This window comes from Candidatus Nitrotoga sp. 1052 (genome assembly GCF_927312905.1).
In the GTDB taxonomy this organism is placed as follows: Bacteria; Pseudomonadota; Gammaproteobacteria; order Burkholderiales; family Gallionellaceae; genus Nitrotoga.
Window position 1 is genome coordinate 1 of sequence record NZ_CAKMHQ010000024.1, and the last position, 57,671, is coordinate 57,671.

The following is a 57,671-nucleotide window of genomic DNA, read 5'->3' on the forward strand; positions in this document are numbered from 1 at the left end:
AGCCAAGAAGCCTGCAGCTAAACCGGCAGTAGCAGCCAAGAAGCCCGCAGCTAAACCGGCAGTAGCAGCCAAGAAGCCCGCAGCTAAAACGGCTACTCCTGAAAAGGAACCTGTTGTCCAAATTAAGACAGTTCCGACTCCTTTGGCTCCGACATCCGTGCGCCCGGCTGCAACTTGGCCTTTCCCTACGCCAGGCATCAACAAGCCAAATTAATGTAGGCTGTGAATGCAGCCATTGAATTATTGAACAGGGCTGATCATTCGCAGCTTACGGGGTTGTTCCACTGGGCGCACGCAAGTCTGCATGCGCTTCTTTCTCTTTGCCGTCGGTGCAGCAAACAATTTTTGCTACTAACTTTAACAATCAAGAGTTGATAAGGCGGGAAAAAATGCAGTAAAACGACTGCTCTTTACAGTAAGTGAATGATAGCCGGCTATCAAAAGGCTGAATCAATACACAAGAATTTCTTAGGCCAATTATCAGTCGGCCCGCTCGCAGCACACCATTTATGCATACCTGCTTCAGAGTCTTAGAGGCAACTTACGGTGCAATGCAAATCAGGTCGAAAGAATTAAATAACATAGCAAATCTAGCGTGCGCGCTATAAATATGACCAGTTCACAGCTTTATTTGCGGTTGCTCGACTATGTCAAACCCTACTGGCGCATATTTGCACTTTCCATTCTCGGCATGGTGGTGGCCGCGGCCACCGAGCCGCTATTGCCGGTTTTGCTGAAAACCATGCTAGACGGCACTTTCGTGCATAAAGATGAAACCATCATTCGATTGATTCCTCTGTTCATCTTGGCGATTTTCCTTGTACGCGGATTGGCTACTTTTGTTGCCACCTACACAATTACTTGGGTGGGAAATAAGGTCGTGATGGACTTGCGTGACGAAATGTTCAGCAAGCTGCTTTCCCTGCCTGCGCGCTTTTATGATGACCATGCGACTGGCAACCTAATCTCAAAATTGACCTTTGATGTAACACAGGTAACAGCTGCCGCTACAACCGTAGTGACAATTGGTATCCGTGATTCCCTCATGATTACTGGGCTGCTGGGCTGGCTTTTTTACCTCAACTGGAAGCTCACTCTACTCAGCTTGATAATGGCGCCAGTCATTGTCTTTATCATAAAAACCATCAGCGGCCGCTTGCGTGTAGCCAGCCGCAATTCGCAGCGCGCTATGGGAGACATCACCCAAGTGATTGAAGAAAGTGTGACCGCGCACAAGGTGGTTAAACTTTTCGGCGGACAGCAGTATGAAAGCCAGCGTTTTAGCAGTCAGGCTAACTGGGTGCGCCGTCACACCATGAAACAGGCCACCGCCGCCGCCGCCAATATACCCATCGTGCAGATGGTGGCAGCAGTGGCGCTTGCAGTCATCGTTTATCTCGCTACCGAACAATCGCGCAGCGATGAAACAACGGTGGGCGGCTTCCTTTCCTTCATTACAGCCATGTTGATGTTGACGCCGCCGCTGAAACGGCTCGCCAGCGTCAGCGAACATTTGCAGCGCGGACTGGCGGCTTCGGAAAGCGTGTTTGAGTTGCTTGATACGCCAAGTGAAGTAGATGCCGGCAAGAAATTAATTACACATGCCTCTGGCCGACTGAAATTTGAGCATGTAAACTTTTCTTATCAGGAAGGCGAAAAGCTGGCACTACGTGACATTAACCTGGAAATTCCTGCAGGGCAAACAGTCGCGCTGGTTGGTGCCTCAGGCGGTGGCAAAAGCACTCTGGTCAACCTCGTACCGCGCTTCTATTCCCCGAATAGCGGACGCATCACACTGGACAGTTATGACCTTGCAGAGCTCACGCTGGCCAGCCTGCGCGCTAATATCGCACTGGTTAGCCAAGATGTGGTGCTATTCAATGATACCGTTGCAGCCAACATCGCCTATGGTCAGATGCGCAAAGTACCGGAGGCAGAAATAATCGCCGCCGCGCAGGCTGCCCATGCAATGGAATTTATTCGTGAAATGCCACAAGGTTTGCAGACACTGGTGGGTGAAAGGGGGGTGCGCATGTCTGGCGGACAGCGCCAACGCATTGCCATTGCTCGCGCTATTCTCAAGAACGCACCTATTCTGATTCTGGATGAAGCCACATCTGCATTGGATAGCGAATCTGAGCGTCACGTGCAAGCTGCGCTAGAAACCCTAATGCATGGGCGCACCACGTTGGTAATTGCTCATCGTTTATCCACTATTGAAAAAGCCGACAGAATTGTCGTATTGCAAAAAGGTGAGATTGTCGAAATCGGTACTCACCAGGAATTGCTTGCCAAGGGGGATGTGTACGCACAGTTGCACCGCATCCAGTTCATGTGGAATGATATTGCCCGCGACAATCCGTGATAACCGAATACATTCGGCTCATTAACAGCTGGGATTAAGCGTTTTATGATGTTGGCAACAAATTTATTTGTTGCCAACATCAACTCCCCTAAACAAGGTACAAATGAAAACAGGGATTTATGGCAAGCCCTTGAGAGCGCCTAAAATCAAGCTTTGACTGCAGGAGTAAACGCGTCTGAGAAGAATTCCTCGTTGGGCAATCCGCGCAAGGTTGTGAAGTCGCGGTGTGCTGCTTCCACTACTACTGGAGCACCGCAGGCATACACTTGGTAGCCGGACAAATCGGGGTAATCTTCCAGCACTGCCTCATGCACGAAGCCCGTCCTGCCTTGCCATTTATCCGATGGCAACGCTCCCGACAAGACCGGAGTAAATTTTATGCCATGAGTTTCCCATTCCTTGGCTTTATCGAGCATATAGAGGCCACTCAATTTATGCGCCCCCCAATAAAAATGCATGGAACGCTTCACACCAACGTACAGTGCGTGTTCGATGATGGACTTGATTGGTGCGAAGCCGGTGCCGCTGGCGACAAATACTACGGGTTTGCTGCTATCTTCGCGCAGGAAAAAAGAACCTAGCGGCCCCTTGAAACGCAGGATGTCGCGCTCTTTCATTTGCGTGAAAACATGCTTGGTGAACTCGCCACCCGAAATGTTTCGCACATGCAACTGCAGAAACTCGTCATCATGTGGGGCATTGGCCAGCGAAAAGCTACGCGCCTTACCGCCTTTCATAAGAATATCGATATATTGTCCCGCAAGGAACTGTAAACGCTCGTTGGCAGGCAGCTTGAGGTAAAGCACCATCACGTCATCAAGTCGTTCCAGCTTGTGTACGCGGCAAGGCAGGGTTTTCACCGGGATGTCTTTTGCGGCATTCACTTCGCGGCACTCGATGATTAGATCGGACGTAGGTTTGGCGCAGCAAAACAGGGCCATGCCCGCTGCTTTCTCTGTTTCACTCAGTATGCTGTCCTCATGCTTGCCGTAATCCACTGTGCCTTGCAGCAGCAAACCCTTGCATGTCCCGCATACACCGTCACGGCAACTGTAAGGCAAAATAAAGCCATGCCTCAGCCCCGCTTCAAGGATGGTTTCGTCGGCTTCCATGATGAAACTATGATCGCTGGGTTTAATGAGAACGTTGAATGCCATGAATATCTCGTTTGCCACATGCGCAAAAACGCTAATTTTAACGCATAATCATGCAATGAAACGAATCTTGATTGTTGGCTGCGGCGATATCGCCATGCGGGTTGCGCGCCTGTTAAGCGGCCATTACCGCTTGTTTGGGCTGCTACGCAATACTGAGCGTTTCGCTGAGTTACATAAGGCAGGCATCACCCCGTTGCCGGGCGATCTTGATAATGCACTCAGCCTGCGACGACTGACCGGGCTGGCGCACACCGTGCTGCATTTTGCGCCGCCGCCGAATACTGGCCAAAGCGATACACGCACCCGCAATCTGCTAGCCGTATTATCGCGCGGTACACTACCCGAGAGTATTGTATATATCAGCACCAGCGGGGTATATGGCGACTGCGCCGGGGAATCTGTCACGGAGACCCATACACTGAATGCGCAAACTGCGCGCGCTCAGCGCAGAGTGGACGCGGAAAATAAAATTCGCAGCTGGGCAAAACGCACCGGAGTGCGTGCCATTATCCTGCGTGTGCCGGGTATCTATGCGGCGGATCGGCTACCGCTGCAACGCTTGCAGCAAGGCACACCGGTAATCGTGGCAGCAGAAGATAGCCATACTAATCACATTCATGCAGACGATCTCGCGCGTCTCGTGACTGCGTCATTACGCCATGCAAAACCGAATCGGGTGTATCACACCAGTGATGACAGCGGACTTAAGATGGGTGACTATTTTGATAGCGTGGCAGATGCATTTGGTTTACCGCATGCGCCACGCATCAGCCGTGAGCAGGCGCAACAGACCTTGCCAAAGACCTTGCTTTCGTTCATTAATGAATCACGCCGCCTGACGAACACGCGCATGAAACGCGAGTTGAAAATAATGTTGCTCTACCCGACCGTGGCGGATGCGCTGAAGACTATCCAAAAACCTAATCCGGGTATCCAACAGCCTTGAATGAGGGTTCAACTTTTATCCTGCCGTTCCTTTTTTTCTTATTCTTACATTAAAAGATATTGATATTCTTTCAATGTCTTCCTGGTTGGGCTCGACTGAATGGGGCAACCAGGATGGAAACATAACTAAATGATTTTTTCTTGCCGGATATGAAAATTTTGGCGCATTAATTGCGTTAAGCTCTGAAATGGGCGCTAAAGATTCTATTGAATATTGTTCCTGAAAATTCCTGTAAAACTCTATTTGAGCATCAGAGTCGGTAACGTAATAAGCACCAGATACAAATGCTGAGCAATGAATATGAATTTTATTGTAATTATTTAACTTATTAATGTTTACCCATACGTTATCCATATAAGTTTCAAAATTTACGTCATCATATCCAAAATCAGATAAACATTTTTTTGATCTGAGTAAAATCTCATTTAATAAAGGCGTTAATTCCGGATGGTCGCCATAGTAAAACTCCTTTGATTGCCATCCCCCAGCATTACTAAGATTATTTCCACGTGGATTGGATTGCCTTAATCGATGACAAAAATCAAAAATGGCATCAGCATCAATATCAAGCTTATCCCACCAAACAGGTGTCGAAAAATAGGTATCAAGGTTCATTGCTTCACATCTCCTGAACTTCAAAAATCACGGGAAAAAACATAAATAATGTGGCAACCAAAATATGCAACGAACATTATTCATAGCATGGCACATTATACTTACTTGTTTCCATACGAAATACTATATTCACTATATTTTTTGTGGTATTTATTGGCCACGATTTGTTATCCCTGGATCAATTTGAAGGATTGCGAACCGATATTTTATGTATTTCCAATGCTACTGAAGTCAGCATTGGAAATATCAAGTCTGAAAAAAGACATCCCTGATCGGGTGAAAAACTTCCGTAAATACCTACATTGCTTTCCACATTACATCACAATTTTCTTTGGCAGCCGCTGAGAGTAATTCAATCAAAGGCAAAGCCCGATTTTTTAGGCTCACACCTTGTTCATGCGATTCTTTGTCCGGGACATCGCTGGACTTTTCCGGAGGCGGCACTCTGCTTTCGGACTGGATAGCATTTTTCAAGCGATCAAGTGCTGCAGGGACATCCTCCGCCATGATAGCGCTGGGCACTACTCCACTGTGTCCCATCAACTTGATCAAGTGTAGTGCTGCCTCACCGAACATGGTTATATCGGGATATGCTTTAGATGTAAATGTTACCAACATAATTATCTCCAGGAGTATTCACACTTGCCGAATATTGGCATGAGATGTGCACCAGCTTCAATAATGCGCCAGACAATGGTAGCTGCGCTGTGCAGTAACGCACGCAGCAAAAATCCGGTCAGAAAACTAGTCGACCATTCTAATGCACTGTTGGCAATCTTTGTAATGCATGCGATGGAAAAAGGGGCGCGAGACAAATATTTGAATTGGCACTTTCAAAATACCAACTGTAGTCAGCACAAAGGATTTTTGTGCTGACGATCGGCCGTCGATTGTTGGATAATGAACAGCAAATATCCAAAATACCAATGGGTTTAGAGCCTCGCTACGAGCGTAAATAATTTTAGCTGAAATTCAGAGTGACCATAGTGCGGAAACAGATTCAAAATCTGGCACCTCTATTTAATTAACAAAGACGAAAGTATATGAAGAAATCGAATTCCTTTGCACTGCTTTGGGTATTAACAATATTCATATTGGCAATCAGCGCAAATGCAGCACTCGCTAATAAATCTCAGGAATATGACGTTCAGCAATCTCAAGAGGCAGGCATACAGAAGCCTGCCCAAGAAACAGTGATCATGGCGGATGATGAATTAAAAAAACTGGCTGCAAACCATAGTGGTAATTGTAATGCCGCGCCTGACCCTGCAAAAGCGCAATACATTATTGGCTATGGCAGCTTGATGCAAGATGAATCGCGCAAACGAACGACGCCCAATGCCAACATTGCTTATCCCGTTAAGGTCAATGGGTATCAACGTGGCTGGTTTACTAAAGGAAGCGGGGTTGGTTTTAGCACCACTTTTTTGGGCGTCGTGCAGAGTAAAGAGAGCGCGCTGAATGCCGCAATTTATCTGATTGATTTAACAGAAATCACCACCATGGATAAGCGGGAATTTTCTTATTGTCGATTAGCAGTGGAGCCAGAAAATTATTCACTACTCAAGCAAGACATTCTGCTGTCGCCCGGGCAAGCCTGGATTTACGTCAATAAACCAGAGACCATTAGCACAGCGAACAGGCGTTATCCCATTGTTCAATCCTATGTGGATATTTTTTTATCCGGCTGCCTGGAGCTGGAGCAGCGTTTTGAACTTGAAGATTTTGCCAAGCAGTGTCTTGTTACTACGAGTAATTGGTCGATTCAGTGGATGAATGATCGAATTTATCCGCGGCGTCCTTTTATCTACCAGCCAAAAGCCGGGCGAATTGACCAGCTTCTGAAAGAACATCTACCACAGTATTTTCAGCATATCCGTATCGAGTAGCCGGAATAATCGTGCCAGATTTTTTCTGGCACGATACGTAAAAACCATAAAAGTTCGCCCTGACTGATGTCAACTTTAACCAGGAAAAACAATTTGCGTTAATTTTCCGTATCATTAAATTCTTCAGTGCTTTTGCTCACCCCTTCACTTTTCAGGCAGCTCACTCTTGTTGGCACTCCAGTAGGTGATGGGGCTCCAGAACGATGGCCCTTCGTTGCCGATCGGCCCGACGTCGCAGCTGCCGCAAACGGGCATCGCTATGCGGTTATCCGTCTGCTGTTGTTTGAATTTACGACGTGCTTCGCCGACTAAAATGTCGCTGAATTTCTGTGTCATGAGGTTGCCCAATACGCCCGCCTGCGGATGCATACAACAGGGCACCACCGTGCCATCGGCATCGACATACAGCTGATTGATCTCACCAAACCAGGGATGTGAGTCGAATTCTTTTGCTTCAGCCACAAATGTACAAGGACCGCGCGGTACGGTGAGAACGCGTCCAGTCTTATTCTCCTGCGCTTGCGGCAGTGCCATCCAGCGTCTGAACTCCGGAATCCAGCCGCGCGGCCGCAACACAGATTCCCATCGGCGCGCATCTTCCTCAGAATGGACGACGGTTCGCGTCAAGAGTTGCATCCCGGGTGCCCACCGGTCGCGTAAGCTGGCTGCTCGCTCCAGGAACTCAATTAACTTTCCCCACTTCGACGGTGGACGTAAGTGCTCGTAGCTTTCTGGCGTGCCGTTGCCATCGCAACTGACAAACAATTTGGTGACAACCTCTAACTTAAGCATCTCTTCGAAATCGTCCCAATATACCTTTTGCGCGTTGGTGCTGATTTCAACGACAGATACTTTCCAACTTTGCCTGGGAATTTGCGCAACGATAGAAGAGAGTTGCTTATGCAATAAGGGTTCGCCGTAATTAAACAGGCGCAGCGAGTGAATACGCTCGACATCCATGTTGCCGAGGCAGCGCGCAAAATCCTCCACCGAGATACGATAGATTTCTGGCTCCAGCGTCGAGTTAGGACAACCTACGCATTTTAATTGGCAGCCGTGTACGATATCGAAATGAACAGAGTAGAGGTGCTTCGGGTGCATATTAATCCTTGTAAAAACGCAAGCTAATTTTGTGGGGTGACCAACGGGGCCCATTTCCCCTTATCAGGTAATTTTCATCGCCATAAATGGGTCAATTCCAGCTTACAAACAGCGCTTACCATTAAATCTGCGCATCCGTACCCCGTCGTTGCGTTGCTAACCGGGATTTTACCGAGCGGAGAAATAAATTTCAAAAAACAGGAATAGCCAAGTAGAACAGATACGATATAACTCCAGCATGCCATTTCTAGAAATCTGGCAGTAGTAACCATCACTATTCCTACACTCCAGTTTAATTATTCTCCATGGTAATAAAATTTTCTCTTGCAGGTTTCCACTCATGCTCTAAACGGCATAAGCCATAATCGCGGGTTTGTCCGGTTACCCGCACTGTAGTATTCACCGTATCAAAAAGCCGCAAGCCTTCCGGATCCATGGCATGCGCGCGAATGGTATATTTTCCCGGTAATAACTGAAGATTGGAAAAACGAACACAAAAACCAAATTGCGAAGGAGCAATTTTATTTGGAAGATACGCAGTTTCGTTTGAATGAGTACCATAAATAGATGTTCCATCAACCCGGGCGACGCCAAACAGAATCACTGGCGGCCGATCATCCGGAGAATGCACTACCCCACAAAGGTGCAATATCCCCCCCATTTCAACCACTGTAGTTACCGCACCCAGATCATTTTCCAACCAAAGTTTGCGAATTTGGTATATCCCGCTCGGCTGCACCACACTTTCCATATGCGCAGCTTTGCTATTTTTTTCTTCATGGTAGGTCAAATATTCTCGCGTCACGTCGAAGCTGTTGCCATACATATGCAACTTCCCATCATGAATCCATACCGCTTTCTGGCACAGGGTCTGGATGTGGAACATGCTGTGCGAGCATAACAGCAATGTCCCGCCTTGACTCAAGTAGCCTTCGATCCAGCGAATGCATTTTTTCTGGAACGACTCATCGCCCACAGCCAGCACTTCGTCAGTAATCAGGATATCCGGTTGCATGGCGGTTGCCACGGCAAACCCCAGCCGCACCACCATGCCGGACGAGTAATGCTTGATTGGTTCCGCAATATGGGAACCGATATCGGCGAATTCAATTATGGAATCCAGCTTGCTGTCGATTTCTGCGTTGCTCATACCCATCAGTGCGGCCGCTAGGTGAATGTTTTCCAGACCGCTATATTCGGGGTGGAAGCCGCTGCCCAGCTCCAGCAACGCGCCAATACGGCCATTTACCACCACTCGGCCGGTGGAGGGCTTGACCACACCGGCGATGATTTTCAAAAGCGTCGATTTACCAGCACCATTTTCGCCGATCAGGCCAAGCGACTCACCTGCTTTCAGTTCCAGGTTAACCCCCTGCAACGCGCAGAAATGAGGCACCTCGCCACGCTTGAAGAGCAAGGCCGCAATCGTGCGCAACCGGTTACCGCCAGTGGCTACGCTGGGATAATTCTTGCCGATGTTGCTTAGGCTGATAAGTGGTATTTGCACAATATTCGTGTCTGTTACAAATTAGAAGGAATTGTAATTTGGAGAGGATGGTCATGTTACCTATTCATTCACGCACTAAATAAAATCCTCAAAATAGGGTGACAAGCGATTAAAGAACCAACGCCCGACCAAAAAAATCAACAAACTACCAGCCAGCATTAGCATATCCTGCCAGCCGATCTGACTATTGCCAGTCATCAATAGCTCGCGAATTCTGGTAATAAAAAATGATAGTGGATTCAATGCAATGACTTGCTGTATCTGCTGCGGCACCAGGCTGGCCGGATAAAGAACGGGGGTGGCGTAGAACCAGATCATGAACAGCGGGGTAAGAAAGTGCTCAACATCCTTGAGCAGCACTTGCAAGGCAGCAAGAATGAGCGCCAGGCCGCTGGTAAATAATAGCTGCATGCAAAATAGCAGCAATACCAGCGGCAGAGCTGAAAAGTGCAGCTCATTGCCTGTGAACGCAAGCACCGCGAGCACCAATAGAAAACCAACCACATGGACGGCATAAGTGGAAAGAACCGCACCGTACACCAGCAGCTCGTGCGGGAAGGCGACCTTCTTGATAAGGCCCCCGCCATTTTGCACTGCCAGCGCACCACGCTGCGTACCTTCTTGAAAGCATAACCACGGCCATAGCGCTACCGCAACAAACAGGATAAAGCTGTGGCCTTCCAGCTCAGGAAATTTCACCTTGAAAATAGCTGTGAATACCACCGCATACACTGCCAGCAGCGCCAGCGGGTGTAGCAGCGCCCAGAAAATTCCGCTGACGCTGCCCACATAACGGCTTTTAATCTCTCGTGATAGAAAATTAAGCAGCAGCCAGCGGAACGGCCACAGATTTCTTATCTGCATGGATTAATGCTTTGCGGCCTCGGGCTTGTTTTTTTCTGATGGTTTAACGTCACTTGATTTCGCATCAGGGTTTGTCCAGAAGCGATTGACGGCCTCTTCATTCAATTTCAGCGACGGATCGGTCAGTATCCCACCGACTAGCGTTTTACGGTATTCGTTCAAATATTTTTCGCGCTCACCCTGTACAATTCTTTCCTTTACCTCTTCAAACGAACGCACCAGCTTTGGTTTTTTTTCATGAAGCTGAATGATGTGATAGCCAAAAATTGTCTTCACCGGTTCGCTGATATCGCCTGGCGCGCTAATGGCAAAAGCCGCGTCGGAGAATGGCTTGACCATTTTCCCTTCTTCAAAAAAACCAAGATCGCCCTTGTTCCCTTTAGCGCTTGGATCATCAGAGTATTCCAGCGCTAGCTCTTCAAATTTTTTGCCACCAACTGCCTGCTCGCGAACTTGCTTGATGCGCTGCAGCGCTTCTTCCGGTGTACGATTTTTAGTATCTACCAGAATATGGGAAACACGCACTTTTGTTGGCACAGTATATTTTTCGATATCAACCTGGTACATCTCGCGGGCACGTGCGTCAAAGTTGGGTATCTTAACTTCCTTGGCGATACGATTGATTTGTTCCTGCGCCAGCAGTTTGTCAGCTGCCATTTCAATCTGTTTGCCCATCACAGGTTCGCGATCAATTCCGGCACTGCGCGCCTGGGCAGCCAGCGTCTTGTTGATTAGCAGGTTTTCCAGCAATTTGGCGATGCGGGCCTTGCTTGCTAGCACCTCCGCGCGATGTTCTGGCGGAATGCGCATCAGGTCCGCCTCAAAATCCAGGCTCGTAATTCTGATTTTTTCGGACTCGATTAATACTTGTTCCACACTTAACGCCGGAGCAGTGCAGCAAACCATCACGGCTAGCGCCGCGTACTGCTTTAACAACATACGACTCATTAGTTTCATCCTCAAGATAAATTCAAAAAAATAAAAACTCCCCCATCTTTAAGATGGGGGAGAGAGAACATAAACACGTTCAGGCTTGGTTGAAACTTACCAAGGATTAGGTAAATGGATTTGATTAGGCTTGCCAGCTTGTATCACTTTAAGATAAGCCATATAACCCACCGGTTCAACCTTCCCATTATGTGGAATATAATTTATTGTTTCGAAAGCATAATTCCACGTTCTAATGTCTGAAAGAGGGGATTTTGATGTCGGCGGGACTGTTCTGGTACCAGGTGTCGAGCTTGGTGTCGAGCTTGCTGCCGTGACTGTAATATCTGCTGAAGCTGTATTCCCTGTTCCAACACCATTTGTACCGGTAACCGAATAAGTAGTTGTGCTCGCCGGGTAAACATTGCCAGCACTACCTGTAAAGTTGGTGCCAACCCATACGTAGGAAGTGGCAGCAGGGCTGCAATTTGCAATCAACATGGAAGACGCGCCTGCACTAATTGTGGCGGGTGACGCAGTAAGTGTGCATGTCGGCGCTGTGGTAGGAGTTGGAGCTGGTCCTGTGTCTGCGCAGGTTACCGTCAGATTGCCGCTGGAATCGGCGCTATAACCAGTATAAGAAGAACATGTATTTCCCGTTACTCCGGACAGTACTACCGTACCAGCAAGAGCTGATCCCGAATCGGCTATCATAAATGCCAAAACTAAAATTGCGGTCTTTGTGTTCATCAATTTCAAATTCATAATAATCTCCAATTATAGAGTTTAACTACCAGTTCGCAATCGCGTTTACATGAAAACGAGGAGCGCTATTGCGTGGGTTGTGAAAATATAACAAACTTTTGATTCAAAAAAATTCATTTCAAATCGTACTCCCTAGCTACTTTGCACAATATAGGCCATAACTTACAGTAGCAAGTCTATTCCGCTGGATGGTAATAATACGGGAATGAATGGCGATTCCCTGCAAAAATTCTCTGGAATGCTTTTATATTTTATATACATAACATTTATTAATGAAAAACGGGAGCGGAATTTCTTCGCACCCCCGTTTAAACCAACACGCTAACATGCTACGCGTTGCTTCACCAGTAAAGACTTAGTTAACTGCTGATATTGCAGTCGTATACTTATGAACGAAATTGCCGCCGTATGTTGCCAAAATTCCAGGCGCCGCATTCTGATTGATGAAATCTTGCAACATGAAACCAACGGTAGGCAAACCGATATAGGTATCGCCATCAAAGCTTGTTAACAATTGGGAAGCTTCTGTTGGATTATTTAACCCATTGCCATCGGTTTGTCCATTAGCGACGACTATTCCAGTAGCGTTAAAGGCCATCCGCAGCCATCCATTTTGGAAGTTAACTGGAACATTGACTTCGTTGACCGAACCCAACAAGTGACTGTCGTTAAACGTCACAACGGTTGTTTCCCAGCACAGGGCCGTGCCGCCGCCTGGTGCCGGTGGAGAGAAGTCACGGACGGTGATGTTACCCTCTTCGCGGTCCCAGTAGCTCAGACTAACTGGTTCGCACGCGCCATTAAGCCAGAATTTGTGGGTAAATGGACTAAACAGTTGAGTGGCGTCCCCCGACAATGCCGGGTTATGAACAGGAACATTGTATCGCTTGGTCGGCATTGTTACCACCCAGTCGGTGCCGGACAGGGTTGCATTATCCAGAACAAACTCGTTGATGATATTGTTATGCATCAGCAACGCGCTGACAGTGCTGTCACCGCTAAGCCAAGTGCTGGTCACGGTCCCGCCATTGTTGAATACTACGCTGGTAAGATCCGCGAATGTCAGATCCGGGAAAATGCTGCCAGGAGGATTCCAGATATTCTGGACTTGAGGTGGTGCGAAGTTATCCAACGCAACTGGGTCATAGCCAAAATCAGTTCCACCTGCAACACCTATCAGAGAAGCTGTTCCAGCCAAGCCACCGGTTGACGGATTGGCTCTAGCTGATTGACCACCCACTATCAGAACGCTAGAAGGGCCCATATCCATGCTTGCAGCCTGAACCACTGCGCAATTAGCCGGCACACCACTGACGTGAGTTACAGCTGTATTGATTGCGGTATTTGTAATTGTGCCCATTTCGATAATTTCAAAATAGCCTTCGCGGGTACGATCCAAGGATTGGGTCTCGCCATCTCCACCACTTTGTTGAATACCTTCAAGATTAGCGCCGGAATACGCGAAGTTCACGAACTCCTTACCACCAGCTGGAATCGCAGGGGCAGTGCATGACTTGTCGGCGGTAACAAGCTTTGCGCCGGTACCGGTGTTTACAACCGCAGCAGTCCACATGTCATGCGGGGACAGATAGAGGTTAAAGTCAAGTACTTCGCGGCTGTTCTTGCCTTCGGTGAAACGCACTTTTACGGCTTTGGAAGAAGCAGTAGTGTTCACTACGGACAGATATGTATCCGTTCCGGCGCGAGTGGTGTAGTACGGATAAATCAGAACCTGACCTAAACCGTTTGAATTTATATTTACAGCAGCACTTGCTGTATTTGCGATACCAACCGAGCTTACCGCCGCTACCAAAGCAAGATACAGTGATTTTCTTTTAAATTTTTGCATTATCGCTAGACTCCTTAATATTTTATTACGAAATGTTGAAAGTTTGACTTCTAAAAAGTTTTTACTTTTATAAAGTATTACTTCAATAATTACTACAGTCGACTTTAGAAATTACTGCGATGTTATTGTATATCATAGTTGTTTCATTTTACAAGTGATTTTTTATACACATAATCCTCCTATTTAAATCCATAACTACAAATCATCTACGCGGCGCGAACCACCATTTCCCGTCTTGACGCAACCAATTCTCGTCCAGACGGGTCTCAAGTGATTTAATATCACGGTAGCTATACTCAATTGCCATTAACACCTTACACTGGTCTTGCTCGCATGAAACAGAATCCACATTTGCTTTTTTCCAAATGCCACCACGGATTTTAGCTTTATATAAATCCAGCGACATAACATCACGCGTGCCCGGACTCAGATAACTATATGCTTTGGCGAAGTCACCTTTTATCAAGGCTTCCCAGCGAGCAGCGGCCAGATCGGCAACCATTTTTTGCGGATCAACTTGCGCTGATGATGTTGAACCACCACCCAATCCCGCACAACCTATCATTCCAATACTCAGAATAAGCGCAGCCACACCCCGTTGCAATTTAAAAGCCATTCTGCATATCCGTTTTTTCAAAAGCTCACCCAAAATATCTATGTTTTTATATTTTGGCTATAGTCACTCTTGCGTTAATAAGCTGTCAAGGACAATCTAAATTCTTTCGCTATGTTGTCTCTTTTTTACAACATAGCGAAATTGAAAAATAAATTGATCTAGCAATTCTGTTATCACTAGATTGTTTATTGGTTCTGATATTCAATAATGTGTTACCTAAAATTTATCTACGCAATCTTCTGTTCAAATTAAATCTGCCAATTAAAAATGAACAGAAACTCACTTTTCGTATCTCATTTATATTTATCTTGCATATCACTTTACGGCAAGGTGTAGAAATACTTTAGGGCATTCCAAGGTTTTCCTAATACAAACGGGAAGCTACCTGTATAAAGGAGCTTGTTTCACTTGCTTGTCCATTTGCTTAGGTATGTCGCCAGGCTTCCCAACCCTTTCCAAAAGTTCATTCAATCCGGCAGGCTTCTTTGGCATGTCGTTAGACTTTCCGAAATTTTCCAAAAGATCGCCTAAGCCGCTAAGTTTTTTGCGGAATTCTTCGCTGACATCATGCGCCTGCTGGTTATTAGCCACCAAACGCGGGGTAATCAGAAGGACCAGTTCGGTGCGGTTATTAGCAAAGGTCTGGGCACCGAACAATCCACCGATGAACGGAATTTTCGACAGGTACGGCAACCCGCTGCTTGCTCTGGTATTGTTATCTGTAATTAATCCGCCCAATACCATGGTTTCGCCGGATTTAACCACCACCGTGGTTTTTACTGCACGCTTGCTGATGGTAGGCGAATTAATCGAAGATGTTGTGGTTATGGAAGCAGCACTGACCTCTTGATTGATATCCATCGTAACTTGGCCACCGGCATTGATGCGCGGTGTAACCGTTAACAGAATTCCGGTATCAATGTACTGAATTGAAGCAATAAGCCCTGTGACGGAGCCTAAAACAGACTGGGTTTGACTGGTGACCGGCACCCGATCGCCGACCTGGATCTTGGCGGTCTGGTTGTCGGTGACCATTATATGCGGCGAGGAAATCACCTTGACGCGCGAATCGGTTGCCAACAGATTGAGTGCAGCGGCCACCCCGCCCACTACATTCGAATTAGTCATCATATAGGAAAAACCGGGAGCCAATGCGCTAATCCCGGGGCCGCCAGTATCGAGCTTGCCGCTGCCGTGCCTTCCATTATTGAAGGCCCATTCCAGGCCAAATTTCAAATCACCCGATAGCGTTATCTCGGCGATGGTGACATCAATTAAAACCTGTCGCGGTGGCACATCAAGTTTGCGAATGGCGGTTTCTATTTTTTCGTAATTGGCTGGCGAGGCCAGAATCAACAGCGCATTGTTGTCCTTGTCGGCGATCACGCGAACATCTCCCTTAACCGCGACACTATCGCCAGCAGCCGCTTGTTGTTCCGGGGTTGCATCCGGGGGAGTTTCTGTCGACTTTACCTCTGCCGGAGCCAAACCTGGGGCAAGCGCAGGCGGGAGCGAAGTTGAGGCTGTTGATTTGCTGAATACATTGTTGAGCAACGCCGCCAGTTTCTCAGCCATTCCATTCTGTACCGGATAAACGAACAAGCGCATGCCGCCAGCGGTTCCGCCGGTGTGATCCAAACGCTCAATCCAAATTTTTGCCTGCTCCAGATATTTCGGTTGCTGCGTGATTACCAGAATGGCATTAAGGCGCTCGATGGGTACCAGTTTCACAACTCCGGCCAACGGGCTTAGCGCCTGGGCGCCAAAGATTTTGCCGAGGTCAGCCACGGCGGTTTTCACATCGACACTTTGCAGCGAGAACAAGGCGACTGACATACCTGACAGCCAATCCACATCGAACATGGCGATGGTATCCTGTAAATGTCGTAATTCGCGCTCGGTACCGGAAAGAATAATCAGGTTGCGTGCTTCATCGATACGCACGGCGTTCGCTTCGGTAACGAATGGCTCAAGAATCTTTACCATTTCCTTAGCGGCGATAAATTTTAACGGCGCGATCTGAACGGTGTAACCGCGGCCGCCTTGCAATATTACCTTGTCGTCTCCCAGTTGCGGCGTGATCGAGCCGCGCGTGGCAGTAGCAGCCGGCACCACTTTGTAAATTCCCTCTTCCCTGATGATCGCTGCACCATTCATGCGCAGCAGGGTTTCCAGTGTTGGCAGCAAATCCTTTCGCTGAAGGGGGCTGCTGGTATGTAAATTGATTACTCCTTGCACCTTGGGATCAATGATGTAAGTTTCATTGAAGATATCGCCGACAATTGCTTTGACTACTTCGCGCAAGTCAGCACCCTCGAAATTGAGCATCATTTCGTCTCCTGCAGCTGGTTTGGCCGCGCTTGCAACTGGTGCCGGCGCATTGACAAATACTCCAGTGCCGGGATACAGCTTGACCTTCTCCGAACCACCGACGACAGCAAGTTTCTCCTCTTTCTTGTGCTTAGTCTCGGCATCGCTGATATTCCGCGTAATAAAATGCGGTTTCACGACCCCTTCGCTCTTCTTTTCATCAATTTTCTTCTCATCGCTCTTCTTTACTTCGAACGTCTTGAAAAAAGTAGCACACCCTCCCAGTAAAGGGAGCGTGATCGTAACAAGTATCAAACGCAGGTAAGTCTTATTCATGCCGTTCTCTTTTCTGTGTAATAGCATATTGACTTCTCAATAGAAATTTTTTGTTATTCGGGCGGTTGTTGTCGCAATGCACGGCGGCGTTCAAAAACAGACCGGGGATCAGCAACGTTCTCATCCGGAGCTGCAACTGGCGTCCCAGGCATTGGCGCGGCGGGTGCGGCAAGTTGCGTCGGCGCACGTGGGCTACCAGATTTTCCCGGCTGACTCGGTCCCGTCTTGATTTTCAGTATTACTTCCTCGCGCTCATCGCCCTGTTTGAAGGTGATTTTATCACGCTCCAATTTCTCAACTTGCATACCGTTGATTTCTTGGCCCAGCTCGACACGTACCATCTTGCGGGTGGTAACTTCACGTAACAGCGCAATATTTTTGTCCTTGGTAATAATAATGCCGTCCAAAATAAACTGCCCTTTGCGCATGGTTGGTTTGGGAGGCTCTATCGCCACAGGCACAGGCGGCGGGGACGGCGGAGGCGGCGGACGGCGAGTAGATGCAGATGATGGCGAGTGCTGGCGAGACACGAACTTGGGCGGCAGCGGACGGCGGCTAGATACAAACAGTGGCCGTGCCAATATCTCTGTATAGGATTGGTCCAGTGACAGTAAAACGAACTCCGGCTGCAATGGCAGCACTGCCGGCCTGTTTTTTTGCAACTTTGGCTGCGGTAGGGGCACATTGATACGGTTACCCCAACCAAATTCGGTGCCTATCGTCCAGATCAGCAACAAGATCATCACCAACAATAATATGTTCGTGAAATGGCGAGGTTCGAAGGGCAATTTCATTTTCTATCCGCTACCAACGCATAGCCAGATACGTCGAACTGCGCTATTAGTTCGGGCTCTGTCACGGGTGCGCCCTTGTTCAATGTATGAGCTTGCGAGCGTATGCTGACATTATCAAGCAGCAGATAGGGTTGCACTGTTTCTATGGCATAAAGGATTTTTCTCAGCGTGGACATGTTGCTGATAAATTGGATGTTGACCGTAACACGGCGATAGCCGCTGTCATCCTTGAATGGCACTATCTGCATGCTGACCAGCTTACCACCATTGGCCTCGATCAGACTTTTTGCGGTTTCCTGAATTTCCGAGGCGGCCAATGCAGCGCCGGTGTTTCTGAGGAAATGCTGGCGGCCATTTTTTCTCTTCACTTGATCGAGTGCCGACTGGACTTCGGCATGGGTCGCTACAACGTGTCGGTAACGCCCCAAGTAATCGGCCAGGCTATCCAGCGACTGATCGTAATGGCGATGCAGCATGTTAGCCGGAACGAACAGCAGCAAAACGCCTATCGTCAGGAATAAGATTAACAACCCAATGGCCAGGCCACGACTTTGATTTTTACTGAGGGCACGCATCAGGGTTTAGCCTCTGGATAAGGCGTCGCTTTTATTGCCTGTTTAACTGGCGTATTCGAAGTTGGCAGTGCTGGTTTGAGGGCTGGAACTCGTAGCGGTAATGGCGAATTAAACTTCTCTGCTTCAAGCTTGCTGGACTCAGATATAGGTTGCTCTGACTGACTGGCGCCGTTATCGGGCTTGCCTGTTTCAGGCTCGCCAGCGGGCGATGGTGGTTGTGGTGCAGATTGTTCAGGCGCTGGCGCAACAATTCCGGTTGCCGGCACTGCCTTTATTTCTGCCGCCAGATGATAACGCTCGCTGTTTGGCATATCCCCCTTGGTCAGCGGCGAGCGAAAGTTGGCGTTATGCAAAATCCTGGCGCTCTCAATCAAGGCGATCAATTTCGACGAGGAGCCGGTTTCCCCCTGGATTTGCAGTTCCTTGCCTTTGAGATTGAATTGTTGCACCCAAGTATCGTCCGGCAACAGGCGAGACAGCTCGTCCAGCAATACCACCAGTGGCGGGATTATCTGCTTTTTATCCAGCATGAAATTATATTCTGCGGACAGTCTCTCCTGCTCGCGCCGCAACGCGTCAGTTTCTCTCGCTTGCTGCTTGGCGCGGTCAACAATCGGCAGCAGGGCAATCACGGCTTGTCGCTTCTGCCAGATCGGGATGGTTATGGCGGTCATTGCCAGAAGCAGCGTTAGCAGCAATAACCCAGGATTGATTCCGCGCAGCTTGGAAGGTTGGGTAGGGTTGCGCTCGGTTGGCATCAGGTTGATTGCATCGCCGTCCGGCACAGCAATGCTGGCAACATACGCAGCATTGGCTGGCGCACCCCAACGCTCCAGCAGGTCAAGTGAATTATCCATCTCTGAACGCGGTACAACCACCAGCTTGACGATAAGCCGGTTTTTTTGATTGTCCACACGCAACACGCGAAAATCGAAATAAACTTGTTCAGCTTTGAATGGGGTATGGCGATCCATTTCGAAACCTAGAACTTGGCGCAGATTTTTGGCTGCTGCCAGAGGCAGTTCGATCTGTTTGCTTAGGCATTGAGTATCAGCGAGCCACAACGCAACCCGCTCATCGCGTTTATGCAGCTTGCTAAAAAGTACCTGGAAAGCAATGCCTTGGGTGTCATTGTCGCCAGATTGCCTATCAACTCGACCCTGCTCGGTCAAGCTGCCGTGCAGCCAGCGCTGCAATATAACGGCTTGAGGAGTAACTTCTATCAACAGTTCATTAGCGGCGTTTGCACTGGATTGCCGCAACCATTGCGGCACAAGCGCGATGAGTTCACCCGACCACCAACGCCAAAAGTGCCCAAGTGGGGAGTTTCTGTCAAAAGTAAAGCGCGGCTGGCGCGCAGCTTGAATTTTATTTGTCATCTAAAACTGAAGCACGCATATGGCGTTCCTCACATTCTGGCGAAGAGATGCTTAAGAGTAATAAGTTCTGCCTGATCAACAGAAGTAGCGCATGATAATTAATGGTTACTATAATTCTCTCAGCCTTTATCAACGCCTGGTTATTATTTTAAAGTGTATCCATGAATACATGCATGAATACATGGATACGCAACGACGCATCCAATAGATTGATAGCAGATATGCTAATTATCGTTAAGTTCAACCAAAGCTTTATACTCGTTAAAAAAATTAAAATGATGCGTCCATTAAAGCACGGTCATCTGAATTTCTCGTCTGCAATATGGCGATTGCGCAAAACTTTTTTGTAACGACATGTTCGGCATAGAATGCCGTCATATATTTTTAAATATCCTCAGGATGCATGGCTGGATGAGGGGTATGCAACATTCCATATTGGAATGTGTGGGCAGTTTCAATATTTTATGAAAATTGTGCGATCAGCTTTCGTACCCCTCGCTCCCGCGCAAATGGAAAGGGGATAAATCGCGCGCAATTTTTAGTTTATAGCTGCTTGCTCCCCAACGATCGGCTTTGGAGTCGCTTCCCCTTCCTTCCAGGAAAAAAAAACGAACTTGCGAACGGCGCCTTGATCAACTTTTACCACAGTTTCACGTACGAACACTGTACCATCTGGTAATGCCGCTTCGGCACGAACACTATACACGGAACCGTCGTCACCCGCTACAGCAGCGGCAGCTGGCGCAAACGGCGGTGGCGGTAAATTTTTGACCAAGGCCTCCTGACGCGCTATAAGATAATCATCAACCAGCGCAACATTGGCGCCGGGTAGTGCCAGCAAAACTTTTCTCGGTGCAATGGCTGCATTTATTCCAGCCTGATGTGATTCTACAGTCAGTGCATCTGCCAGATTGGCATACAACTCTGGTGTCATGCCCAATACTCGCTGCAGTTCATTAACCGTTTCAAACGGTGCATTGGCCGGGCGGTATTTCAACCCGGCAGCTTTGTATTCCGCAACCTCGGCACCTTTAGCTCGTGGCAAATCGTCGCCGTCGCGCCAATCTACAATAGCGTCCAGCAAGACGTTGCTTTCTTCATCGTTCAGCCCGACACTTTTTAACAAGCCCTTCAGCAAATCGTCTGAAGCGCTGTTGAGGTCAATTTTCCCCGACACATCCAGAAGTATGATGCTGAGCTTGGCACCTCCGAATTCCCACTGATGCGGCACGCCATCGCCCTTCCATCGCTGCAGATCGCTGATCGGTTTGAACATTTCGTAGAGCGCACGCTGCATGCCAGCATCAGCCAGCGCCTGGGCACGTGCTGCAGCTGCCAGATTCTGTGCCAGCAGCGTATCCGTACGCATGCTGAAAGCGAAGCTGGCAGCAATCACCGTCAACAATGTGGTTGCCCACAACACTAACACCAATGCAATGCCATGTTGATGTTTTTTGTTGATCACGGCCTTCAACCACTCACGCATTTATTGGCAGCGCTGTCCCACACACAGCCAGTATCAGAACCGATCAACGGTGCTACTACCAAATCCGGCCAAACGCGGCCATTATTGAACTTAACCCGAACACGGATCAGGTAGGGTAACCGCTGCTGACTATCCCGATTTCCCCACTGGTCCCGCCATTGCGGTTCAGCATCGGTGGTTTCAGCACCGAAATAGGCGAAGCTTAATTCCTCCACATGATCCGCCAGCACGATTTTTTCGGCATTCTCCAATGCGGTAAAATCAACGCTGTCTGCCTCTGGAATAACGCGTCTCATTACCAGTTGGCCAACATCATTCTCCTGTACCAGCTCCAGGCTAATCAGAAACAGGCCACCTGTACCTAATCGCACGGCAATCGGAGCTACCAGCTTGATACTATCTGGCTGACCGGTGAATGCCAGATTCATATCTGCTTTTTTCTTCCAGTGAAATGGAGTTACCTGGCTTAACTCACGCCGCAAAAATCCTTGCAGCAAAGCCAAATGTGTCGAATTTTCAGTGCGTATCTCGCCGGCATCCCAGCTGCGTGAGCCCAGGCGCATGCCACCAAACAACAAGGCCAGGATAAAACCGAGCAAAGACATGGCAATTAGCAGTTCCAGCAAGGTGAAGCCGGCAACTCTATGTTTGTTTAAGTTCACAGCGCCACCCCATTCACCAGTCGCAGCGTTTTAAGGCTGGCCGAGCGCGGCTGGTCGCTGCCACCCCATAGCACCCGGATTTCCACTTCCAGCAGCGACACAGGCAAAATCGGCACTGGCAATCCAGTCTGGTCACTAACCGGTGCCGGAGTCACCAAATATGGTCGAATGCTGATTTGCCAGCGGTAAACGGCATTAAATTCGCCATTGCCCTCACTTACTTTCAGCGGCGTCTCGATGCCAACCGATGCTAACTTGCTTTGACCCAGCAACACTGCTTGCTGGTACTCGTCAACACGACTGGCATTGCGCAAGCCGCCAGAAAAAATCTGCATCAATACGCCCAATATCAGTGCCAGAATTACAAATGCCACTAGCACTTCAAGCAAAGAAAAGCCACGATTGAATTTATACATGCCTAAGGGGATTGTCAGCAAAGAACCTGAACATTTTCGCGGGTCTTAACTGATGCAATGTCATATTAACTACCACTTGCAATAGATACAGCCAAAATTTCCAAAACGTACGGTTTCACATACAGCCATTAATTGAGAATGGTGACTTGGCCGGTCAGCCAATCGACATTAATATCGTATTTGCGGACTCCAGATTTTACCGTGATGCGACCGCCGGTGGAGCTTCCATCCGGGTAAAAACGGATCGCGCCGATTTTGTCGGGCAGCAGTTCGGATTGCGCTGTGAATAGGCTGATGTCCACCTTTGCGGGCAAGGCGTAGCGGCGTTGGTCACCACTCACCTTGAAATTTCGCTTTTCAACATCCAGTGTCAATGTCGACTCTTCTTTTCGCGTAACGGCTAGGCTGCGCGCTTGGCGTAAGCCAGCTGCCAGTTGACGCGCCGCGCCTTTTAGTTCGGTGCCGGGCAGGCCGGCAGAGATCATCGGTACCGCCAAGGCATATACCATCGCCATTAGCATCAGCACTACCAGTAATTCAAGCAGGGTAAAACCGACGCTGGCACGCGATTTTATTCGCCCCAATTATTGATATCCTTGTTTTCGCCCTCGCCGCCTTCACGGTTATCAAGACCGAGTGAACTGATATCAAAATCTTTATTGTGCTGTCCCGGCGAAGCGTAATGGTAATCGTTGCCCCACGGATCTTTTGGCACCATCTTCGATCCCTTAATATAAGGGCCGTTCCAACCGGTCGCACCAGTTGGTGCCTCGATTAATGCTGACAAACTTTCCTGTGAGGTGGGATAGCGTCCTACTTCCAGCTTGAACAATTCCAGGCTCTGTCCAAGTTGCTCGATTTGCAGCTTACCCGTTTTGCTTTTCGATGTACCAAGGTAATCCATTACCTTTGGCCCCACCAAGCCAGCCAGCAGACCCAGAATTACCAGCACCACCAGCAATTCGAGCAAGGTAAATCCTGTTTCCCGCCGTACCCGATTCATCCTGTTCATAATACCTCTCTCCAAAAATGTACCATTTCTATTTTCCTATGTTTTCCATGATTCCTGAACACATCATTGCTAATGATGGGGTTCGACAAGACTGAGCACCGTCATGCATCGGACTCTCAATCTTTGGTTACATCGCCAAGTCGTTGACACTAAGGATGGCAAGCAGAATTGACATAATGATACCGCCAATCAATAGCCCCAGCCCCAAAATCAGCACCGGTTCCATTAGGCTTAACATGCGCTTGACCGTTGTTTGCACCTCATTGTCATACACATCTGCAACGCGCAGCAGCATCTCTTCAAGCTGTCCCGTTTCTTCGCCGACGACGACCATATGGACCGCAAGCTTGGGAAACAAACCCGTTTCCATCATTGGCTTGCCCAACCCCAACCCTTGCTTGAGCTGATTCGCCACACTGTCGAGTCCTTCAGCCATGACACTATTATTTAACGTTTCTTTGATAATAAAGAGCGCGTTCAATAACGTCACTCCGTTGCCTAACAAAGTGCCCAAGCTGCGACTAAAGCGAGCCACCTCGATCTTTGCCACCAAGTCGCCTACCAGCGGCAGACGCAGAAAAATGCCATCCCAACGGTAGCGGCTAGTCGGATTGTTCATTTGCTGTCGCAGCAGCGCATAAATGGCTAACGCACCAATCAGCAACATCCACCAGTCATGACGTAGAAAGTCACCTGCGGCAATGACGATTTGCGTTGGCAGCGGCAGGGTTTTACCGGATTGCTGAAACATCAGGGAAAACTGCGGCACAACGAATATCAGCAACATCATCACAGAACTGACTGCCACCACCATCAGGATTGCGGGATAAATTAAGGCAGATGTGACAGTTTGCTTGAGTGCTTTGGCGCGTTCCATAAATTCAGTGATGCGCGTCAGCACCGGACCAAGTGCGCCTCCAGCCTCGCCAGCACGCACCATATTGAGGTAGAAACGGGAAAATACGCCTTTCTGCGCTTCCATCGCTGCGGAAAGCGAAGCCCCACCGCGCACGTCGTCACGCACCTGCGTCAGCAGGTTACGCACTTTATCATTCTCCGATAGCTCGACCAGAATTTCCAATGCGCGATCAAGCGGCAAACCGGCATGTAGTAACGTTGCAATTTCACTCGTGAATACGCCAATTTCTGCCTGGCTAACTCGACTGGAGCGTAGCCATCCGAATGAGGTGTTTCCTGAAGTTTTTTCCAGCTGCGCCAGTTCAACCTGAATTGGAATATAACCCATAGCCTGCAAACGATCTACCACCGCTTCATTGGTACGGGCTTCCATTTCGCCTTCCAGCGCTTCTCCGTCCGCACTAACCGCGTTGTATTGAAACATCGGCAAAATCAAGTCTCCCGCGTCACGCGCAATACTTCCTCAATGGTCGTAACCCCTGCCATCACTTTGCGCAAGCCGTTATCAAACATGGTTCGCATGCCTTGATCGATCGCCAGCTTGCGTATTTCCCCAGCAGTTGCGTGCTGCATCACTAAACTGCGAATACCATCACTCATCGGAAGCATTTCCACAATACTGACTCGGCCAATATAGCCAGTGTGACCACAATGTGGACAGCCAACCGCATGATAAAGTTCAATCGGACGCGCTGCGGTAAAGCGATGCAACTCCATTTCATCGACCACTTCGGGCAGCACTGTTCGCAATTGACGACATTGTTCGCACAGTGTGCGCACCAGGCGCTGCGCTAGAATGCCAATAACAGTGGATGTCAGAAGGTAATCGTCCATGCCCATATCGAGCAGACGATTGATCGTGCTGGCGGCATCGTTGGTGTGCAGGGTGGATAGCACCAGGTGACCGGTAAGCGCGGCCTGCACGGCAATTTGTGCGGTTTCCAAATCGCGTATTTCGCCGATCATGATAACGTCTGGATCCTGGCGCACTATGGAGCGAAGGGCGTTGGCAAAGGTAAGGCCAATCTGCGCTTTGACCTGAATCTGGTTTACGCCTTCCATCTGATATTCGACCGGGTCTTCCACAGTGAGTATCTTGACATCCGATTTGTTCAATGTTTGTAATGCGGTGTAGAGCGTGGTGGTTTTGCCACTACCGGTTGGGCCGGTGGCCAGAATAATGCCATGGGGTTGCTGCAACACATTTATGAATACTTTTAGCACATCATCGTCAAACCCAAGCGCGGCAAAATTTAGGGTAGTGCCACTCTTGTCGAGAATCCGCATAACCACGCTCTCGCCATGCATGGTAGGCACAGTGGAAACACGCAAATCGATTTCCTTGCTCTGAATTCGCAATTTGATGCGGCCATCTTGCGGCAGACGCCGTTCCGCAATATCCATGCTTGCCATGATTTTAATACGCGATATGACGGCAGCGGACAAGCGCCGCGGCGGCGACTCTACCTCGTGCATCACCCCGTCTACCCGGTATCGCACGATCAGACGATTTTCGAATGGCTCGATGTGAACATCAGATGCGCGCGCCTCCAGCGCATGGCCAATAATCAGGTTAACCAGACGGATAACCGGCGCCTCGCTGGCGAGATCCTTAAGATGCTGCACATCGTCGCTCGCACCTTCTTCCTCGAGGGTTTCAATGTCGCCAACAATTTCCCCCATTGACGTCTTGCCGCTACCATAGAGACGCTCGAAAGCGCTTTCCATATCCTGCTGCACTGCCACACGCACACTGACCGAACGATGTGTTAGCAAGCCAAAGGCATTGATGACGTATTGATCAAGTGGATCCACTAGCGCCAGCACCAGCTCGTGCTCATCTTCATGTAGCGGCAACGCTTTAGACTCTTTGAGAAAACGCACCGATACGCGCTCTTCCAGCAAGGGCACTTGGGGATAATCAGCCGGCTCCACCAGTGCGAGCCCAAGTTGTGCCGCCAATGCCTCTGCCACATCACGGGCAGAAACCACCCCCAGCTTTAATAGCAGTGTGCCAATATACTCGTGTTCGCCGACTTCATCTTTCTGCAAGGCTAGCGCGCGCTCCAAATCGAGCGCATTCAGCTTCCCCTGCTCAACTAACCATTCTCCTAAATGTTTCCTCAACTTGATGCTTTCTGTGCGAAAAAATTGCGGGAATGGTATCACGAACATGCGGATTCTCGCGCCAGGCTACCCGAATTTGCTTTAACTGAGCCACAACATGAAACAGTACAGCCAGTTTCAAGTGCAAAAAGTGATGTATGGTGTGTTAGAAGTTAAAAGCGTCCGGCGAGTACAACTGTGCGGGCATTGCATTACTAAGGGTAAAACAAAAACAAGCGATATCCAGTTGGTTTAAGGTCGGCAGTGTCAAGATGCAGTTTGATGCCAATCTCATGATTAGGTAGTAGCCCTTGTTTTTCGTCCTCGTTGGGTTTGAGGTATTCTGCTGGAGGGAAGATGCGACGTGCTAGTGCCTCATCCATCGAGTTGGTGAGTGTAAGTTCGAGATTGGGGTAGGATTGCGCGTAAGGTGCACGGTTTCTCAAGATGGCATTGAGAGTGATGGCGCTCGCTTGTTTTGGATCGGATTCCAAGTCAGAAGATTCGATGCTCAGCTGGTCAATTTTTTGCGGCAACGGAATATTGCAGTTGAGCAGCTTGCAGTAGGACGTGAGTGCTAACTTGATGCCCGGCAAGTGTGCGGCGAGTTCGACACGAAAAAAATAGGTAGTCTGTGCCAGTAACACTATGAACAACAGTAATGTGACTACCACCCACGACCAGTGAACACTCTTTTTGATGACTGAGGGACTGGTTTCCAGTGCTTCTTCTGAACTGGCCGTAGCGAGATGGCTGAAATCATATTTATCGTGGGTTGCGGGGATATGCTCTACCGGGCTTTCGACAGGCACTTGCTGCATTTCTTCCTGAGCCAGGGTTAGAGTAAGTTGCGGGCTGGGCTCGTTATCATGCAATTGTTTTGTTGCGTTGAATATCGCCCGGCAACGTCCGCAACGCACCATACCCTGATGCATGTCCAGCTGAGCTTGGCTGACCTTAAAGCGGGTGCCACACTCCGGGCATTGGGTGACTTCGTTCATCGCTTCATTCCAGATAAGCACGCCCAACCTTCATCCATAACCGGTGGCCTGAAGTCAAACCATTGACCATAGATTTTCATAACGTCTTCGGCCTGTTCGCTGAGTACGCCGGATAATACAATCTGGCCGCCTCGCCGGGTTGAGCCTGCCAGCAAAGGTGCGAGTACTTTGAGAGGATTGGTAAGGATATTGGCTACTACAATGTCCGTTTGTAGTTTCAGTACGGCATCAGGCAGGTAGAACTGCGCGTCAACTTGATTAGCCATTGCATTGTCGCGGCTGGCTTGCACGGCTTGTGCATCCACGTCCACGCCAGTGGCGCTGGCAGCGCCAAGTTTGAGCGCAGCGATGGCCAGGATGCCCGAGCCGCAGCCATAATCCAGTACGGATTCACCCCCTTGCAAATAACTATCCAACCAGCGCAGACACAAACGGGTAGTGGGGTGGCTACCGGTTCCAAAAGCCAAGCCGGGATCGAGCGTAATGTTGATGGCACTGGGATCGAACGGGGTGTGCCAGGTAGGCACGATCCATAGGCGTTGCGAAATGCGAATGGGGTTAAACTGCAATTGAGTCAGGCGCACCCAGTCGTTGTCCGCCAAGGTGGCGATGACATAGGTTGGCGGCTGTTTAAGCCCGATGGCGTGTGCTGCTTCCAGCATGATTGCGTCTATCGGCGTATCTTCGACAAACAGAGCAGTCACGCGATTGTGTGACCAAAGATGGGGGGCGGGTTCACCTGGTTCGCCAAACATGGCTTGCTCATTCGGGGTATCGACATCCGCATCGTGAATGTCCACCGATAGTGCGCCGAGCGCCAGCAGCGCCTCACTCAGCATCTCCGCCTGGGATGCAGATGCGGTGATCGTCAGCGTAAGCCAAGCCATATTATTTTACCTTGATGCGTTCGGCTAGCTTGTGTTCCAGATAGTGAATGCTGGTGCCACCTCGTAAAAAAGCAGCATCTAACATCAATTCCTGATGCAGCGGAATGTTAGTCTCTATACCTTCTACCGCCATTTCAGATAGGGCAGTACGCATGCGGGCTATCGCCTGTTGGCGGTTGTCACCGTATGCGATAATCTTGCCGATCATGGAATCGTAATGCGGCGGCACGAAATAATTAGCATATACATGCGAATCCACGCGAATGCCAGGGCCACCAGGAGTATGCCAAGTAGTAATGCGGCCGGCCGAGGGCGTGAACTTGTAGGGATGTTCGGCATTGATGCGACATTCGATGGCATGACCTTTGAGGGCTATATCATTTTGCTTGAAACTGAGTTTTTCACCGGCAGCGATACGAATCTGCTGTTGCACGATATCTATGCCAGTAATCATTTCGCTGACCGGATGTTCTACCTGTATGCGAGTGTTCATTTCAATGAAGAAAAACTCATCGTTTTCATACAGAAACTCAAACGTTCCCGCTCCGCGATAGCCAATCTTGCGGCAAGCTGCCGCGCAACGCTCACCAATTTTATTACGCAAACGAGTATTGAGCAGAGGTGCTGGCGCTTCCTCAAGAATTTTCTGATGACGGCGTTGCATTGAGCAGTCGCGCTCACCTAAATATACCGCATTGCCATAAGAATCAGCCAGTACTTGAAATTCGATGTGGCGTGGGTTCTGCAAAAACTTTTCCATATACACCACAGGATTATTAAACGCCGCCTGCGCCTCGCTACGCGTCATGACCACGGCATTGAGCAACGCGGCCTCGGTATGCACCACGCGCATGCCGCGTCCGCCCCCGCCCCCGGCGGCCTTTATAATGACCGGGTAACCGATACTGCGTGCAATTTTTGTAATTTCGGCTGGATTGTCCGGCAGTGCGCCATCCACGCCCGGCACACAAGGAATGCCCGCTTTTTTCATAGCGTTTTTGGCGGATACTTTGTCGCCCATTAAACGAATGGTCTCCGGGCGTGGACCAATGAATACAAACCCACTCTTTTCCACACGCTCGGCGAAGTCAGCATTCTCAGACAAAAACCCATAGCCAGGATGGATGGCCTGTGCATCTGTAACTTCCGCTGCGCTAATGATGGATGGGATATGCAGATAGCTGTGTAGCGAGGAAGCCGGGCCAATGCACACCGATTCATCGGCCAGTTTGACATACTTGGCATCTGCGTCAGCTTCGGAATGCACTGCTACGGATTTAATGCCCATCTCACGACAGGCGCGCTGAATTCTTAAGGCAATCTCGCCTCGATTTGCGATGAGAATTTTTTCAAACATTATTTAACCGATGATAAAAAGAGGTTGACCATATTCCACCGGCTGGCCGCTTTCGACCAGAATCGCACTAATGACACCGCTTTGATCAGCTTCGATTTCGTTGAGCAGCTTCATTGCTTCGATGATACAGAGGGTGTCGCCCACGCTCACACTTTGGCCCACCTCCACAAAGGGTGTGGCGCCAGGGGAGGGGCTGCGGTAGAAACTGCCGACCATTGGCGATTTCACTACGTGGCCATCCGGTGCTGCGGGCTCGGCTGGTTCAGCAGGCGCATCGGCCAGCTGTGGAGCAAGCGTGGTCATGTGCTGCGGTGCAGCATAAACATGCTGCACCGCAGCACATGACCGAACAATGCGCACGCGTTCTTCGCCTTCACTGATTTCCAGCTCGGCAATGCCGGAGCTTTCAACCAGTTCAATCAAGGTCTTGAGTTTACGTAAATCCATGATTAGCTCCTAACAGAATATTGCAGCGCGTATTGCACTGCGAGTTCATAACCGGTTGCACCAAGGCCGCTGATAACGCCGATAGCGAGATCAGAGAAGTATGATTCTTTGCGGAACGGTTCACGTGCAAACACATTGGAAAGATGCACTTCAATAAATGGGATGGCCACCGCCGCCAGTGCATCGCGTAAAGCCACACTGGTATGCGTAAAAGCAGCGGGGTTGATGACGATAAAATCGGTACCATCCTGGCGCGCCAAATGTACGCGATCCACTAAGGCGGATTCAGAGTTACTTTGGAAATGCAGCAGATTTGCGCCGTGCATACGCACCAAGTGCTGCAATTTGTTGTTAATTTCGTCTAAGGTAATATGGCCATACACGCTTGGCTCGCGGCTGCCGAGCAAGTTCAGATTGGGACCATGTAGAACCAGAATGGTTTTCATGAGCGCAGTTTGACGCAAATTAGTACAAGTTGTCTATTTTTTAGCAGAAATTGAGCGAAGTAATTAAGCGAGACGTTCTTCTTGCAAACGTTTACGCAATTCCTCAACGGTGAGGATGGGGGGAGTAAAACTTCCTCGCAATGCGAGTAAATCTTTTTCGACGCTTACCAGCGCATCCACCTTGGCTTTGTGTGCCACGGCCAAAAATACTTGGCTAAATATGCCATGCGATGGCATCCAGTTGGATATGGACGCTGTTTCGCAGTATGGAAAAAAATCTTCCAGCAACAGATCCTGCTCAGCGATCGACAGATTGAATTTTGGGTAATCCAATGAATCGAATAAATCTTCCTTTGTTGCGTTACTGATCACCGGACGGATAGACTTCGCCTGCCAAGCCTTTCTCAGCCATGCCAAATTCCCGTTGGCGAACAACAATGCAGAGAGTATTACATTGGTATCGAGAACAACGCGCATGTTATTCTTTGGGCCGACGTGCCCTAGCACTGGCGTCTGCTACATCTTTTTCGGAAATACCTGATGCAATCAATTTGTCACGTACAGCTTCGACACTTTGAGCTAAAACTGGCGTCAGAACGATGGTGGTACTGTCAACTTCAACATCGAGTTGAGAAGCGATTTCATCTGGCGACGTGATCTGATTGTTTGGAGTTGTCTTGACGTGCATGGTAGCTACCTCAGCGGCAAGCAAAAGTGATAAGGTAAATAATAGCAAAATTGTACTTGAGAAAACGGACGTGCGCAAGTTAAACCATTGTCCAATAAGGAGTAGGCGGGCTTTGTCGGCCTTACTATCATTGAATATGCGTGGCTTTTGCCCCCGAAAAGTGTGCTGCGTTTACCTTGCGGCAAATAATCGTTTAGTCCGTGCGCGTTATGCGAATTCCGGCACATTCGGGCTGTACATTTCAAACGGTTGCCCGGATTGATGCCACTCAAATAAAGAGCGGACGACTCGTAGGAAAGCACGTTTCCCCAAGTGAACGCTAGATACAAACCCCTGGAATAATACTGATAACTATTTTTCTCCTGTTGCCCTAAACAGGGCAGTGCGGCATAATTGCCTACTGTTTGTTGCAAAAATAATTTATTTATTCTTAGAGATGTTCAGGAGGCTAGTGAAAGATGGCTGCGGCGCGTAAAGTACACCCCCCCAAGTTTAATGACATAACTGGAGCGATCCGCGCTTTGGCAATGGATGCAGTTCAAAAAGCAGGATGTGGTCATCCTGGCGCCCCCATGGGCATGGCAGAAATCGCCGAAGCGCTGTGGATTCACCACCTGCGTCACAACCCGGCTAACCCTAAATGGGCCGACCGTGACCGTTTCGTGTTTTCCAACGGCCATGGCTCGATGCTGATTTATGCCCTGCTACATTTGACCGGCTACGACTTGCCGATTGATGAGTTGAAGCGTTTCCGCCAGTTGCACTCCCAGACTCCAGGCCACCCTGAATATGGCTACACCGCTGGTGTTGAAACTACGACTGGTCCGCTGGGTCAAGGCATTACCAACGCGGTGGGTTTTGCCTTGGCGGAAAAAATGCTGGCAAATGAATTTAATCGTCCCGGCCACGAAATCGTTAACCACCATACTTATGTTTTCCTCGGCGACGGCTGCATGATGGAAGGCATTTCGCATGAATCTTGCGCACTGGCCGGTACCTGGGGATTAGGCAAGCTGATCGCCTTCTGGGACGACAACGGCATTTCCATTGATGGGCATGTTGAAGCCTGGTTTACTGACGATACTGCCAAACGCTTCGAGTCTTATGGTTGGCATGTAATAGCCAATGTGGAAGGCCATGATCCCGAAGCAGTAGATGACGCCATCAAGGCCGCCAAGGAAGTTACCGACAAGCCCACACTGATCTGCTGCAAGACCATCATTGGTGCGGGCTCCCCGAACAAGGCCGGTACGCATGACGTGCATGGCGCTGCATTGGGCGATGCGGAAATCGCCGCTACGCGCGAATACATAGGCTGGAAATATCCTCCGTTCGAAATTCCAGCGCACGTTTATCAAGCATGGAATGCGCGTACCAAGGGAGAAGGCTTGGAAAAATTGTGGGACAATAAATTTGCAGAATACCGCAAGGCTTTCCCCCAGGAAGCGGCTGAGTTTGAGCGGCGCATGAAGGGTGATTTGCCAGCAGACTGGACACAACATGCTGCGGACTTGATCGCCAAGACCAATGAAAAGGCAGAAACCATTGCCTCGCGCAAGGCTTCACAGAATGCAATTAACGGTCTGGCGTCGGCACTACCTGAATTTCTTGGCGGCTCGGCGGATCTGACCGGTTCGAACTTGACCGATTGGACGGGCGTCAAGCGCGTTCGTGGAAAATCGACAGGTAACTATATTAGTTACGGAGTACGCGAATTCGGCATGTCAGCCATTATGAATGGCGTGGCGTTGCATGGTGGTTTGCTACCATTTGGCGGCACTTTCCTGATGTTCTCAGAATATGCACGCAATGCACTGCGCATGGCTGCGTTGATGAAACAACGCGTGATTTTCGTGTACACGCATGACTCCATCGGTCTGGGCGAAGACGGTCCAACTCATCAGCCAGTGGAACAAACCGCCACGCTACGCTACATCCCAAACATGGACGTTTGGCGTCCTTGTGATACGGTGGAATCTGCCGTGTCATGGGTTGCAGCGGTTGAGCGCAAAACTGGCCCGAGCAGCCTTATTTTCAGCCGCCAGAACTTGGCATTCCAAAAGCGCGATGAGGCTCAAATCGCCAACATCCGCAAGGGTGGCTATGTGTTGTCGGAAGCCGCCAATGGCAAGCCACAAGCGCTCATTATCGCGACTGGTTCCGAGGTGGGTCTGGCAATGGATGCACAAAAAGCCTTGGCTCAAGACGGCATTAATGTACGAGTAGTTTCCATGCCTTCAACCAATGTATTTGATCGTCAAGATCAGGCATATAGGGACAGCGTGTTACCAAAAGGCAGTAAGCGCGTAGCTGTCGAAGCTGGTGTGACGGGTTTTTGGTACAAGTATGTTGGTTTGGACGGTGCGGTAATCGGCATGGATACCTTTGGCGAATCTGCCCCGGCAGGTGAACTGTTCAAACACTTCGGCTTTACCATAGAGAATGTGGTGAAAGCCGTGAAAAGCATACTCTAAATTCTGGTAACGATTCAGCCGACCCTTAGAACGCAGAAAGTGTCAATTATGACATTGCTGCGATGATCATCGTAAGGCCATATCAAGTCAGCTTCAGTGTTGCGATTGTATGTAGCTAATGCAAACATCGGGGCTCATATACTGCTTACTTCCGTCGAAGTGGACACTTAGTGTTGCAGCGGTAGGACTGGCGTCACGCTTCAAGGTGATCCTGTCGTCCGGTTATTTGTGGCGGAGCACCGTAAAGATGCTGGAATTTTAAATAGTTTATTAGTTTAGCTTCAACATCAGAACAGCATCAAGGAATTTGTCTGAATAGTTACAATTTTAGTTATAAAACCAGGAGAGAAACATGACAATCAAAGTTGGTATCAATGGGTTTGGTAGAATTGGCCGTATGGTGTTCCGCGCAGCGGTGAAAAATTTCAAGGACATCGAGATCGTAGGCATTAACGACCTGCTTGAACCCGACTACTTAGCCTACATGCTGAGCTTCGACTCCGTGCATGGCCGCTTTGACGGCAGCGTCGCCATTGAAGGCAATACCTTGGTTGTCAACGGTAAAAAGATCCGGCTGACTGCCATCAAAGATCCTGCCGAACTGAAGTGGAATGAAGTGGGCGCTGATATAGTCATCGAGTCCACCGGTCTTTTCCTCACTAAGGAAACCTGTGAAAAACACATCGCCGCTGGCGCCAAGAAAGTCATCATGTCTGCGCCCTCCAAGGATGACACGCCTATGTTTGTGTACGGCGTGAATGACAAGACTTATGCTAACCAAACTATCATCTCCAACGCTTCTTGCACTACAAATTGCCTCGCCCCTGTTGCCAAGGTGCTAAACGACACTTGGGGCATCAAGCGCGGACTAATGACCACCATACACGCCGCTACCGCTACCCAGAAGACCGTGGATAGTCCTTCAAACAAGGATTGGCGTGGTGGTCGCGGCATCCTCGAAAACATCATTCCGTCTTCGACTGGTGCGGCCAAGGCCGTGGGCGTGGTTATTCCCGAACTGAATAAAAAACTTACCGGCATGGCTTTCCGGGTACCCACCTCTGACGTGTCCGTGGTTGACCTTACCGTGGAGCTGAACAAGGCTGCGACCTACGCCGATATCTGCGCCGCCATGAAGACCGCATCCGAGGGTTCAATGAAGGGCATACTTGGCTATACCGGCGAAAAAGTGGTCTCTACCGACTTCCGGGGCGAGAGTTGCACTTCTGTTTTTGATGCAGAGGCTGGTATGTCTCTGGACGGCACCTTCGTTAAGGTCGTCTCTTGGTACGATAACGAGTGGGGCTACTCCAGCAAGGTTCTGGAGATGGTTCGCGTCATCGCTAAATAAACATGCACGCAAGGTGAGGAGCTACCTCACCTTTTTGCATTTTTTCTTACGTTTCACCTCGAATGCTTAATTGGAGAAAGAATTGTCCGTAATCAAAATGACTGATTTGGATCTCAGGGGCAAACGTGTCCTGATCCGCGAAGATTTGAATGTTCCCCAAGCTGATGATGGCACTATAACCGATGACACCCGCATCCGGGCAAGCATGCCTACCATCCAGCATGCCGCGCAGGCAGGCGCCAAAGTAATGTTAATGTCCCACCTCGGTCGTCCTGAAGAAGGTGTGTATTCCGAAGCCGATTCCCTAAAGCCTGTAGCCAAGCGTTTGTCCGACTTGTTGGGTAAAGAGATACGGGTAATTAAGGATTGGCTGGACGGCGACTTCACCATCGCCGATGGTGAAGTCGTACTATTTGAGAACGTGCGCTTCAATAAAGGTGAAGGCAAAAACAACGACGAGCTTTCCCAAAAAATGGCTAAGCTGTGCGACATTTATGCGATGGATGCATTCGGTACCGCGCATCGCGCGCAGGCTTCCACCCACGGTGTGGCGAAGTATGCACCAGTGGCATGCGCTGGCCCACTATTGGCAGCGGAACTGGAGGCATTGGGCAAGGCATTGGAAAGCCCGGCTCACCCGCTGATCGCCATCGTTGGAGGCTCTAAGGTTTCATCCAAATTGACCGTATTGGAATCGCTGTCCCACATCGTGGATCAATTGATCGTCGGTGGCGGCATTGCCAATACTTTCATTAAAGCGGCTGGTTATAACGTCGGTAAATCCCTATATGAACCCGATCTTGTAGCCGAAGCCCAGCGTTTAATGCAAGCCGCCAAGACCAAGGGCGGATCGATTCCGGTACCTACCGATGTGGTCGTGGGCAAGAAGTTCGATGCCAATGAGCCTGCCGTGGTTAAGAAAGTGGCTGATATCACCGATGATGATATGATTTTTGATATTGGCCCCGAAACTGCCCAGACTTATGCAGCCTATCTGAAGAACGCCGCAACCATCGTGTGGAATGGCCCGGTAGGCGTATTTGAATTTGACCAGTTTGGCGCTGGCACCAAGACGCTGGGCATGGCGATTGCGGAAAGTCCCGCATTTTCTATCGCTGGCGGTGGTGATACGCTGGCGGCGATTGCCAAATACAAGATCAGCGATCAAGTAAGCTATATTTCCACGGGCGGCGGTGCATTTTTAGAATTCCTCGAAGGCAAAAAATTGCCAGCGGTGGAAATTCTTGAGCAACGTGCTGCGAAGTAAATAAGACGAGAAATTTATGTTACGCAGAACCAAGATTGTTGCCACCCTGGGACCAGCCTCCAGCGACCAGAAAGTGCTGGAGCAAATGATACTTGCTGGCGTGGATGTGGTGCGCATGAACTTTTCCCATGGCACAGCGCAGGACCACGTGGCGCGTGTTGAAAAAGTGCGCGCTGCAGCGGCTGCTTGTGGCCGTATTATAGGAATTCTTGCCGACCTGCAAGGCCCCAAAATTCGTGTGGGGAAACTTGAGAATGACAAGATTATTCTCAAGCAAGGGGATACTTTTATCCTGGATGCGGAATGGACAGGCCTCGGCAATCAGGAACGCGTTGGTCTCGACTACAAGGACTTACCTAAGGATGTCAGCAAAGGTTCGGTGCTGCTGCTGAATGATGGCATGCTGGAATTCGATGTAACCGAAGTTAAGGGCGCGCAAATTATTTGCAAAGTAGTGTGCGGCGGTGTGCTGTCAAACAACAAGGGCATTAATCGCAAGGGCGGCGGTTTGACTGCCCCCGCGCTTACCGACAAGGACAAGGAGGACATTAAGACCGCAGCCCTGATTAAAGCGGACTATCTGGCGATTTCCTTCCCGCGCTCGGCTGATGACATGAAATTGGCGCGCAAGTTGATGCATGCGGCTGGCGGCAAAAGCTTATTGATGGCTAAAATTGAGCGTGCCGAAGCCATTGCCGTACTGGACGAAATTATTGATGCATCCGATGCTATCATGGTGGCTCGAGGCGACCTTTCCGTGGAAGTGGGAGATGCAGCCGTGCCAGGCTTGCAAAAACGCATGATCCGTATGGCGCGCGCCAAAAACAAGTTGGTTATCACTGCCACACAGATGATGGAATCCATGATCACTAACCCGATTCCTACTCGTGCGGAAGTATCGGACGTGGCAAATGCAGTGCTGGATGGTACTGATGCGGTAATGCTGTCGGCAGAAACCGCGGTGGGCGACTATCCCATCGAAACCATCAAATCCATGGTGCGTATCTGTATCAACGCGGAAAGTGAGATGGAAGATATCGCCACCAGTCACCGCCTACTACAAACGAAATTCGCACGCATCGATCAGGCTATCGCCATGTCTGCGCTATATGCTGCTTCTCACTTTACGATCAAAGCGATTGTGGCGCTGACCCAGTCCGGTTCGACTCCTCTGTGGATGTCCCGTATGAATGCAAGGGTGCCGATCTTTGCGTTAACGCCGACTGAATCAACCTTGAGTAAAGTAACTCTATTCAGCGGAGTGCATCCGATTGCGTTTAACACTACCTCCAAACTTCCGTCAGTAGAATTGCGCGCAGCGGAGGATGAGCTGGTACGTTTGGGATTAGTACAAGAAGGTGACATGATTGTGATGACTATAGGCGAAGCCGTTGGCAAGGCTGGCTATACCAATACCATGAAAATTGTCCGGGTAGGCGATCACCGTAAGCACTGAGGAGTTGAAGCGCAGCCGAGTTTTCCCGTACACTGCCAGATTCTATTTTTTGATTTTGTTTGATAACTTTAAATTTGTTAGGAGAAAAAAATGGCTCTTGTTTCATTACGCCAGCTGCTGGATCATGCAGCCGAGAACGGATACGGCCTGCCCGCATTCAACGTCAATAATTTGGAACAGGTCAAGGCAATCATGGAGGCGGCGGATGAAACCAACAGCCCAGTGATTATGCAAGGCTCAGCTGGTGCCCGCAAATATGCGGGTGAAGCATTCTTGCGTCACCTGATTCTAGCTGCAGTAGAGACTTATCCGCACATTCCAGTAGTAATGCACCAAGATCACGGCGCCTCCCCGGCTGTATGTATCAACGCCATTCGTTCCGGATTCTCCAGCGTAATGATGGATGGTTCTTTGAAAGAAGATGCCAAAACTCCGTCTTCCTACGAATACAACGTTGAAGTAACAAGTAAAGTTGTTGATATTTCCCATGCGGTCGGCGTATCCGTTGAAGGTGAACTAGGTTGTTTGGGCTCACTTGAAACCGGCATGGGCGAACAAGAAGATGGACAAGGCGCGGAAGGTAAACTTGATCACTCGCAACTGCTAACCGATCCAGAAGAAGCAGCCGACTTTGTCCGGAAGACTGGTGTAGATGCACTGGCGATAGCCATCGGCACCTCGCACGGTGCATACAAATTCACCCGCCCTCCCACAGGCGACACTTTGGATATTAAGCGCATCAAGGCAATCCACGCTCGCATTCCCAATACTCACTTGGTAATGCATGGATCTTCTTCTGTACCGCAAGAATGGTTGAAGATCATTGACCAATTTGGCGGCGACATGGGGGAAACCTACGGCGTGCCCGTTTCGGAAATAGTCGAGGGTATAAAACACGGCGTGCGAAAAGTTAACATCGACACAGACCTGCGCATGGCATCTACTGGCGCGGTACGTCGTCACTTGGCACAAAACCCGAAAAATTTCGATCCACGTAAATTCTTGGCAGAATCGACTATAGCCATGAAAGAGATTTGCAAGGCACGTTATGAAGCCTTCGGTTCTGCCGGCCAAGCCTCGAAAATAAAGCCGATTTCACTGGACGCTATGGCCATCAGGTACGCTAAAGGTGAGCTAAAAGCCATCGTCAAATAATTCAATGTAAGTACAATTAAAAAAAGCGGTTTTCGAACCGCTTTTTTCTTATCTAGAGAATTAAAGGTAACCATTCGTAGCTAACACAATAAATTATTCCAGTTCCCGTTAAAAAATCCTTACCCCCCACAAATTTATTTAACTTCTGTTCTAAAGATCCCGCCGTTCACTTCAGCTAAAGAATGGGAAGATTGCTTACGCCAAATATCTGTGCATTATGGGAAAGAATGCGAAGCTGGTAACATTGAAATTCTCGCAAGCATGAAATTCAGAATATTTAAAACATCATGCAATATGTACAGAACCTTCCCCTTCCTCCGTCTTTAAACGGATTAGAAGACAAAAATGAAGTAAAAAAGCTAACTGAAATTAAACCAGTTGAGCCCGTCTCAGAGCGCACCCAGCCTTCGCTGGTGTTTAGGCCATTTACACGATCTGAACAGCAGCACAACTTGGTTAAGCCAGTCGAAAGGCGACATACTGAGACCGATCTTGGTGAACGCCGAACAATCTGCCGTCGTATCAAAATTCAGCCTCTTCTGAAAGAGCTACGCTCAAAGGTAGACCGAAGACACCACAAACAAAGAAAAACAGATATAACAGAACATATAGATGAAGAGGCATAGAGCTGGAAGTTGTTCAAAATAACTGATTACACCAATCATTTGATGGATTTATATCGTAGAGTTACTTCGCGAAGCGTGGGTATAAGTTGGCGGATTTAATTTTGTATGGCAGGAATCGACATATTTTTTGGTGAATCCTCAATGAACAAAAAAAACAATCTCAACAAACCCGCTAAAACAGCTGCTCAAATCAGCAAGCATGAATATCGAAAAATGCTCCATGCCCTTCAGGTCGAGCTAGTCAAGCTGCAGCGGCACTTCATTAAGTGTAATGACAAAATTCTAATAATTTTTGAAGGCCGGGATGCGTCTGGAAAAGATGGCACAATCAAGCGCATCGTTCAACATTTGAGTCCACGTGAAACACGCGTCGTGGCGCTCGGCAGGCCTTCGGACCGAGATCAGACATCGTGGTACTTCCAGCGTTACGTTCCCTATCTGCCGGCAGCTCAAGAACTCGTGCTGTTTAACCGCAGTTGGTACAATCGCGCGGGTGTCGAGCGGGTAATGGGCTTTTGCACTGATGCTGAATATGAGGAGTTTATGGACTCAGTATCAGAGTTCGAACATATGTTGCTCCGTTCAGGTATCAAGCTTCTAAAGTACTACCTTGACATCAGCAAACGCGAACAGAAGAAACGCTTAAATGAGCGCATGACAGACCCGCTTACCCAATGGAAAGTTAGCGCGCTTGACGACCAGGCAATCAAGAAATGGAAGCCATACAGCTTGGCACGCAACGAAATGTTGGCTCGCTCGCACAACACAATGGCTCCATGGACAATAGTTCGCGCCGACGACAAATATCTGACACGACTTAATGTTATCAAGGATATGCTCAGCCGCCTTAATTACGCGGATAAGGATGAACGACTGGTTCTGCCGGATCCGCAGGTCGTATTAACTTACGATGCAACATATCTCGAAAATGGTGTGCTAGAGCCATAGCCGGAGATTTTTGAGCGGAAAAGTCTTCTCGATGACTGCCCCCCGCCATTTAGCTTGGCGTTCAATCTGTAGCCTTCTTTCTGGCAACGTTACGATCCCGCCCTCTTAGTCAGTGCGTCACCGCACATACACTAGATTTTTCTTAAGATAATCTTTATCTGTTTTTTTGGCGACATTCCATGTCGATATGAATCTATCTACCACTACAGAGGTACATGATGACAACCAAGATACAGGTAATCTTTTACAGCTCGCATGGACATATATATCAGATGGCGGAAGCCATCATGGCTGGTGTACGTGAGATATCGGATGTTGAGGCCACTTTGTGGCAGGTGCCGGAACTGATGCCTGACGATGCATTAAAAACACATGCCAAAACTGCGCGTGCATCGTTTGCACAGATACCCACTGCCAAACCAGAGCAGTTGGCTGAGGCCGATGCCATCATTTTTGGCACGCCGACGCGCTTCGGTAACATGTGCGCTCAGATGCGCAATTTTCTTGATCAGACTGGAGGACTGTGGATGAAAGGCGCGCTAATTGGCAAGGTAGGCAGCGTTTTTACCAGTTCGGCAACACAGCATGGGGGCCAGGAATCAACCATACTCAGTTTTCATACCACTCTGTTACACCAAGGCATGGTGATCGTCGGGGTGCCCTATTCTGAGCAACGACAAATGACCATCAGTGAAATTACTGGCGGCAGTCCTTACGGCGCATCAACGATAACTGGTGGTGATGGCGCACGCCAACCGAGCGAGAACGAACTTGCGATTGCACGTTTTCAAGGCCGGCATGTCGCTGAAATTGCCAGGCGGCTAAAAACAGCGGTATAAATGCCAGTTCATGAACCGCTAGCGAACGCATCTCGATGGCTTTCTAACTGCTCCGAAAAGGATTTCAACTATGAATGCATTGAACAGCTTTGGCCCGTTAGTGGGCCGTATTCTGATGGCACTCATTTTTGTTATGTCGGGCTTCGGCAAAATCACCGGCTTTGAAGGGACGGTAGGGTATATAGCCAGCAAGGGACTACCAATGCCGGAATTGCTCGCCATCGGCGCCATCATCGTTGAACTGGGCGGAGGTATCATGCTGATCGTCGGCTGGAATGCACGTTGGGCCGCCGCCGCGATATTTGTATTTACCGCAATGGCTGCGTTGTTCTTCCATAATTTCTGGGCCGTGCCGCCCGCCGAAGCACAAAACCAGATGATCAACTTCATGAAGAACATTTCCATGATGGGCGGCTTACTTTATGTTGTCGTACACGGAAGCGGGCCTTTTAGTTTAAGTCATGGCACTACTATTGATCCGGCAGCTGAAATTTGAAGTTTTCATGCGGCTAATGACGCCGCGCATGGTCGGTAGGAGAGTCCACTCAAATACTATAGACTCCGCCCGATTTATCCGTGAGTCACCCAGTTTGAACTGCTCATAGAACTTGTATTTATTGACTTGCACGAGCGTCTCTCATACGTGAGTCGCGGATAAATCAGGCCGGATCAATAGATGTACGATGTGCTATATGTTTAGACAAGTTTTTTTTGCTTGACAATATCTTTAATTAAAGATACATTAAAAATGACTGTTATTAAAATATATCAAAAATGAGAATTGGATGATAAGAAAAATGACAATGGCCTTAAATATATTGCGTGTGCCCACTGTGGCCCGCTATCTCAGGAATGTTTTAACATTTTGTTTTTTGGCGGGAGTAGCCACTGCAAGCTGGGCTGAGCAGCGCGAATTTACCTTGAGTATTGATGAAGTTTCAATAGAAGTAGCTCCGGGCTTTACCAATAAAGTTTGGGCGTTCAACGGACAAGTGCCAGGGCCACTCATCCACGTCAAGGAGGGAGATGATGTGATGGTGCATGTAACCAACAACACCACACTTCCCCATACCATCCATTGGCATGGGGTTAACCAGACCGGCAGTTGGCAACAAGATGGCGTGCCAGGCGTCACACAAGAAGCGATTCAGCCCGGCGAATCTTATACCTATAAATTCAATGTTGATCGTCCCGGAAGCCTGTGGTACCACTGCCATGTAAATGTCTGGGAGCATGTGGCGATACGCGGGATGTGGGGGCCAATGATCGTCGATCCAAAAACCCCGAGCGCACTCGAAAAGGAAGTTACCCTGGATGCCATTCTGATGATGAGCACTTGGCAATCTCCCTATGCCAGCGTATTTGGCAAAGGCGGCAGCCCGCAGGATGTTTCTGACTACTTTTCAGTAAACGCAAAATCCTTCCCATTCACCCAGCCGATTAGGGTCAAGAAAGGCGATGTGTTGAGAATGCGTTTTATTGGCGCAGGCGATGAAACGCACCAAATGCATATGCATGGGCACGACATGCTCATAACCCACAAAGACGGTTATCCACTTGCCAATCCTTACTATGTGGACACTGTTCCGGTAGGACCCGGTGAGCGTTATGACGTGATCGTCAAGATGAACAATCCTGGACTCTTCATAATGCACGACCATGTCGACAAACACATGACAAACAATGGTGCCTCGATGGGTGGGCCAATGACCGTTTTTGAATATGAAGGCGTCAAAATGAATGACTGGTACACATGGAAAGGCAAAGTGTACGATCCAAATTTCTTCTACAGTGTGTCGCTTACGCAGGGATATGGACTTTTCAACAGCGCACCTTTCATGGGCAAAATAATCGAACAGGGGAAAAGGAGGAGATAAATATGAAGCGAGTTGTTCTTGTTGCCTTACTTGGTTTTTCTGGAGCAGCCCTCGCCGGGGCAGAAATGCTTCAGGGGAGTTGTTCCGCCTGCCACAACATTAAGGGGCCGGCAACACAGACTTTGAAAGCTGCCTTTGAGAAAAAGGGGCCAGATCTCTTTTACGCGGGCAATAAATATCGCCAAGAATGGCTTGTATCTTGGCTGCAAAAGCCCGGACGGATACGTCCAGCCGGGATGTACTATGGCGGGCATATCAAGGCTGGGGCAAAAGGTGATGAAATTGATACTTCGACGCTCACAGATCATATTGCACTTTCCAAGGCCGATGCCACCTCAGTTGCGGCCGAGCTCATGAAGATGAAACCGCATGACGATTTGATCGCAAAGGAGAAAGTTGAGTCCGGTACGATATCAAAGCAGATGGGGGAAATGGCCTTCACTAAATTCTTGGGCTGTATGGCCTGTCACTTGATCGAGCCTGAATATGGTGGGCTATCGGGGCCAGAGCTTTATACGGCGGCCAAGCGCCTGCAACCGCAATATATGTCGAGCTTCATCAGATCTCCTCAAGCTTGGGAGCCAAAATCCATGATGCCAAACAAAAATTTATCTGAGGTGAATATACAGAAAATGGTTCATTATCTTGAGACACTGAGCAAGGAGGTTGCAAATGCCAACTAAATTGTTTTTGTTGATTTTAGTAGCGGCTTTTTCAGTCCAAGCCCAAGCCAAGGAAGTGCCCGCTGACAACTACAAAGCCTATTGTGTTCAATGCCACGGCAGTGATGGAACCGGAAAAGGCGTGAACGTCCGGGACATGTCGGTCGTGCCGCGTGATCATACCGATGCAAAGTCAATGTCGGGTCGGTCGGACGAAACATTATTCAAAGCAATCAAAGAGGGTGGGCCATCCATTGAAAAATCAATATTGATGCCTCCTTGGGGTGCAACCTTAAGCGACGAAGAAATCAAGGATTTGGTGCAGCATCTACGCATGTTATGCAAGTGCAAATTTGGTTAGTAAATGGCAGTAGCAAGAAGTGGTGGTAAGAAACAAGTAATTTGTAGTTAACTTTAAATTAAAGGGGGAATAATATGTTTAAACTTAAAAATACAGCTGTTGCTGTAATGTTGGTAACTGGGCTTTTTTCCGCACAGCAGGTATTCGCAAAAACCGTTAAAGTCACGATGACGGCTATGGAAGTTGATCTTGCCGTGAATAATAAGGGCGATGTCAAAATGGCAGCATGGACATTCGATGGCTCCATTCCTGGCAAGCCTGTCCGCGTAGATGAAGGCGATACGGTCGATTTCACGCTGATCAATCCACCTGAAAATAAAAATTCACACGCAATGGACTTTCATGCGGCTCAGGTAGACGTGCTGAATGAATTTGGTGAAATCAAGCCGGGACAAACTAAACATTTCAAGTTTGAAGCCAAGACTCCAGGCGTATTCATGTATCACTGTGGCGCAAGCACGATGGCTCAGCATATTGCCAAGGGCATGTATGGAATGATCATTGTCGATCCAAAAGATAAAAAGAACTATCCAAAAGCAGACCGTGAATACATGCTGATTCAGCAGCAATACTTCCCGGATAGCGAGAACATCACTGGCTTACTTGAGAACACAGGTTGGAAAGGTGCTCTCATCAACGGTAAAATGTTTCATTACGATCCTGTTCATGAGCCAAATGCAACTCAGGTTCTGGAATCCAAGCCAGGCGAGCGCGTCCGCATTTTCTTTGTAAACGCAAACATCAACAATCCGGTCGCTCTGCATCCTATCGCAGGGATTTGGGATCGTGTTTATATCAACGGCAACCCGAAGAACACTCTATACGGCATTCAAACATACAACGTGGCGGTAGCTGAAGGCGGTACATTTGACATCGTTTCACCAGCTGACCGTCCGACCAATGTCGCAATTGTCGATCATGCGATGGGAGCGGCGTTACGCGGTGCTATCACGGTTTTGATGAACAAGCCCGACGCTGACCCGAAAAAAGGACGCGGCGATCAAATCCTGATCAGATAGTTTTTAGTAAAGCGATTTCGCTTATTTTGAGGAGGCTTTTGCCTCCTCTTAACATTTAAACCGGACATATGCACATCGCGTTGACCTCCAACTGTTGGAGGCGTAAAGTGAAACTCCCTGTTGCCCTGTCTTTACACTCAGTGTGTTACCGCACATACGTGCAACTGTTGGAGAGGTATAAAGTGGGTCTCCCCACGTAAAGGGGTGCGTTGAACTGCCTATTTTCGAAAAGACGGGATCAGAGAGTCCACAAATGTTGATAAATGGGCATGGAACGTATAGAAATTATCCGAACTTTAACTATAAAAATTTATAAGGAGATTCAATTATGAAAATCAGCAAAGTCTGCGTTCTTGTTTCCTCATTAATCACGGCCGGCTTCTTGTCTGCTCCAGCTTTTGCTGCGGATAAAAATCCTCTGACCGGTTATACAATTCACGTTACGGCGCCACATGTCATGGATGGGGAAGTTATCGGTCCATTCCATCATTACTGCAAACCAATCAATGACGACGTTATTCAATGCATCTTGTTCGAATCAACTGAGCCAAATGCTCGCCTGACCGAAATCGAATACATGGTCTCCAAAAAACTTGCCGGATCGGCCATACCGAAATGGTCGCATACGCAAAACTGGCACGATCACAAGCAAGAGATAGAGACCGGTCGCGTTGCCATAGTGAATCCAACTGACCCGAAAGAGCAGAAAGGATTGGCGGATTATGTTTCTGGTACCGACGGCATCATTTTCCATCTCTGGCCTAAAGACGCGCCGATTCCTGACGGTTCTGTCGGCATCGCTCAATCAGTTGGACATTGGGAAGAGCTACATGGAAAAATTGCCAAGGATCCAGGGGCTCCTAAAAAATAAAGTTATTTGATTTATTCAGGAGACACAGGGTTTGTCCATGGTGGGATGAACACTGTGTCTTTTGATTTTATATGTGAGGTGATGTCATGTTTTTTTTGAAGAAAAATATGTGGGTATGGATTGCCGTCTTTCTGAGCGTCGGCTCGCAAAGCACATTGGCTTTTCACAAGGACGTGTATGAGCCGCGTGTACCCAAGGCGATTATTGCGCAGGAACAGCAAGTAAAAAGCCCTTATCCCGTAACACCAGAGCGAATTGAAGCAGGCCGTAAAATTTATTTTGGGGAAGGTTTTTGCGTAACTTGCCATAGCAAGGATGGCACAGGTGTCAATCTACCCGGACATGCTCCGCGTGATTTTACCGATGCAAAATGGCAGAAACTTCGCACGGACGGGGAATTAATGTGGGTTTTAAAACATGGTAGCCCGGGAACCGGGATGCCGGTTCGGGTTGGAACGGATATAAACGAGGAAGATGGTTGGAATGTGATTCAATTTATACGTACCTTCGAGGGCAAGTAGGCGGTTTTTTCAAAAACAAGGCAACCCACCCCTTCATCTAGTTTGTAAATTCACCCCTGTCCACCATGGATATAGGGCGTTCGTATATGATTCATACCTCCAGGATAATAAATTTTGCAACCTGAATCAGGAAGACGCAGCTGGAGCCTGCGTCGCAAATAACACGTTTTGATCAGATATAGACCAGAGGAAATCGGACCATCAATATGGCGAAAAAAATAGCGGCAGGGATAGTACTGCTAGGAATCGTCATTCTGGCCTGGTATCTCATCAGTCAGCGCATATCTATTACATGGCGTCATACTGAAATCCAAACCCCCGGCATCAAGACCTTATCTTTATCTGAAATAGGCAAAGCCGGAAAGGAACAAATCTGGATTTGCCCGATGCACCCAGAGATCATGCAAAACCATCCGGGCAATTGCCCGATTTGCGGCATGGATCTGGTTCAGTCAAAAAATCCCGCAGCTCACAACCACGACCATGGCATTCATATCGATACTTCATCCATCCAAAAGCTTGGCGTCAGGTTGGAAAGTGTAAAAAAAGCCCCGCTCAGCCAGGAAATCCATACTTATGGCAACGTAATAGTCGATGGGGATACTCTTTACAATGTCCATACCAAGGTCGATGGTTGGATAAAAAAGCTAAATATCAATTCGGTCGGACAGCAGATTCGCAAAGGACAAATAATCTACGAGATCTATTCTCCCGATTTGATTGCACAACAAAAAGAATATTTGAGGTTTATCGTACGCCGAGATCAGACGTTAAAAACGATCGGCGACATTTCTCCGCTAGTGGAAAACCCATATGTGATGGATCTGCTGCAAGAGCTTTCCAGAGAAAGAACTAAATTTCTCTATAAAGATATTAGCATTGAATCCGTTCAACAAATGGAGAGCTCCAAGCAAGCCATAGAGGTGGTTAAAATACTGGCTGGTCAGGCAGGTGTCGTAACACAAATTAATGCGCGTGAAGGTAACTTTGTCACGCCTTCCGTCACCCTGTTTACGCTGGCCGATGTCTCCAAGGTATGGGTTGATATCACGATTTATCCCGACCAAGCTGGCCGGATAAAGAATGGCGATGCGGTAACCATAAAAACCCCCGATGGGCAGGAAATCAAAACCAAACTCGACTTTGTCAATCCACTCGCTGAAAACAACAAAATCAGCGCAAGGGTAACGCTTAATAATACCAATCTGCGTTTGCGTCCTGGTAGCTTTGTCGACGTGATCATCCACGCCCAGCCGCACGAAGCACTCGTTTTGCCCCGCTCGTCAGTCATCCACACTGGACAGGGAGACTTGGTAATCTTGTCCAGAGGAGAGGGGCATTTCCTCCCTGTTAATATCGAGACAGGGATAGAAAGCGGGGACTGGATCGAGGTTGTAGATGGCCTCTTGGAAGGCGCAGAAGTGGCAGTAAACGGCCAGTTCCTGCTGGACGCAGCATCGTCGCTGCATGATGCCGCGCAACGCATGCAGGAATCGCACAAGCACTAATGATTGCCCGCGTTATATCCTGGTCATTACGTAACCATCTGCTGGTTTTGCTGCTTGCAGCATTAATCAGCGCTTGGGGAATTTACTCCTTGCGTCATACCGCACTGGACGCAATTCCCGATCTTTCTGATGTCCAGGTCATCATCAAAACCACTTACCCCGGCCAATCGCCGCAAGCGGTGGAAGACCAGGTGACTTATCCGCTTACCTCGGCGCTACTGTCGGTACCCGGTTCTACTGCGGTTCGCGGCTTTTCCATGTTCGGCGAGTCGTTTATTTACATCATTTTCAAGGATGGAACCGATCCCTACTGGGCGCGCACGCGTGTGCTCGAATACCTGAGCCAGATGGCGGGCAAGCTGCCGCCCGGCGTTACGCCGGCACTCGGGCCGGATGCATCCGGCGTGGGCTGGATTTTTGAATATGCGTTAACCGATCGTCAGCATCGCCACGACCCTGACCAATTGCGCGCACTACAGGATTTTTTCCTGAAATATGAATTGCAAAGCCTGCCCGGTGTCGCCGAAGTGGCGAGTATTGGTGGCATGGTGCGGCAATACCAGATCGAAGTAAGTCCGACCCGACTGGCCGCGTATAAACTGACACTGGACAAAGTGGCGCAGTCAGTGCGCGACAGCAACCTGTCCGGCGGTGGCTCAGTGGTAGAAATGGGACGCGCCGAATATATGATCAGGGCGCGCGGCTACCTCAAAACGCTGGATGATTTCCGGCAAATTCCGCTCGGCACAGACGGTCAAGGCATCCCCATCCGCTTGCAGGACGTGGCGCATATCCAGACGGGGCCAGAGGCGCGCCGTGGTGTTGTTGATCTCGACGGCGAGGGCGAGGTAGTAGGGGGGATCGTCGTGATGCGCTACGGCAACAACGCACTGGAAACAATAGAGCGGGTCAAGACACGCTTGCAAGAGCTGAAAGCGGGGTTGCCCCAAGGGGTGGAGTTAGTCGTCACCTATGACCGCTCTGGCCTGATCAAACGCGCCATCAGCACCCTGCGCGAGAAACTGATCGAGGAATCACTGGCAGTAGCTCTGGTTTGCCTGCTGTTCCTGTTTCACCTGCGTTCATCGCTGGTGGCAGTTGTAACATTACCCATCGGCATCCTGGCCGCTTTCATTATCATGCAACAACAAGGCGTCAGCGCCAACATCATGTCGCTGGGCGGCATCGCCATCGCCATCGGCGCAATGGTCGATGCTGCCATTGTGATGATCGAAAACATGCATAAGCATCTGGAGCGTGCCGGAGCCAAACCCGATTACTGGCAGGTGGTGAAAGCAAGTTCTCTGGAAGTAGGCCCAGCCCTGTTCTTCTCGCTCCTGGTAATCACCATCTCCTTCCTGCCGGTGTTAACGCTGGACGGGCAGGAAGGCAGGCTATTCGCACCCCTCGCCTACACAAAAACTTATGCAATGGCCGCCAGCGCATTCCTGGCGATAACGCTCACTCCGGTGCTGATGGGCTATTTCATTCGCGGGCGCATTCGCCCGGAACAGCGCAATCCGTTGAACCGCGTATTACAAGCCCTGTATCGGCCAGTGCTGCTGGCCGCCTTAAGCAAACGCAAGTTAACCGTACTCGCCACGCTATTGTTATTAACCACCGTGGCGTGGCCGCTGGCCAAACTGGGCAGCGAATTCATGCCGCCACTGTATGAAGGCGACTTGCTGTATATGCCAACAACCTTACCCGGCTTGTCCGTAGACGAGGCGGCCAATATTTTGCAAATCACGGATCGCCTGATCCGAGCACTGCCGGAAGTCGAACGAGTATTCGGCAAGGCCGGACGAGCCGATACTGCGACCGATCCGGCACCGCTTTCGATGCTGGAAACCACCATTCTGCTGAAGCCGCGTGACCAGTGGCCGCCGGGAGAAACGGTAGAGCAATTGATTCACAAGCTCGATGACCAAGTGCGCCTGCCAGGACTCACCAATTCCTGGGGCTACCCGATCCGCACCCGCATAGACATGCTTTCCACAGGCATCAGAACGCCGCTGGGAATTAAAGTCACCGGCCCGGATCTAGCAGGTATCGCTGAACTGGCTCAGCAAATTGCGGCGGCGATCAAGAGCGTACCTGGCACGCGCACCGTATTCGCCGAGCGTGCCACCGGCGGGCGTTATCTGGACATTGACATTAACCGGGCTCAAGCCGCACGTTATGGCGTTACCGTAGCCGATGTGCAACGCCTGGTGCAGGGCGCAATCGGTGGCGAAAACATCGGCACGGTGATTGATGGACGCGAACGCTTTCAGATCAACCTGCGCTATCCACGCGCTCTGCGCGATTCTCTGCCAGCAATAGCGGCCAGCCGAATCACCATGCCTTCTGGCGCGCAAATACCGCTGGGCGAATTGGCGCATTTGCACTTCAGTGAGGGGGCTTCGGAAATCAAAAGCGAAAATGCGCGTTTGACCGCCTATTTATATATCGACATCACCGGGCGCGATCTCGGCGGTTATGTGGGCGAAGCCAAGCGCATACTGGATAAGTCGGTGACATTGCCGCCCGGTTATGCCATTGCCTGGTCGGGACAGTACGTAAATTTGCAACATGCCAAAGATCGCATGCAGTGGGTCATCCCGCTTACGCTGATACTGGCAATCTTATTGCTATACATGCATTTCCGCCATTTCGGCAAAGTGCTGCTGGTGCTGCTGTGCCTGCCATTCTCCCTGATCGGCGGCTTCTGGCTGGTATACGCGCTGGGATATAACTTATCGGTGGCAGTAGCAGTGGGCTTCATTGCGCTGGCTGGCGTAGCCGCCGAATTTGGCGTAGTGATGCTGCTGTATCTTGACAATGCCATCGAAGACTTACGCTCCGCCGGGCGCTTGAATAACCGTCATGATTTGCACCAAGCCATCATTCAGGGAGCACTACTACGCATCCGCCCAAAAATGATGACCGTCTCGGTAATCGTGGCGGGCTTGTTGCCGGTGATGTTCAGCCAAGGTGCCGGTGCAGAAGTCATGAAACGTATTGCCGCGCCGTTAGTAGGCGGCATGCTTACGGCACCGCTGTTATCGCTAATCGTGATCCCAGTGCTGTACTCGTGGTGGCAAGGGCGGGGTATGGCAAAGGACTGATGAAGGGTTGCCGCTATACCTTGTAATGAATTTATTGAAAGAGAGACATCCGCATGACAAGATTCGCCAAAAGCTCATAACAAACGTAGTAACTCGCCTGCAATCCGCCGATTCCAGGCAAATAATCCGACGGCCATTCGAGGTCGCCATTTAAAATTCCGGTAGGGGCCGCTATCACTGACAATCCCGACGTAGCGAATTCCGCTTTTGCCCGTGGCATGTCAAAGCTGTGTGTGACGAGCACAATATGCCGAATCTTCTCTTTTGCCAGTATCGCAGTAGAGAATTCCGCATTCTCGCGTGTGTTTCGTGATTTATCTTCGCTCCAACGAACCTTGATTCCGAACTCGTTTTCCAGAGCTTCCCGCATCAACTTTGCTTCCGTTTCACCACCCAGTACCGATCCACCGGCGACGAGCACCGGCAGCCCGGTATTCTTCGCGACCCGCGCGCCGTAGCGCACGCGATCGAGGGTCAGCCGCCCCAATGTGTCCCCACCATATTCCAACGCATTGCGGCGAGTTCCGCCGCCGAGGATCACGATGGCTTGGGCGCGACGTGCTTCTTTGAGGTCGAGCGGAGGCGATGTGTCGAGAAAATGCATCAGTTGATACGAAGCAAATGGGGTAGACAGTGCCAGCAGATAGACCGTCGCAATGATTGCGATCGCTCTCCCTGTGCGCGGAAATCTATGTACCAGAAATAGGCCAACAAGAATGATTAATAGCAGCCCTGTGGGAGGCAGAATAATCGTCTTGGCGATTGCCTTGAGCAGAAAAATATCGGGCATGGTTTATAGTATCGTGATCGAGATAAATTGTAAGATTCGATATTACTTCTTTCTCTACAGAAACTGGAGATGCTGCTGAATAGATAAAGTGATGTCAACTCAAATACTGTTCGCTTAACCGTTCGTGGAGAGCTTGTCGAACCACCAGCCGCTCACCCAGAGCCCTTCGACAATGCCTTCAGTCCTGAGCAAAGTCGAAGGGTCAGGGCGAGCGGAATTTCTTTAACCAAACAGTATTGGGTCAACTCATAGAGGTTCACACACGTAACAAATTTGCCACATCGCCAGTAGAGGAAGATTGATTTGCGTCACGCCCAATATTCGCAAGAAATTCTTAACATCCTCTGATCCTGCAATCAGCGTGCTGAACGCAGATAGCACAGGTTGCGGGTTTTCCTCCATGATTTGCACCTTCCGCATGATCTTGTACCCAGCCTGCTTGCAGGCGTCTTCAAATGATCCTGGCGTAAAAAAACGAATATGCGTCACATCCAGCAAACCCATCAACTCATAATCGAATCGATTCGAAAGTAGTCCGCCAACAATAGAACGATGTCCCATATTTGGAATTTGAAATACACACTTTCCACACTCGGATAACAATCCCTTCGCCAAAACCATGGCTTCCCACGGGTCGTACATGTGTTCAAGTACATCAGCAAATGAAATAACATCGAAACCGCCCGGATAGTCTGCCTTGAGTCCACCGATTGCTGCATCAAAGGTACTTGAATAGACGCGATCACAAACCTGTTCTGCGGCCTTTGCGGCAAACGCGTTCATTTCAACACCGACACAAACGGCACCGTTGTGAAGACCTTCATTGACTGCCGCAATCAATTGGCCGCGATTGCATCCCACGTCTAGATAGGTCGATGGCGCCAACTCGACACATATTTTTCTGACATCTTCAGGAACGAAATGTTTCTGGTAGGGCGCATCGTCAGACTTGTGGATTCGGAGCATCTCGTAGGGGCTGAGTTTCTTGTTCATAACAAAATAGCACTCGTATGCGGCAAGGTTCTCATTGTCCCTTGAACCATCCATCCGGTAAACAGCCAGACCGAGCCATCTTATGAATATCAAAATTTCGATAGCTTTTTTCGGTTGCCTTACGCACAGGTCTGTCAGGCTCCCATCTTGACTCGTTTGTTTTAACGCGCGGGTGTTTTTTGTGGGCTCGAGCTTTAATTTCCTTGCATCAGAGTCTCGCCTGTCCTGTAACATGCATCTACTATTCCTGTTTGCGGTACTTAACTCCGAATGAGTACAGCATCGAAATAGGGTTCCGTTCACCCAAAATTGGGCATATTGAGTTAACACGACAGAACCAGTAATAGTTATTTATAAAGTGTCAGGCAGTCAAATTGAAGCGGTGGTGTTTAAAAATAGAGGAAACTTAATGTCAATGCAAAAATTTAAAAGAAACTCACTGACTTTTGCTTTGGTCGCAGCGATAGGTTCGGTTGGTATTGCAGGCACAGCAAGCGCTGCCGTACACCTAAGTGACAATGGTCAGGGTCAAGTTCTGATTTACCCGTACTACACCACGCGCGCCGGAAATGACACCTATCTGTCCGTACTGAACACGACTGCTTTATCCAAGGCTCTAAAAGTTCGTTTCTCTGAAGGCAAGAACAGTCGCGCGGTAATTGATTTTCATATCTACTTGTCTCCATATGACATCTGGACTGCTGCGGTTGTCAACACGGCTAATGGCGCAAAGCTTGTTACTGCCGACAAGTCCTGCACTGCTCCTGCGATCCCTGCTGGTGGCAGAGATTTCACGAACTTCGCCTATTCGGGTGCTACGCTTGAAGGTATTAACGTAATTGGCGGAGATGGCGAAACGACTTCGCTGGACCGTACCCGTGAAGGCTATTTTGAGATTATCGAAATGGGCACGATCACGAACACCGCGATCAACGCGGCAATAACGCACGCAAATGGAGTGCCAGCTAATTGTGCAGTGGTTCAGGCAGCAACCATGGACATGGGCGTTGCTAGCACATTGATAGTGGGTGGCCAATCGGCCAGAGCCTTCAAGGCGACAGGTGGATTGTCAGGTACGGCTTCCTTGGTCAATGTTGCAGGTGGTACCGATTTTGGCTATGCCCCAGTTGTGCTGGAGGCTTTTTCTCCATCACTAGTCGAGAATATTTGGAATTATCCGGACAGCATTTTCCCGGATATGACTTCCACAGAGCGTACTAGCTTGGTGCTCTACAAGGGTAGTGTCGTTTCAAGCTCATGGAATAAAGGCAGCGATGCTATCAGCGCACTGCTGATGCACGACAATATTATCAACGAGCATGTTTTGGACAACACAACCCTATCTGGCACCGACTGGGTGATTACGATGCCGACCAAACGATACAATGTTCCGGTGCACAACCAGTCATTGGCGACAGACGCCACTTCTTTGTTTAGTCCGTTCACCAGCAAGTTTTGGGGTAGCGGTAATAGCTGGCATGGCGCGTGCGAAAGACAGGTTAATTATCCTAGTTACTGGAACCGTGAAGGTGGAAAAGTCACGTATGTAACTTTTGGTCTGCCGCAGCCAGGCAGCGACACTCCGCTTTGCTGGGAAACGAACGTTGTAACGTTCAACGGCTCTCGGGTGCTAGGGTCGGTCAACGAAGTCAATGTTCCGGTTAATTTCGAGAATGGCTGGGTACGTATGCCTTTTAACGCAACCGACATACCTGTCATCAATGGCCAAACTGATGGTAATGGATTTACACATGTAACAGCCGCCCAATCATTAACGAGTTTTAATGGAGACACCTATTTCGGTTTGCCTACCGTTGGATTCATGGTGCAAGATTTTATTAACCAGAATGCGGCACCTGGAATTTTGGCAACCTACGGTGGCAATTTCAATCATAAATATACGTCCAGGATTTCTCGATTCCTTCCGTGACCAATCTTCAAACACCTCGTACTCGTATATAAATACAGGGAGCCTAGGACCATGCATACATTTAAAAGAAGCTCACTGACTCTTGCTTTGGTCGCAGCAATAGGTTCGGTTGGTATTGCAGGCACAGCAAGCGCTGCAGTACACCTAAGTGACAATGGTCAGGGTCAAGTTCTGATTTACCCGTACTACACCACGCGCGCCGGAAATGACACCTATCTGTCCGTACTGAACACGACTGCTTTGTCCAAGGCTCTAAAAGTTCGTTTCTCCGAAGGCAAGAACGGTCGCACGGTACTTGATTTTCATATCTACTTGTCTCCGTATGACATCTGGACTGCTGCGGTTGTAAACACGGCTAATGGTGCAAAGCTCGTTACTGCCGACAAGTCCTGCACTGCTCCTGCGATTCCTGCTGGTGGCAAGGGTTTCACGAACTTCGCCTATTCGAGTGCTGTGCTGGATAGTATTCAGCAAAGTGGTGGAGATGGCGCAACGACTTCGCTGGACCGTACGCGTGAAGGCTATTTTGAGATTATTGAAATGGGCACGATCACGAATACCGCGATCAACGCGGCAATAACACACGCGAGTGGGGTGCCAGCTAATTGCGCAGTGGTTCAGGCTGCGACTATGGACATGGGCGTTGCTAGCACATTGATAGTGGGTGGCCAATCGGCCAGAGCCTTCAAGGCGACAGGTGGATTGTCAGGTACGGCTTCCTTGGTCAATGTTGCAGGTGGTACCGATTTTGGCTATGCCCCAGTTGTGCTGGAGGCTTTTTCTCCATCACTAGTCGAGAATATTTGGAATTATCCGGACAGCATTTTCCCGGATATGACTTCCACAGAGCGTACTAGCTTGGTGCTCTACAAGGGTAGTGTCGTTTCAAGCTCATGGAATAAAGGCAGCGATGCTATCAGCGCACTGCTGATGCACGACAATATCATCAACGAGTATGTTCTAGACAACACAACCCTATCTGGCACCGACTGGGTGATAACGATGCCAACCAAACGATACAATGTTCCGGTGCATAACAAGTCATGGGTGACAGACGCCACTCAATTGTTTAGTCCTTTCACCAGCAAGTTTTGGGGTAATGGTAATGGCTGGCGTAATGGCGCATGCGAAAGATGGACTAAAGATCTGAGTTACTGGAACCGTGAAGGAGAAAGCGTAAAATTTATTGATTTTCCTGAACCCGCCCCTGGTGGCGAAATTCCGCTTTGCTGGGAAACGAACGTTGTAACGTTCAACCACTCTTATGTGCTGGGATCGGTCAGCCAAGTCAATGTTCCAGTTTATTTCGAGCATGGCTGGGTACGTATGCCGTTTAACTCTGACAATATACCTGTCGTCAATGGCCAAACTGATGGTAATGGTGTTGTTCATCCAAATGCCTCCCATTCATTAACGAGTATCAATGGAGACAAATATTTCGGTTTGCCTACCGTTGGATTCATGGTGCAAGATTTTATTAACCAGAATGCGGCACCCGGAATTTTGGCAACATACGGTGGCAATTTCAATCATAAATATACGACCAGGATATCTCGACTCCCCCCGTGACCAATCTTCAAACACCTCGTATACAAACATTAGGAAGCCTGGAGACTATGCATAAATTTAAAAGAAACTCACTGACTCTTGCTTTGGTCGCAGCGATAGGTTCGGTTGGTATTGCAGGCACAGCAAGTGCTGCCGTACACCTAAGTGACAATGGTCAAGGTCAGGTTCTGATTTACCCGTACTACACCACGCGCGCCGGATATGACACCTATCTGTCCGTACTGAACACGACTGCTTTGTCCAAGGCTCTAAAAATTCGTTTCTCAGAAGGCAAGAACAGTCGCGCGGTAGTTGATTTTCATATCTACTTGTCTCCGTATGACATCTGGACCGCTGCGGTTGTAAACACGGCTAATGGTGCAAAGCTTGTTACCGCCGACAAGTCCTGCACTGCTCCTGCGCTTCCTGCTGGTGGCAAGGATTTCGTGAACTTTGCCTATTCGGGTGCTGCGCTTGAAGGTATTAACGTAATTGGCGGAGATGGCGAAACGACTTCGCTGGATCGTACCCGTGAAGGCTATTTTGAGATTATCGAAATGGGCACGATCACGAACACCGCGATCAATGCGGCAATAACACACGCGAGTGGGGTGCCAGCTAATTGCGCAGTGGTTCAGGCCGCAACCATGGACATGGGCGTTACTAGCACATTGGTAGTGGGTGGCCAATCGGCCAGAGCCTTCAAGGCAACAGGTGGCCTGTCAGGTACAGCCTCCCTGATAAACGTTGCAAGCGGTACGGATTATGGCTACGCCCCAGTTGTGCTGGAGGGCTTCTCTCCACCAGCGGTCGAGAACATATGGTTTGCTGGGCAAAGCTATCTCCCGGATCTGAGATTCGCAGATCTGACTAGCTTGGTTTACTACAAGGGTAGTGTCGTTTCCAGCACATGGAATGCCGGGGAAGATGCTGTTGGCGCGCTG

The 57,671-nt window shown here is 49.2% G+C and carries 53 protein-coding genes and 1 pseudogene (1 of these 54 running past the window's edge); 24 read left to right on the plus strand and 30 right to left on the minus strand.

Features of this window, described 5'->3' with window-relative positions; all coding sequences use genetic code 11:
* Together MJ768_RS04980 and msbA are read left to right on the plus strand one after the other, a co-directional pair.
* Nucleotides 1-214 (plus strand): annotated as a pseudogene (locus MJ768_RS04980) (histone); the annotation flags it as partial.
* Nucleotides 215-610: 396 nt separating this feature from the next.
* Nucleotides 611-2,365, plus strand: a complete 1,755-nt coding sequence (gene msbA, locus MJ768_RS04985) for a lipid A export permease/ATP-binding protein MsbA (RefSeq protein ID WP_239288706.1) — start codon at nt 611-613, stop codon at nt 2,363-2,365.
* 146 nt (nt 2,366-2,511) lie between these two features.
* Here msbA and MJ768_RS04990 read toward each other — a convergent pair whose 3' ends face one another.
* Complete coding sequence (locus MJ768_RS04990) at nt 2,512-3,522, minus strand: CDP-6-deoxy-delta-3,4-glucoseen reductase (protein WP_239288530.1); 1,011 nt, start codon at nt 3,520-3,522, stop codon at nt 2,512-2,514.
* A 55-nt stretch (nt 3,523-3,577) separates the two neighbouring features.
* Here MJ768_RS04990 and MJ768_RS04995 point away from each other — a divergent pair, with 55 nt between their 5' ends.
* Nucleotides 3,578-4,468: an SDR family oxidoreductase gene (locus MJ768_RS04995; protein WP_239288532.1), complete on the plus strand. Its 891-nt coding sequence runs from the start codon at nt 3,578-3,580 to the stop codon at nt 4,466-4,468.
* Nucleotides 4,469-4,483: 15 nt separating this feature from the next.
* On the opposite strand, the gene MJ768_RS05000 is transcribed toward MJ768_RS04995, so the two are convergent.
* Together MJ768_RS05000 and MJ768_RS05005 are read right to left on the minus strand one after the other, a co-directional pair.
* On the minus strand, nt 4,484-5,083 hold the full coding sequence (locus MJ768_RS05000; RefSeq protein ID WP_239288534.1) for a TIGR02466 family protein: 600 nt from the start codon (nt 5,081-5,083) through the stop codon (nt 4,484-4,486).
* A 297-nt stretch (nt 5,084-5,380) separates the two neighbouring features.
* Nucleotides 5,381-5,701, minus strand: coding sequence for a DUF1840 domain-containing protein (locus MJ768_RS05005; protein WP_239288536.1), 321 nt, complete (start codon nt 5,699-5,701; stop codon nt 5,381-5,383).
* Between the two features lie 425 nt (nt 5,702-6,126).
* Between MJ768_RS05005 and MJ768_RS05010 the strand changes: the two genes are divergently transcribed.
* A complete protein-coding gene (locus MJ768_RS05010; RefSeq protein WP_239288538.1) occupies nt 6,127-6,972 on the plus strand; it encodes a gamma-glutamylcyclotransferase family protein in 846 nt (281 codons plus the stop codon).
* 144 nt (nt 6,973-7,116) lie between these two features.
* Here MJ768_RS05010 and MJ768_RS05015 read toward each other — a convergent pair whose 3' ends face one another.
* The 5 genes from MJ768_RS05015 to MJ768_RS05035 all read right to left on the minus strand — a co-directional run bounded on the left by MJ768_RS05015 (nt 7,117) and on the right by MJ768_RS05035 (nt 11,872).
* Entirely contained in the window at nt 7,117-8,073 is a 957-nt protein-coding gene (locus tag MJ768_RS05015; protein ID WP_239288540.1) for an SPASM domain-containing protein, read from the minus strand.
* A 292-nt stretch (nt 8,074-8,365) separates the two neighbouring features.
* On the minus strand, nt 8,366-9,580 hold the full coding sequence (locus tag MJ768_RS05020; protein ID WP_239288542.1) for an ABC transporter ATP-binding protein: 1,215 nt from the start codon (nt 9,578-9,580) through the stop codon (nt 8,366-8,368).
* Between the two features lie 75 nt (nt 9,581-9,655).
* Nucleotides 9,656-10,444, minus strand: a complete 789-nt coding sequence (locus MJ768_RS05025) for an ABC transporter permease (protein ID WP_239288544.1) — start codon at nt 10,442-10,444, stop codon at nt 9,656-9,658.
* A gap of 3 nt (nt 10,445-10,447) precedes the next feature.
* Complete coding sequence (locus MJ768_RS05030) at nt 10,448-11,392, minus strand: peptidylprolyl isomerase (protein WP_239288546.1); 945 nt, start codon at nt 11,390-11,392, stop codon at nt 10,448-10,450.
* A gap of 96 nt (nt 11,393-11,488) precedes the next feature.
* On the minus strand, nt 11,489-11,872 hold the full coding sequence (locus MJ768_RS05035; protein ID WP_239288548.1) for a hypothetical protein: 384 nt from the start codon (nt 11,870-11,872) through the stop codon (nt 11,489-11,491).
* Here MJ768_RS05035 and MJ768_RS15125 point away from each other — a divergent pair.
* The gene (locus tag MJ768_RS15125) at nt 11,871-12,002 is read left to right on the plus strand and encodes a hypothetical protein (RefSeq protein WP_256449825.1); all 132 of its coding nucleotides are present in this window, start codon (nt 11,871-11,873) and stop codon (nt 12,000-12,002) included. The two genes, MJ768_RS05035 and MJ768_RS15125, sit on opposite strands and share 2 nt — an antisense overlap.
* Before the next feature lie 489 nt (nt 12,003-12,491).
* On the opposite strand, the gene MJ768_RS05040 is transcribed toward MJ768_RS15125, so the two are convergent.
* The 20 genes from MJ768_RS05040 to MJ768_RS05135 all read right to left on the minus strand — a co-directional run bounded on the left by MJ768_RS05040 (nt 12,492) and on the right by MJ768_RS05135 (nt 31,421).
* Nucleotides 12,492-13,985: a hypothetical protein gene (locus tag MJ768_RS05040; protein ID WP_239288550.1), complete on the minus strand. Its 1,494-nt coding sequence runs from the start codon at nt 13,983-13,985 to the stop codon at nt 12,492-12,494.
* Between the two features lie 202 nt (nt 13,986-14,187).
* Nucleotides 14,188-14,634, minus strand: coding sequence for a hypothetical protein (locus tag MJ768_RS05045; protein WP_239288552.1), 447 nt, complete (start codon nt 14,632-14,634; stop codon nt 14,188-14,190).
* A 348-nt stretch (nt 14,635-14,982) separates the two neighbouring features.
* The gene (gene gspD, locus MJ768_RS05050; protein WP_239288556.1) at nt 14,983-17,247 is read right to left on the minus strand and encodes a type II secretion system secretin GspD; all 2,265 of its coding nucleotides are present in this window, start codon (nt 17,245-17,247) and stop codon (nt 14,983-14,985) included.
* Between the two features lie 53 nt (nt 17,248-17,300).
* Complete coding sequence (locus MJ768_RS05055) at nt 17,301-18,041, minus strand: hypothetical protein (RefSeq protein ID WP_239288557.1); 741 nt, start codon at nt 18,039-18,041, stop codon at nt 17,301-17,303.
* On the minus strand, nt 18,038-18,616 hold the full coding sequence (gene gspM / locus MJ768_RS05060) for a type II secretion system protein GspM (RefSeq protein ID WP_239288558.1): 579 nt from the start codon (nt 18,614-18,616) through the stop codon (nt 18,038-18,040). The genes MJ768_RS05055 and gspM overlap by 4 nt, the downstream gene beginning before the upstream one ends.
* A complete protein-coding gene (locus MJ768_RS05065) occupies nt 18,616-19,995 on the minus strand; it encodes a PilN domain-containing protein (protein ID WP_239288560.1) in 1,380 nt (459 codons plus the stop codon). The genes gspM and MJ768_RS05065 overlap by 1 nt, the downstream gene beginning before the upstream one ends.
* A 538-nt stretch (nt 19,996-20,533) precedes the next feature.
* The gene (locus tag MJ768_RS05070; RefSeq protein ID WP_239288562.1) at nt 20,534-21,481 is read right to left on the minus strand and encodes a type II secretion system minor pseudopilin; all 948 of its coding nucleotides are present in this window, start codon (nt 21,479-21,481) and stop codon (nt 20,534-20,536) included.
* Complete coding sequence (locus tag MJ768_RS05075) at nt 21,466-22,143, minus strand: prepilin-type N-terminal cleavage/methylation domain-containing protein (RefSeq protein ID WP_239288564.1); 678 nt, start codon at nt 22,141-22,143, stop codon at nt 21,466-21,468. Before MJ768_RS05075 ends, MJ768_RS05070 begins: the two co-directional genes overlap by 16 nt.
* Nucleotides 22,140-22,559 (minus strand): prepilin-type N-terminal cleavage/methylation domain-containing protein, encoded by a 420-nt coding sequence (locus tag MJ768_RS05080; RefSeq protein ID WP_256449826.1) that lies wholly within the window; start codon nt 22,557-22,559, stop codon nt 22,140-22,142. The genes MJ768_RS05075 and MJ768_RS05080 overlap by 4 nt, the downstream gene beginning before the upstream one ends.
* A 128-nt stretch (nt 22,560-22,687) precedes the next feature.
* A complete protein-coding gene (locus MJ768_RS05085; RefSeq protein WP_239288567.1) occupies nt 22,688-23,143 on the minus strand; it encodes a GspH/FimT family pseudopilin in 456 nt (151 codons plus the stop codon).
* Nucleotides 23,131-23,571, minus strand: coding sequence for a type II secretion system major pseudopilin GspG (gene gspG / locus MJ768_RS05090; RefSeq protein WP_320415723.1), 441 nt, complete (start codon nt 23,569-23,571; stop codon nt 23,131-23,133). Before gspG ends, MJ768_RS05085 begins: the two co-directional genes overlap by 13 nt.
* A 127-nt stretch (nt 23,572-23,698) precedes the next feature.
* Complete coding sequence (locus MJ768_RS05095; RefSeq protein WP_239288571.1) at nt 23,699-24,913, minus strand: type II secretion system F family protein; 1,215 nt, start codon at nt 24,911-24,913, stop codon at nt 23,699-23,701.
* An 8-nt stretch (nt 24,914-24,921) separates the two neighbouring features.
* Nucleotides 24,922-26,664: a type II secretion system ATPase GspE gene (gene gspE, locus MJ768_RS05100; protein WP_239288573.1), complete on the minus strand. Its 1,743-nt coding sequence runs from the start codon at nt 26,662-26,664 to the stop codon at nt 24,922-24,924.
* Between the two features lie 146 nt (nt 26,665-26,810).
* Nucleotides 26,811-27,596 carry a zinc-ribbon and DUF3426 domain-containing protein gene (locus MJ768_RS05105; protein ID WP_239288575.1) on the minus strand — a complete coding sequence of 262 codons (786 nt, stop codon included), beginning with the start codon at nt 27,594-27,596 and terminating at the stop codon, nt 26,811-26,813.
* Nucleotides 27,593-28,483 carry a 50S ribosomal protein L11 methyltransferase gene (prmA, locus tag MJ768_RS05110; RefSeq protein ID WP_239288585.1) on the minus strand — a complete coding sequence of 297 codons (891 nt, stop codon included), beginning with the start codon at nt 28,481-28,483 and terminating at the stop codon, nt 27,593-27,595. Before prmA ends, MJ768_RS05105 begins: the two co-directional genes overlap by 4 nt.
* A gap of 1 nt (nt 28,484) precedes the next feature.
* Entirely contained in the window at nt 28,485-29,840 is a 1,356-nt protein-coding gene (gene accC / locus MJ768_RS05115) for an acetyl-CoA carboxylase biotin carboxylase subunit (RefSeq protein WP_239288586.1), read from the minus strand.
* A gap of 3 nt (nt 29,841-29,843) precedes the next feature.
* The gene (gene accB, locus MJ768_RS05120) at nt 29,844-30,287 is read right to left on the minus strand and encodes an acetyl-CoA carboxylase biotin carboxyl carrier protein (RefSeq protein ID WP_239288587.1); all 444 of its coding nucleotides are present in this window, start codon (nt 30,285-30,287) and stop codon (nt 29,844-29,846) included.
* A gap of 2 nt (nt 30,288-30,289) precedes the next feature.
* Nucleotides 30,290-30,733: a type II 3-dehydroquinate dehydratase gene (gene aroQ / locus MJ768_RS05125; protein ID WP_239288588.1), complete on the minus strand. Its 444-nt coding sequence runs from the start codon at nt 30,731-30,733 to the stop codon at nt 30,290-30,292.
* 63 nt (nt 30,734-30,796) lie between these two features.
* Nucleotides 30,797-31,210, minus strand: coding sequence for a putative toxin-antitoxin system toxin component, PIN family (locus MJ768_RS05130; protein WP_239288589.1), 414 nt, complete (start codon nt 31,208-31,210; stop codon nt 30,797-30,799).
* 1 nt (nt 31,211) lies between these two features.
* The gene (locus tag MJ768_RS05135; RefSeq protein WP_239288590.1) at nt 31,212-31,421 is read right to left on the minus strand and encodes an AbrB/MazE/SpoVT family DNA-binding domain-containing protein; all 210 of its coding nucleotides are present in this window, start codon (nt 31,419-31,421) and stop codon (nt 31,212-31,214) included.
* Between the two features lie 458 nt (nt 31,422-31,879).
* Here MJ768_RS05135 and tkt point away from each other — a divergent pair, with 458 nt between their 5' ends.
* The 16 genes from tkt (at nt 31,880) to MJ768_RS05215 (ending at nt 51,466) form a co-directional block, all read left to right on the plus strand.
* Entirely contained in the window at nt 31,880-33,895 is a 2,016-nt protein-coding gene (tkt, locus tag MJ768_RS05140) for a transketolase (protein ID WP_239288592.1), read from the plus strand.
* Nucleotides 33,896-34,247: 352 nt separating this feature from the next.
* The gene (gene gap, locus MJ768_RS05145; protein WP_239288597.1) at nt 34,248-35,246 is read left to right on the plus strand and encodes a type I glyceraldehyde-3-phosphate dehydrogenase; all 999 of its coding nucleotides are present in this window, start codon (nt 34,248-34,250) and stop codon (nt 35,244-35,246) included.
* An 82-nt stretch (nt 35,247-35,328) separates the two neighbouring features.
* A complete protein-coding gene (locus MJ768_RS05150; protein ID WP_239288598.1) occupies nt 35,329-36,513 on the plus strand; it encodes a phosphoglycerate kinase in 1,185 nt (394 codons plus the stop codon).
* A 16-nt stretch (nt 36,514-36,529) separates the two neighbouring features.
* Nucleotides 36,530-37,969 (plus strand): pyruvate kinase, encoded by a 1,440-nt coding sequence (gene pyk, locus MJ768_RS05155; RefSeq protein WP_239288599.1) that lies wholly within the window; start codon nt 36,530-36,532, stop codon nt 37,967-37,969.
* Between the two features lie 90 nt (nt 37,970-38,059).
* Complete coding sequence (gene fba, locus MJ768_RS05160; protein WP_239288602.1) at nt 38,060-39,124, plus strand: class II fructose-bisphosphate aldolase; 1,065 nt, start codon at nt 38,060-38,062, stop codon at nt 39,122-39,124.
* Between the two features lie 767 nt (nt 39,125-39,891).
* Entirely contained in the window at nt 39,892-40,698 is an 807-nt protein-coding gene (ppk2, locus tag MJ768_RS05165; RefSeq protein ID WP_239288603.1) for a polyphosphate kinase 2, read from the plus strand.
* Nucleotides 40,699-40,913: 215 nt separating this feature from the next.
* Complete coding sequence (gene wrbA, locus MJ768_RS05170) at nt 40,914-41,537, plus strand: NAD(P)H:quinone oxidoreductase (protein ID WP_320415724.1); 624 nt, start codon at nt 40,914-40,916, stop codon at nt 41,535-41,537.
* Nucleotides 41,538-41,607: 70 nt separating this feature from the next.
* Complete coding sequence (locus tag MJ768_RS05175; RefSeq protein WP_239288604.1) at nt 41,608-42,033, plus strand: DoxX family protein; 426 nt, start codon at nt 41,608-41,610, stop codon at nt 42,031-42,033.
* Nucleotides 42,034-42,370: 337 nt separating this feature from the next.
* Nucleotides 42,371-43,414 (plus strand): multicopper oxidase domain-containing protein, encoded by a 1,044-nt coding sequence (locus MJ768_RS05180; RefSeq protein ID WP_239288610.1) that lies wholly within the window; start codon nt 42,371-42,373, stop codon nt 43,412-43,414.
* 2 nt (nt 43,415-43,416) lie between these two features.
* Nucleotides 43,417-44,097 (plus strand): c-type cytochrome, encoded by a 681-nt coding sequence (locus tag MJ768_RS05185; RefSeq protein ID WP_239288611.1) that lies wholly within the window; start codon nt 43,417-43,419, stop codon nt 44,095-44,097.
* On the plus strand, nt 44,087-44,437 hold the full coding sequence (locus tag MJ768_RS05190) for a c-type cytochrome (protein ID WP_239288612.1): 351 nt from the start codon (nt 44,087-44,089) through the stop codon (nt 44,435-44,437). The genes MJ768_RS05185 and MJ768_RS05190 overlap by 11 nt, the downstream gene beginning before the upstream one ends.
* A 74-nt stretch (nt 44,438-44,511) precedes the next feature.
* Complete coding sequence (locus MJ768_RS05195) at nt 44,512-45,456, plus strand: multicopper oxidase domain-containing protein (RefSeq protein ID WP_239288618.1); 945 nt, start codon at nt 44,512-44,514, stop codon at nt 45,454-45,456.
* A gap of 328 nt (nt 45,457-45,784) precedes the next feature.
* Entirely contained in the window at nt 45,785-46,327 is a 543-nt protein-coding gene (locus tag MJ768_RS05200) for a DUF1264 domain-containing protein (RefSeq protein WP_239288620.1), read from the plus strand.
* 86 nt (nt 46,328-46,413) lie between these two features.
* Entirely contained in the window at nt 46,414-46,848 is a 435-nt protein-coding gene (locus MJ768_RS05205) for a c-type cytochrome (protein WP_239288622.1), read from the plus strand.
* Between the two features lie 206 nt (nt 46,849-47,054).
* The gene (locus tag MJ768_RS05210; RefSeq protein WP_239288624.1) at nt 47,055-48,356 is read left to right on the plus strand and encodes an efflux RND transporter periplasmic adaptor subunit; all 1,302 of its coding nucleotides are present in this window, start codon (nt 47,055-47,057) and stop codon (nt 48,354-48,356) included.
* Entirely contained in the window at nt 48,356-51,466 is a 3,111-nt protein-coding gene (locus tag MJ768_RS05215) for an efflux RND transporter permease subunit (protein ID WP_239288626.1), read from the plus strand. Before MJ768_RS05210 ends, MJ768_RS05215 begins: the two co-directional genes overlap by 1 nt.
* A 31-nt stretch (nt 51,467-51,497) precedes the next feature.
* On the opposite strand, the gene MJ768_RS05220 is transcribed toward MJ768_RS05215, so the two are convergent.
* Both MJ768_RS05220 and MJ768_RS05225 read right to left on the minus strand, forming a co-directional pair.
* Nucleotides 51,498-52,256: a YdcF family protein gene (locus MJ768_RS05220; protein WP_239288627.1), complete on the minus strand. Its 759-nt coding sequence runs from the start codon at nt 52,254-52,256 to the stop codon at nt 51,498-51,500.
* Between the two features lie 246 nt (nt 52,257-52,502).
* Complete coding sequence (locus MJ768_RS05225) at nt 52,503-53,483, minus strand: class I SAM-dependent methyltransferase (RefSeq protein WP_239288628.1); 981 nt, start codon at nt 53,481-53,483, stop codon at nt 52,503-52,505.
* Between the two features lie 181 nt (nt 53,484-53,664).
* Here MJ768_RS05225 and MJ768_RS05230 point away from each other — a divergent pair, with 181 nt between their 5' ends.
* The 3 genes in view from MJ768_RS05230 to MJ768_RS05240 are tightly spaced (at most 51 nt apart) and all read left to right on the plus strand, a layout consistent with a single transcriptional unit that may run on beyond the window.
* Nucleotides 53,665-55,179: a hypothetical protein gene (locus tag MJ768_RS05230; RefSeq protein WP_239288629.1), complete on the plus strand. Its 1,515-nt coding sequence runs from the start codon at nt 53,665-53,667 to the stop codon at nt 55,177-55,179.
* Between the two features lie 51 nt (nt 55,180-55,230).
* Entirely contained in the window at nt 55,231-56,748 is a 1,518-nt protein-coding gene (locus MJ768_RS05235) for a hypothetical protein (protein ID WP_239288630.1), read from the plus strand.
* Between the two features lie 47 nt (nt 56,749-56,795).
* Nucleotides 56,796-57,671, plus strand: partial view of a hypothetical protein gene (locus tag MJ768_RS05240; RefSeq protein WP_239288631.1) — the 5' portion only. The gene runs 633 nt beyond the window's last position; the window shows 876 of its 1,509 coding nt (coding positions 1-876); its start codon is at nt 56,796-56,798; the stop codon falls past the right edge of the window.

What these genes read in the sequence shown, in the direction of transcription:
- accB (WP_239288587.1), bottom strand. Translation starts at nt 30,287, where the DNA reads ATGGATTTACGTAAACTCAAGACCTTGATTGAACTGGTTGAAAGCTCC.
- gspM (WP_239288558.1), bottom strand. Translation starts at nt 18,616, where the DNA reads ATGCGTGCCCTCAGTAAAAATCAAAGTCGTGGCCTGGCCATTGGGTTG.
- MJ768_RS04995 (WP_239288532.1), top strand. Translation starts at nt 3,578, where the DNA reads ATGAAACGAATCTTGATTGTTGGCTGCGGCGATATCGCCATGCGGGTT.
- MJ768_RS05200 (WP_239288620.1), top strand. Translation starts at nt 45,785, where the DNA reads ATGAAAATCAGCAAAGTCTGCGTTCTTGTTTCCTCATTAATCACGGCC.
- prmA (WP_239288585.1), bottom strand. Translation starts at nt 28,483, where the DNA reads ATGGCTTGGCTTACGCTGACGATCACCGCATCTGCATCCCAGGCGGAG.
- gspD (WP_239288556.1), bottom strand. Translation starts at nt 17,247, where the DNA reads ATGAATAAGACTTACCTGCGTTTGATACTTGTTACGATCACGCTCCCT.
- MJ768_RS05025 (WP_239288544.1), bottom strand. Translation starts at nt 10,444, where the DNA reads ATGCAGATAAGAAATCTGTGGCCGTTCCGCTGGCTGCTGCTTAATTTT.
- gap (WP_239288597.1), top strand. Translation starts at nt 34,248, where the DNA reads ATGACAATCAAAGTTGGTATCAATGGGTTTGGTAGAATTGGCCGTATG.
- fba (WP_239288602.1), top strand. Translation starts at nt 38,060, where the DNA reads ATGGCTCTTGTTTCATTACGCCAGCTGCTGGATCATGCAGCCGAGAAC.
- gspG (WP_320415723.1), bottom strand. Translation starts at nt 23,571, where the DNA reads ATGAACAGGATGAATCGGGTACGGCGGGAAACAGGATTTACCTTGCTC.
- ppk2 (WP_239288603.1), top strand. Translation starts at nt 39,892, where the DNA reads ATGAACAAAAAAAACAATCTCAACAAACCCGCTAAAACAGCTGCTCAA.
- MJ768_RS05225 (WP_239288628.1), bottom strand. Translation starts at nt 53,483, where the DNA reads ATGTTACAGGACAGGCGAGACTCTGATGCAAGGAAATTAAAGCTCGAG.
- aroQ (WP_239288588.1), bottom strand. Translation starts at nt 30,733, where the DNA reads ATGAAAACCATTCTGGTTCTACATGGTCCCAATCTGAACTTGCTCGGC.
- MJ768_RS05005 (WP_239288536.1), bottom strand. Translation starts at nt 5,701, where the DNA reads ATGTTGGTAACATTTACATCTAAAGCATATCCCGATATAACCATGTTC.
- MJ768_RS05095 (WP_239288571.1), bottom strand. Translation starts at nt 24,913, where the DNA reads ATGTTTCAATACAACGCGGTTAGTGCGGACGGAGAAGCGCTGGAAGGC.
- wrbA (WP_320415724.1), top strand. Translation starts at nt 40,914, where the DNA reads ATGATGACAACCAAGATACAGGTAATCTTTTACAGCTCGCATGGACAT.
- MJ768_RS05220 (WP_239288627.1), bottom strand. Translation starts at nt 52,256, where the DNA reads ATGCCCGATATTTTTCTGCTCAAGGCAATCGCCAAGACGATTATTCTG.
- accC (WP_239288586.1), bottom strand. Translation starts at nt 29,840, where the DNA reads ATGTTTGAAAAAATTCTCATCGCAAATCGAGGCGAGATTGCCTTAAGA.
- MJ768_RS05105 (WP_239288575.1), bottom strand. Translation starts at nt 27,596, where the DNA reads ATGAACGAAGTCACCCAATGCCCGGAGTGTGGCACCCGCTTTAAGGTC.
- MJ768_RS05130 (WP_239288589.1), bottom strand. Translation starts at nt 31,210, where the DNA reads ATGCGCGTTGTTCTCGATACCAATGTAATACTCTCTGCATTGTTGTTC.
- msbA (WP_239288706.1), top strand. Translation starts at nt 611, where the DNA reads ATGACCAGTTCACAGCTTTATTTGCGGTTGCTCGACTATGTCAAACCC.
- MJ768_RS05000 (WP_239288534.1), bottom strand. Translation starts at nt 5,083, where the DNA reads ATGAACCTTGATACCTATTTTTCGACACCTGTTTGGTGGGATAAGCTT.
- pyk (WP_239288599.1), top strand. Translation starts at nt 36,530, where the DNA reads ATGTTACGCAGAACCAAGATTGTTGCCACCCTGGGACCAGCCTCCAGC.
- MJ768_RS05080 (WP_256449826.1), bottom strand. Translation starts at nt 22,559, where the DNA reads ATGTATAAATTCAATCGTGGCTTTTCTTTGCTTGAAGTGCTAGTGGCA.
- MJ768_RS05135 (WP_239288590.1), bottom strand. Translation starts at nt 31,421, where the DNA reads ATGCACGTCAAGACAACTCCAAACAATCAGATCACGTCGCCAGATGAA.
- MJ768_RS05010 (WP_239288538.1), top strand. Translation starts at nt 6,127, where the DNA reads ATGAAGAAATCGAATTCCTTTGCACTGCTTTGGGTATTAACAATATTC.
- MJ768_RS05055 (WP_239288557.1), bottom strand. Translation starts at nt 18,041, where the DNA reads ATGAAATTGCCCTTCGAACCTCGCCATTTCACGAACATATTATTGTTG.
- MJ768_RS05235 (WP_239288630.1), top strand. Translation starts at nt 55,231, where the DNA reads ATGCATACATTTAAAAGAAGCTCACTGACTCTTGCTTTGGTCGCAGCA.
- MJ768_RS05030 (WP_239288546.1), bottom strand. Translation starts at nt 11,392, where the DNA reads ATGAGTCGTATGTTGTTAAAGCAGTACGCGGCGCTAGCCGTGATGGTT.
- MJ768_RS05210 (WP_239288624.1), top strand. Translation starts at nt 47,055, where the DNA reads ATGGCGAAAAAAATAGCGGCAGGGATAGTACTGCTAGGAATCGTCATT.
- MJ768_RS05230 (WP_239288629.1), top strand. Translation starts at nt 53,665, where the DNA reads ATGCAAAAATTTAAAAGAAACTCACTGACTTTTGCTTTGGTCGCAGCG.
- MJ768_RS05040 (WP_239288550.1), bottom strand. Translation starts at nt 13,985, where the DNA reads ATGCAAAAATTTAAAAGAAAATCACTGTATCTTGCTTTGGTAGCGGCG.
- MJ768_RS04990 (WP_239288530.1), bottom strand. Translation starts at nt 3,522, where the DNA reads ATGGCATTCAACGTTCTCATTAAACCCAGCGATCATAGTTTCATCATG.
- MJ768_RS15125 (WP_256449825.1), top strand. Translation starts at nt 11,871, where the DNA reads ATGGAAGACGCGCCTGCACTAATTGTGGCGGGTGACGCAGTAAGTGTG.
- tkt (WP_239288592.1), top strand. Translation starts at nt 31,880, where the DNA reads ATGGCTGCGGCGCGTAAAGTACACCCCCCCAAGTTTAATGACATAACT.
- MJ768_RS05215 (WP_239288626.1), top strand. Translation starts at nt 48,356, where the DNA reads ATGATTGCCCGCGTTATATCCTGGTCATTACGTAACCATCTGCTGGTT.
- gspE (WP_239288573.1), bottom strand. Translation starts at nt 26,664, where the DNA reads ATGTTCGTGATACCATTCCCGCAATTTTTTCGCACAGAAAGCATCAAG.
- MJ768_RS05195 (WP_239288618.1), top strand. Translation starts at nt 44,512, where the DNA reads ATGTTTAAACTTAAAAATACAGCTGTTGCTGTAATGTTGGTAACTGGG.
- MJ768_RS05035 (WP_239288548.1), bottom strand. Translation starts at nt 11,872, where the DNA reads ATGTTGATTGCAAATTGCAGCCCTGCTGCCACTTCCTACGTATGGGTT.
- MJ768_RS05070 (WP_239288562.1), bottom strand. Translation starts at nt 21,481, where the DNA reads ATGCGTGAGTGGTTGAAGGCCGTGATCAACAAAAAACATCAACATGGC.
- MJ768_RS05205 (WP_239288622.1), top strand. Translation starts at nt 46,414, where the DNA reads ATGTTTTTTTTGAAGAAAAATATGTGGGTATGGATTGCCGTCTTTCTG.
- MJ768_RS05065 (WP_239288560.1), bottom strand. Translation starts at nt 19,995, where the DNA reads ATGACAAATAAAATTCAAGCTGCGCGCCAGCCGCGCTTTACTTTTGAC.
- MJ768_RS05190 (WP_239288612.1), top strand. Translation starts at nt 44,087, where the DNA reads ATGCCAACTAAATTGTTTTTGTTGATTTTAGTAGCGGCTTTTTCAGTC.
- MJ768_RS05175 (WP_239288604.1), top strand. Translation starts at nt 41,608, where the DNA reads ATGAATGCATTGAACAGCTTTGGCCCGTTAGTGGGCCGTATTCTGATG.
- MJ768_RS05015 (WP_239288540.1), bottom strand. Translation starts at nt 8,073, where the DNA reads ATGCACCCGAAGCACCTCTACTCTGTTCATTTCGATATCGTACACGGC.
- MJ768_RS05185 (WP_239288611.1), top strand. Translation starts at nt 43,417, where the DNA reads ATGAAGCGAGTTGTTCTTGTTGCCTTACTTGGTTTTTCTGGAGCAGCC.